Here is a 57,671-nt window from a genome sequence, read left to right as displayed (position 1 = left end):
CCGAGGCGAGGTCACGCAGATGCTCGATATCATCGACCGCACCGCCCTCGCCATCGGCGGTTTCGACGATCGCGCCCATCGCGCTGCGGCCCTGGCCGAACCAGCGCTCGACCAGGTCATCAATTTCTGCGCGCATGCCCAGCACCGGTGTCACCGGTACCCCCAGTGCCAGCTGCACGGCCTGCTGCGGATAAGGATCATGGGCATCGGCCAGCCACAGCCGGACCCCGTGTTCATCCAGCGCCAGCGGACAGACATGGAACTGCTTGAGGAAGCGCAGCGACAACGGCAGGCCCTCGGCCAGCCCCTGCGGCGGCGCCTCCGGCAGCTGTTTGCCTTCCAGCAGCGGCAGCCCCAGCACTTCGGCGCTGGCCTGTGCCTGGTCACGCTCGGAGACCAGCCCCAGCCGCACCAGCAGGCCCAGCAGGCTGCCGCCGGCCTCTGCGTGCAGCGGCCGCGCACGTGCCAGATCGCCTTCCTTCAGCCGGCCGCGCGCCAGCAGCGCATCCAGGATGCGGCCTTCAGCGTCGTCGGCAGCGGCGGTAGCAGCAAGCGCGTTCACATGACTCTCCTGTCAATCGGCTCGACTTTAACAGTTAAGCCATGATTTCCGCCGCCCCTGCGCCACCTTTCGTAAAAAGACGAAGCCCGTCACATGGGATGACGGGCTTCGGCCATTCAACTACGACAGTTCAAGCTTACTGCGTGGCGAGAATGCTCACCCCGTTGTAGGCCGCTTCACCCACCACCTTGATGTAGTAGGTGGCCGCCACCGGCTTGGTCACCCGCACCGTCTCGGAGGTGCCCGGACGGGTCGACTTGGCGTCGTTGTCGCTGGCACTGGGCTCACGGCCTTCAGCCACGTAGACCGAAACGTTGCCGGTGCCACCGTAGGTGATCACGCTGAACTGCTTGCCGGCAGCCGCTTCGAAGCTGTAGAGCTTGCTGCTGCCGGCCGCACCGGACAGGCCACCGACGGCAGCCTTGTTGGTCAGCGGCGTGGCCACCGGCCCGCAGTTCTCGGTGCACGGTTCTTCCAGTGCCTTGGCCAGCGCGGCCTTGGCATCGAGGATGCCGGTACCGATCGGCGTGGCCGCCGGGATGGCGACCGGGAACGGACGTGCGGTTTCCTTCAGCAGGGTACGCATCGCGGCCGGGGTCAACGGATCCTTGCCCTTGGCGATCAGCGCGCTCTGCACCAGTGCGGCAACGGCGGCCACATGCGGCGAGGCCATCGAGGTACCGCCCATGCCCATGTAGCCCGGCGTGCCCGATTCCGGCGTGGTGGCCGCATTGGAGCCGGTCTGCCAGATGTAGCCACCCGGGTTGCCGTCGACACTGCCGCCGCCACCCGGACCGGACAGGTCCACGCGGGTGCCATAGTTGGAGTAGTAGGTGATGCCACCGGTGATGCGGGTGGCACCCACGGTCACCACGCCTTCGCAGCTGGCCGGACGGTACTTGGACGCGTTGTCGGCTTCATTGCCCGCCGCGACCACCACGGTGGTGCCACGCGAGATCGCGCCATTGATGGCGTCCTGGTAGGTGCTGCCGCAGGTACCGCTGCCGCCCAGGCTCATGTTGATGATCTCGGCCGGGTTGGTGTTGGCCGGGATGCCGGTCACCGTGCCACCCGATGCCCAGACCACCGCGTCGGCGATGTCGGACAGGTAGCCGCCGCACTTGCCCAGCACACGTACCGGCAGCACCTTGGCCTTGTAGGCGACACCGGCCATGCCGACGCCGTTGTTGGTCTGCTCGGCCACGGTGCCAGCGACGTGGGTGCCGTGCCAGGAACTGTCCTCGGCCAGCGAGCCGTCATAGCACTCGTTGTCGTTCTCGACCCAGTCACCGTAGTCCTGCGCACCCGGCACACGATCGTTGGTCGGGCGCCGCGAGGTCTCCGCATCGCTGATGAAGTCGTAACCCTCCAGCAGGTTGCCGACCAGGTCCGGATGCTGCGGCAGGATGCCGGTATCGATCACCGCCACCACGATGCCCTCACCCTGCGAGACATCCCATGCCGCCGGTGCGTTGATGCCGCCGACGGCGTTGTGCAGGTGCCACTGGTTCTGCTGGTAGAAGGGATCGTTCGGCACCAGCGCCGGCTGTACGTCGCCGGCACGCAGCTCGGTGCGGCGCAGCTTGACGTCGGCTTCGGCGTACTGCACCGACGGGTCGGCCTGCAGTTCCTTCAGCACACGCTGCAGTTCGGCCGGGGCCAGGCGGCCCTGCACGCGGATCAGGTCCGCACCGGTAGCGAGCTTGCGTACCACCTGCGGGCCGAGGGTACTGGCACGTGAGGTACCGCCGGACAGGCTGGCCCGGGTCAGCGCCGACTGCACGGTGGACAGCTTCGCCGAGCGGTCGGTGGCGGCGGCAGCGCCGGCCCGGTACTTGACGATGATGCGCTCGGCGCCCGGCTGGGCGGTGCTGGCCTGGCGCACCGGTTCGCGGGTCGGCAGGCCGGCGGCGTGGACGGCACCGACGGCCGTCATCGACAGCACGGCGGCGGCAAGCACATTGATGCGAAGGTTCTGCTTCTTGATCACGTCGAATTCCTCTTCTGGGTCATGGATCGAACCAACACTGCGGCCATCATTCCTTGACGACTCCCGGCCGGCCCAGCCGGGATTGCCGTGACCTCCCCCCAGGCCCTCACTGCAGGTGCTGCGCCGGCGTGGGTGGCCGCCGGCGCGATGGAGTGGCTTACCAGCCGAAGCCGGCACCGACGCCAACCGAGCTGTCGTCGCTGCTGAAAGCACCGCCGAAGGTCACCGTGGCGCGATCGCTGATCGCACGCTGGTAGCCCAGCGACAACGCCGACTCGCCGCCCTGGAAACCAATGCCGACGCCGACCCGGTTCTGGGTGCGGATACCGGCGGCACTGGTGGCCATGTTGAGCATCGCCGCGCTCATCGCACCCTGGCGGTCGATGCGGCGATCCATGTGGCGCAGGCGTCCGTCGATCTCGCCCTTGAACACATCGAAGCTGTCGGCGACGGCCTGGACGCGGCTGTCGGTGTAGCTGTTGGCCGTGGCCATGCCACGGTCGAGCTGGCCCTTGTTGACCGCATCGGTGGCCGTGGTACCCGCCGCCACATTGGTGACCTGGCGCTCGTTGCCTTCACTGCCCACCGAGACCGTGTTGGCACGATCGGCAACCGAGCCCTGGCCCAGCGCCACGGCATTTGCCGCAGTGGCATTGGCGCCCTGGCCGATGGCCGTGGACGAAGCGCCACTGGCGACGGCGCCCTCGCCCATGGCGACGGCATTGAAGCCCGTCGCGGGAGTGCCAACCGGAATCCCGGCACCGGCGGCGGCCGCGGTCGGCGTGCCCTGCACACGCGCGGTGCTGGCCGGTGCCGCGTCGGCCGTTGCAGGTGCATCAGCGGTGCTTGCCAGCGGGCTCTCATCCAGCGAGGCACTCATCGCGCGCAGGTTGGCAGTCCCGGCACGCGAGCCACCGGCGGTTCTGCGGTCGATCTCGCTGACCTTGCGGTCCAGCGCGCCGAGCGCATCGCCGACGTTGCTGTAGGTGGCGCCCTGGATCACGTAGTTCGGGGCCACGAACACACCCTGCATGCCGACGCTGGCACCACCGCCGAGGAAGCTGGCGGCATCGCTGAGCGACTGGAACAGCTGGCCGCCGTTGATCGCCTGGCGACTGCCCGCGGCAATGCTGCCGGCACCGACGTTGTCGATGGTGGTGCCCTGGAAACCGGACAGGGTCAGGCGGTCACGGCTGGCGTCGTCGTAGCTGACCGCGCTGGCCGCGGTGGTTTCCACGGTGGCGATGCGCGAATCAAAATCGCCCACGCGGGTTTCCACCGCGCCCACCCGCTGGTTGGTGACGTTGAGCTGGGAGCCGGTGATGGCGTCGCTGCTGCCGGCGGCGATGCGGCCATCGGCCACATTGACGATGCGGCGCGTGGCCGGACCCTCGGTGCCGTTGCCACCGCCGACCGACACCACGTTGGCATCGAGCGCACGCGAGCCCGCACCCAGCGCCACCGAGTTGGCACCGGACGCTCCGGCACTGTTGCCCAGTGCAAGTGCACCGTTGCCGATCGCCATCGCGTTGGCGCCCAGCGCATTGCTGCGCGCGCCGCTGGCACTGGCCGCCGAACCGATCGCGGCGGCATCACTGCCGCTGGCGCTGGCAATACCTGCGCCGGTGGCCTTGACGTAACGTGCCGTGCCATCGGCAGTCGCTGCGACCGCATCAAGCTGGCCACGATTGACCGCATCGGTGCGCTCGGTACCGGCAGCGACGCGGGTGATCTGACGATCACTGGTACTGCTGCCCACCGACACGGTGTTGGCACGGTCGGCCACCGAGCCTGCGCCCAGTGCGATGCTGCCGGCCGCCGAAGCGTTGGCACTGACACCCACCGCGGTGGCATTGGCGCCGGTGGCCTTGCTGCCGTAACCCACTGCAGTGCCAAGGCGACCACTGGCTTCGGCATAGCTGCCCAGCGCCGAAGCGCCGTCGGCCGAAGCATTGGCGCGGAAACCACTGGCCTGCGACTGGGTGCCGCTGGCCGTGGCCTGCGCGCCGCTGGCAGTGCTGTAAGCGCCCTTGGCCTGGGCGCCGGCGCCGGTAGCACTGGCGCCGAGTTCGCTGGCGCTGGCGCCACTGCCCACGGCTACGCTGTCGACACCAGCAGCCTGCGCCGCGTTGCCGAGCGCCGCCGCATTGTTGCCGGTGGCCAGCGCATCGAAGCCCACGGCCGTGGCATTGCCGGCCATGGCATTGGCACCACTGCCCAGCGCGGTGGCGCCGTTGCCGATGGCGTTGGCCGCGTTGCCGGCGGCCAGTGCGTTGTCACCGTCCACCAGGGCACCGGCCTCGCCATCGGCATTGCCGCTGGCCTGGAACTGCCGGCTGGTCTTGTCGGCGACGCTGGCGACTGCATCCAACTGGTCCTTGTTCACCGCATCGGTGGCTTCGGTACCGGCTGCGACATGGGTGACCTGGCGCTCACCGCCCGCCTTGCCGACGGCCACCGTGTTGTCACGGTCGGCCTTGGAGCCGGCACCGAGCGCGACGCTGTTGCTGCCATTGGCGGTGGCGTTGGCACCCAGCGCGGTGGCACTGCTGCCTGCCGCCCACGAATTCCAGCCGATCGCCGTGGCGTAGTCTTCGGTGGCCCACGCGCCCGCACCGAATGCCGCGGCACCGGTGCCACTGGCACGCGAGGGGATCAGGCCGAAGAAGGTGCTGCCACCGATCGCCACGCTTTCTTCGCCACTGGCTTCGCTGGACTGACCGACCGCTACTGCACCGGTACCGGCGGCGGCGGCACCGAAGCCGACCGCCGTGGTGTTGGCGCCACTGGCCGCCGAACCGTAGCCCAGTGCCGTGCCGAGCCGACCGCTGGCTTCGGCATAACCGCCGACAGCGGTAGTGCCATCGGCGGACGCTGCGCTGCGGAAGCCGCTGGCCAGTGCCTGGGTGCCGCTGGCATTGGCTTCAGTGCCCGTGGCCGTGCTGTAGGCACCGCTGGCCTGCGCGCGCGCGCCGACCGCGCTTGCGCCCAGTTCACTGGCGCTGGCGCCGGTACCGAGCGCCAGGCTGTCTTCGCCGGTAGCCTGTGCCGTGCTGCCCAGGGCCGCCGCGTTGCTGCCGGTGGCCAGCGCATCGATGCCCACGGCCGTGGCGTTGGCGGCCAGCGCATTGGCACCACTGCCCAACGCGGTGGCACCGTTGCCGATCGCGTTGGCCGCGTCACCGGCCGCCAGCGCGTTATCGCCCTCCACCAGCGCCCCGGTTTCACCATCGGCATTGCCGCTGGCCTGGAACTGCCGGCTGGTCTTTTCCGCTGCCGCGGCTACGGCATCGAGCTGATTCCTGTTGACCGCATCATTGCCCTGCGTGCCATCGGCCACGTTGGTGATCTGGCGGGTGTTGCCACCGCCGCCCACCGACACGGTGTTGTCGCGATCCGCGATCGAATCGGCACCCAGCGCCACGCTGTTGGCGCCGCGCGATTCAGCGGCGTTACCCAGCGCGGTACTGTTGATGCCCCCCGACCAGGCGCCACCACCCACCGCGGTGGAGTAGTTGCCCGACGCTTCGGTAGCCAGCACGCCGAACAACGAGCCACCGACGGCGACGCTGTTGGTGCCGGTGGCCAGGCTGCCCTGGCCGGTGGCGGTGCTGTAGGCACCGGAGGCTTCCGAGTCGCCACCCACGGCCACGCTGTTGGAACCGGAGGCATTGGCAAAGTTGCCGAACGCGGTGGCATTGAAGGCCGAGGCCTGTGCATAGCCACCGATGGCGGTGCTGTAACCGCCGCTGGCTTCGGCACCGATACCGAAGGCCGCCGACGCCGTACCACTGGCTACGCTCTCGCTACCGACAGCGGTGGCCGCGTCACCACTGGCATTGCTGAAGTAGCCCACGGCCACGGCCTCTTCGCCGGACGCTTCGGACAGCACGCCATTGGCAGTGCTACCGGCGCCGCTGGCGATGCTGGCCGCACCGAACGCCGCGCTCTGCTCGCCGCTGGCTTCGCTTTCCGCGCCATGCGCGGTGGCGTACTCGCCCGTGGCCTGTGCGTTGGCACCAACAGCGCTGGCGTTGGCTGCGGTCGCCAACGCATTGAAGCCCAGCGCCTGTGCGTTGCTGGCCAGCGCGTTGGCGCCGCTACCCAGTGCGGTGGCGCCATTGCCGATGGCGTTGGCGGCATCACCGGCCGCCAGTGCGTTGTCACCTTCCACCAATGCACCGGCTACGTCGTCGCCGTTGCCGCTGGCCTGGAAGAAGCGGCTGGTGGTGGTGGCCGTGGTCGCCACCGCATCCAGCTGCGCCTTGTTCACCGCATCGGTGGCCTGGGTGCCGGCGGCGACGTTGGTGACCTGGCGTTCGTTGCCGGCGCTGCCCACCGACACCGTGCGCGCTCGGTTGGCGACCGAACCGGCACCCAGCGCGACCGTATTGCTGGCGCTGGCATTGCTGCCCGCACCCAGCGCGATCGCGCTTTCACCACCGGCTACCGTGTTGGTGCCGATGGCGATGCTGTTGATGCTGTTGCCCAGCGCCTGGAAGCCCAGCGCCACGCTGTTGTCGCCATAGCCGAAGGCACCACGGCCGACCGCTGTGGAGCTGGCGCCGTTGGCCCAGCTGTTGTAACCGATGGATGTTGCGCCGCTGCCACTGGCCCAGGCCGCGTTGCCGAACGCCGAGGCATTGGTGGCAGTGGCCCATGCACCCGAACCGAATGCTGCTGCGCCACTGGCAGTGGCCCAGCTGTATCCGCCTACTGCGGTGCTGTCATCGCTGCTGGCGAATGCGCTGTCGCCGACCGCAACCGCATAGCTGCCGGTGGCGCGCGACTTGCCGCCTGCGGCGAAGCTGTTGTCACCACTGGCCTTGGCCGCGTTGCCGAAAGCGCTGCTGGCAGCCCCGGTGGCCTGCGCACCGCTGCCGACTGCGGTGGCATCGGCAACAGCGGTGGTGCCCACCTGCTGCGCCGTGCCATCAGCACCGATGATCGGCTGGTTGAACTCGTCGTAGGCCTGGCCGAGGCCACCGATGGCGACACCGCCATTACCGGTGGCCGCGCTGTTGCGGCCCACGGCCACGCTGTCATCGCCGATGGCCGACGCGGCAGCACCATGTGCAATGGCACCTGCGCCGATCGCATTGCTCGACGAACCCACAGCGATGGAGCCTTCGCCATCAGCCAGTGCGCCAGCATCACTGCCCGCCTCCGGCTGTGCCTGGAAGAAACGCGCGGTGGTGTCGGCAGTGCCGGCCACGGCGTCGAGCTGGGCTTTGTTCACCGCATCGGTGGCTTCGCTGCCCGCAGCGACGCTGGTGATCTGCCGCTCGTTGCCGGCGCTGCCGACGGCCACGCTGTTGGCGCGCACCGCTTCGGAATTCGCGCCGAGTGCCACACTGTTCGCGCCGCGTGCGGTGGCGTAGTAACCCACGGCCGTGCTCTGCGCTCCGCTCGCCCAGGTCTGCGCGCCGAGGGCACTGGCGTTCTCGCCCGGTGCATAGGCGAAGTAGCCGACCGCGGTCGCTTCGGCGCCGGAGGCTTCGCTGAGGCTGCCGTTGGCCACGGCACGGTCGCCACTGGCGATGGCACCGGCACCGACGGCGGTGGCGGCTTCGCCACTGGCCTGGGTCTGCACGAAGAAGCCCAGGCCGGGGATCAGGTCAGCCGGGCCACCGATGGCGACGCTGCTGGTGCCCGTCGCGTTGCTCTGCGTACCCAGCGCGGTGGAATAATCGCCGATGGCATTGGCCACGGCGCCGAAGGCCGACGCCTGCGCACCGGCCGCATAGGCGCCGACGCCGTAGGACGACGCCGCAAAACCACTGGCTTCGGCACTGGCACCGACCGCAGTGCCGCCGACGCCTGCGCTGGTTGCGCCGGTTTCCACCGGCACGCCGCCGCTGGTGATCAGCGGGTTGCCGTCGGCATCCACCGCAGCGCCACCCACGGCAACGCTGCCTGGACCGTTGGCCTGCGCGTTGTTGCCGAACGCGGCACTGTTCTGGCCCGAGGCCAGCGCATTGTTGCCAACGGCAGTGGCGTTCTGCGCGACGGCGGTGGCGCCGGCACCGACTGCAGTGGTGCCGTTGCCGATGGCATTGGCGGCCTCGCCGGCCGCCAGCGCCTCGTCGCCCTCGGCCAGTGCACCGGCATCGCTGTTGCTGCTGCCATTGGCCTGGAAGCGCTTGGCGGTGGCATCGGCCACGGCGGCGACGTCCTTCAGCTGACCGACATTGACTGCATCGTTGTCTTCGGTGCCTGCGGCCACGCTGGTGATCTGCCGGGTCAGCCCGTATTCGGCGGCACCAACGGACACGGTATCGACGCGGTCGGCCAGCGAGCCCGCGCCGAGCGCCACGCTGCCGGTGGCAACCGCAGCGGAGTTGGAACCCAGCGCGGTGCTGTATTCACCGACAGCCGTGCTGAACGCACCGACTGCGATCGATGCTTCGTTGGCGGCGGTGGCGCCACGACCGAGCGCGGTGCTGCCCGGGCCCATCGCCACGGCACCGCCGCCAACAGCGGTGGCGCCATCGGCAGTCGCTTCGGACAGCGCACCCAGCGCGGTGGCCGCGCCGTTCTCGCTGGCGGCGGTCGCGCTTGCGCCAACCGCGGTGTCGCCGAGACCGAAGGCCGCAGCGCTCTGCCCGACCACCACGCTGGCATCGCCGATTGCCAAGGCGCCCTGGCCGAACGCGCTTGCGCCCAGGCCCGCGGCAATGGCCTGGGTACCGATGGCAGTAGTGGCATTGGCCAGCGACTGTGCGCCGGCACCGGCCGCGACTGCGCCCTGCCCGTCGATCTTCGCCGCGTCGCTGTCATCGCCTGCGCCATCGGCCTTGAAATAACGATTGCCGTCTGCGGCGACATCGGCCAGCGCGGCCTGCGTGGCGCGCGCCTGCGCGTCCAGCTGCGCCTTGTTCACCGCATCGGTGGCCTGGCTGCCTGCGGCAACATTGGTGATCTGCCGCTCCTTGCCGGTATCACCCACGGACACCGTGTTGGCACGCGTGGCCTTGGAGCCGGCGCCCAGCGCTACGCTGTTGGCCGCACTGGCGCTGCTGTTGCTGCCGATCGCCACCGCGTTGCTGCCCTTGGCCGTGGCCGAGCCTTCGATCAGGCACTTTTCGAGCAGCTTGCCGCTGAATGCCACGCAGGTGGCGCTGCCGCCGATCTGCACCGACTGTGCTGTGGCGATACCGCTCATGCCCAATCCCAATACCAGGCCCAGTGCCATCGCCAACCTTGCGGGCGCAGCCTGCGTTGCATCGCGGCGCTGGTCGACGACCCCGCCGCCGCTGTCGGAGGAGGCCAGTTCCGAGGCCACCACCAACTGACCCAATGCTTTGTTCCAGACCTTGCGATAAATCCGATTCATCGGTACGGCTCCTGATTGGACTGGTTTTGGGCAAAGCAACGCCACCGCTGGGCTTTCCGGCCCAACGTCCCCTGGGGGCGTTTATTCGCGTGATTTACTGCGGGGTATTGCCGAACGGCGCGCAGCGACAGAAAACCGAGCGCGTGCGCCAACCGGTTACTGCGAAATGAATGATTCTGAAACGGGGTTCAAGTGTTAACGGCAACTTTGCAGATCGTCAAGACTTTGACACAGCAAATCCTATTGCCGTGAAGCACATCACTATTTCACGTGTTTATGAAAGGATTTTGTTATGCATGCGTGACGATTCCTCGACGCATGAAAATGCATGTAACTAGCGGTCGCGACTGGAGTTTCAAGCGCGCAAAGAAAAACCCGCCGATCAACGGCGGGTTTTTCCATACGCGATGGCATTGAGGCCTGCGCGATGCAGTGCGATCAGCCGCACCACACCCGCGCGTTGCGGAACATGCGCATCCACGGCGAGTCACCCTGCCACTCGGCCGGAGCCCAGCTCAGGTTGAGCGCGCGCGGGGTGCGCTCCGGGTGCGGCATCATGATGGTGACGCGGCCGTCGCTGCTGGTCAGGCCGGTGATGCCGTCCGGCGAACCGTTCGGGTTCAGCGGGTACTGGCTGGCGACGTTGCCATTGCCGTCGATGTAGCGCAGCGAGACGCGTGCGGCGGCCTGGTCGACGGCGTTGTCGAACACGGCCTGGCCTTCGCCGTGCGCCACCGCTACCTGCAGGCGCGAGCCGGCCATGCCACGCAGCAGGATCGACGGCGATTCCACCACTTCCAGCAGCGCGGTGCGGGCTTCGAACTGCTCGCTGGCGTTGCGACGGAACTGCGGCCAGTGCTCGGCACCCGGGATGATGTTTTTCAGCTGGCTCATCATCTGGCAGCCGTTGCACACGCCCAGCGCAAAGCTGTCTTCGCGCGCGAAGAACGCGGCGAAGGCATCACGCAGTGCGCTGCGCTCCAGGATCGAGGTGGCCCAGCCACGGCCGGCACCGAGCACGTCGCCGTAGCTGAAGCCGCCGCAGGCGACCAGGCCGGTGAAGTCCTGCAGGGCCACGCGGCCTTCGATCAGGTCGCTCATGTGCACGTCGAACGCGCGGAAGCCGGCACGTTCGAAGGCGTTGGCCATTTCAATCTGGCCGTTCACGCCCTGCTCGCGCAGCACGGCCACGCGCGGGCGCGCACCGGTGCTGATGAACGGCGCCGCCACGTCTTCGTTGAGGTCGAAGCTGAGCTTCGGCTTCAGGCCCGGCGCATTGAAGGCACGGGCGACCTCGCGCTCGGCATCCGCGTTGGCCGGGTTGTCGCGGCGCTTCTGCATCGCGTGGGTGACCGACCACCAGGCGTCGAACAGCGCGTCCCAGCGCCACTCGGCCAGGTTCTCGCCACCCAGCGACACGCGCACCACCGGTGCAGTGGTCGGCTTGGCGATGCGCTGCGCGCATTCGGTCAGTGCATGGCGCTCGACCAGGTCGGCGAAGGCCGCACGGTCTTCGCGTGCGATCTGCACCACCGCGCCCAGTTCTTCGTTGAACAGGCTGCGGAACGGATCATCGCCCCAGGCATCGAGGGTGATATCCAGGCCCAGGCGCGAGGTGAAGGCCATCTCGCACAGCGCAGCGAAGGCGCCGCCGTCGCTGCGGTCGTGATAGGCCAGCAGCAGGCCGGACTGGCGCGCATCGCGGATCAGCTCGAAGAAGCCACGCAGGCGCTGCGGGTCGTCCAGATCCGGGGCAGCGCCGGCGAACGCCGGCAGATCGCCGTGGTCGGCATGCACCTGGGCCAGGATCGAACCGCCCAGGCGCTGCTTGCCGGCACCCAGGCCGATCAGCCACAGCTCGCTTTCCACGTCGCGGTCGAGCAGCGGCGTCAGCTGCTGGCGCACGTCGGCCACCGGCGCGAACGCCGAGATCACCAGTGACACCGGCGACACGCTCTTGTGTGCTTCGCCCTGGTCGTGCCACTGCGCCTGCATCGACAGCGAGTCCTTGCCCACCGGGATGCTGATGTCCAGCTGCGGGCACAGTTCCATGCCCACCGCCTTCACCGCGTCGTACAGCAGCGCGTCTTCACCCGGGTGGCCGGCTGCGGCCATCCAGTTCGCCGACAGCTTGATCTCATCCAGCGCATCGACCGGGGCCGCGCACAGGTTGGTCAACGCTTCGCCCACCGCCATGCGTGCCGAAGCAGCGGCGTCGAGCAGGGCCAGCGGGGTGCGCTCGCCGATCGACATCGCTTCACCGGACACGCCGTCGAAGTCGGCCAGGGTGATCGCCACGTCGGCCACCGGCAGCTGCCACGGGCCGACCATCTGTTCGCGTGCGGTCAGGCCACCGACGCTGCGGTCACCGATGGTGACCAGGAAGTTCTTTGACGCCACCGTCGGGTGCGCGAGCACGCGCAGGCCCGCTTCCTGCAGGTCCAGGCCACCGGTCTTCAGCGCCGGCCAGCGCGGGGCCGGCGGGTGCGCGGTGTCGCGGTGCATCTTCGGCGGCTTGCCGAACAGCACGTCCATCGGCAGATCAATCGGCGGATCGGCCGGGGTGTGGCCCGGCACGGCACCGTAGGCCACCACCAGGTGCTCCTCGGCAGTCGCCACGCCAACCGCGGCGAACGGGCAGCGCTCGCGGGCGCACAGTGCGGCGAACTCGGCCAGGCGCTCCTGGGCCACGCCCAGCACGTAGCGTTCCTGCGACTCGTTGCACCACAGCTGCATCGGCGACAGCGACGGATCGTCGGTGGGCACCTTGCCCAGGTCGATGACACCGCCGACCTTGGAGTCGTGCAGCAGTTCCGGGATGGCATTGGACAGGCCACCGGCACCGACGTCGTGGAAGAACTTGATCGGGTTGTTGGCGCCCATCGCCACGCAGCGGTCGATGACCTCCTGGCAGCGGCGTTCCATTTCCGGGTTGTCGCGCTGCACGCTGGCGAAGTCCAGGTCCTCGGCGCTCTCGCCGGAGGCCACCGAACTGGCGGCACCGCCGCCCAGGCCGATCAGCATCGCCGGACCGCCGAGCACAATGACCGCATCACCGGCCTGCAGCTGGATCTTGTCGACCTGCACGCGGTCGATCGCGCCGAGGCCACCGGCCAGCATGATCGGCTTGTCGTAGGCACGCACCAGATCGGCGCCTTCCGGCAGCTCGAAGCTGCGGAAGTAGCCGAGCAGGTTCGGGCGGCCGAACTCGTTGTTGAACGCAGCGCCGCCAAGCGGGCCGTCGGTCATGATTTCCAGCGCCGGTGCCATGCGCGGGTTCAGCGCGCGCGGCGCTTCCCACGGCTGCGGCAGCTCGGGAATGCGAAGGTGCGAGACCGAGAACCCGGACAGGCCCGCCTTCGGCTTGCCGCCGCGGCCGGTCGCGCCTTCGTCGCGGATCTCGCCACCGTTGCCGGTCGAGGCACCCGGGAACGGCGCGATCGCGGTCGGATGGTTATGCGTTTCCACCTTGATCTGGAACGCGCTGGGCACCTGCGGCTCGCGGCGGTATTCGCCGCTGGCCGGATCCGGGCGGTAACGCGACGCCGGATGGCCTTCGATCACCGCGGCGTTGTCGCTGTACGCGCTGAGCGTGTGCTGCGGGGTCTGCTGGTGGGTGTTCTTGATCATCCGGAACAGCGAGCGGTCCTGCTCCTGGCCGTCGATGGTCCAGCTGGCGTTGAAGATCTTGTGCCGGCAGTGCTCGGAGTTGGCCTGCGCGAACATCATCAGCTCGACGTCGGACGGCGCGCGGCCGAGCGCGGTGAAGCGTTCGCGCAGGTAGTCGATCTCGTCCTGGGCCATGGCCAGGCCGAGGCGCTGGTTGGCAGCCTCCAGCTGGTCCACCGGCACGCGTTCCAGTTCACCGCGGGCCGGCGCCGAGAACAGCGCCTGGCCCTGTTCCACGGTCTCCAGCACCGACTGCGTCATCGGGTCGTGCAGCGCCTTGACCAGCGCCTGCTGGGCGGCGGCATCGGCCGGCCAGCCCTGCACGTCTATGCGCAGGCCACGCTCGACCCGGCTGACCGGCTGCCCGGCACCACGGACTAGTTCGGTGGCCTTGCTCGACCACGGCGACAGCGTGCCCAGGCGCGGCACCACGATGCGGCTGACCGCGCCGTCGGCCACGGCCTCGGCCTGCGGCGCGGCTTCGAGGATGCGGCACAGGGTGGTCAGGTCGGGGGCGGCGCTGCCTTCGGGCTGCACGAAGTAGACGTGCCAGGCACCGCTGATGCGCAGGGAGGGAGCGATGGACTGCAGGCGGGATTCAAGACGTTCGCGGCGGAACGGCGACAGGGCGGGCGCGCCCTCGAGGACCATCATGTCCGGGGAACCGTAGTTGGGAAACGGGCCCGACATTGTACCGGAAGCGGGGGAAGGGCTTTGGCCGGGCGGCGCCCGGCACCCGCCGAAGCCAAGGCAACGGCAACAGCAACAGCAACAGCAACGGCCAAGGCAACAGCAGGCATTCCGTGGGCTGGCGGGGTGGTGGGGGCCAGCAGGACACGCCGTAAACCCGTCCATGGGGGCTCGATGGCGCCATCCATGGCGCCAACGGTCCTGCTGGCCCCCACCACCCCGCCTTCGACAGATTTCCGCGATCTGCGGTAGATCCACGCCATGCGTGGATGCTCCCCGTACGGCGCCACCCGCTGGCCGGCAACCAGGGGAACATCGGAAATCAGGCATTGAAGAGCGAAGAAGAGCGAAGCGACCGGCTTCTGCCTTTGATTTTCTGTTCTGTGTTTCGTGGCTGGCCGCGCAGGAACCTGTCAGGGGCCGGGCGGGTGGGCTGCGCAGGGGCGTAAGCGCCATGGATGGCGCGCCCGAGCCTCCAGGGATGGATTCACGGCGTCCCCTGCGCAGCCCACCCGCCCGGCCAAACCCCAGAAATCCGCTGTACGCGACCCACCCCAGCCACGAGGGGGCTCCGCCGATGGCCGCCGACCGCGCGCCAGCGCCGCTCTCCGCCAAATCCCCGAACCATGCACTCGCTCACGGATTGACCACGCGATTGATGACAACGTTGTCCCCACCTGGCGCCGGACTCTCTCCCCGGCCTCCCAGGTACCTCCGTCCGCCCCCTCCGTCGCCTTCCCGGGCGACGCCCGGACCTGCGTCACGCGCGGCGCCATCGGGGCCCGCGCGCCCTTTGATCGGAGACTTACCCATGTACGACCCGATTGTGCGCAGTGCCGAACGTTCGACCCGAAGCTGTCGTCCCCGCCGCCTGGCCTGGCTGCTTGCCCTGGCCGCCGGTACCGCCGCCCTGCCCGGCCTGGCGCAAGCCGCCAGCTGTGCCGGCGTGGCCCAGTGGGACCAGGCCAAGATCTACCGGGCCGGCGATACCCTGCAGAAAGGAGGCGTCCTCTATCGGGCGAACCAGGACATCTGGAACGCGCCGCCGGACCATCCGGCCGGTGCGCCCTACTACACCAACCTCGGTGCCTGCGATGGCAGCGGCAGCAACCAGCCGCCGGTGGTCAGCCTGACCTCGCCGGCCAACGGCGCCACCTTCAGCGCCGGCAGCACGGTCAACGTGACCGCCAACGCCAGCGATGCGGACGGCAGCGTCGCCAAGGTCGAGTTCTTCCGCGATGGCAGCACGCTGGGCGTGGCCACCAGTGCGCCGTACGCGGCCAGCTGGGCCAATGCCAGCGCCGGCAGCCACACCCTGCGTGCAGTCGCGACCGACAACAACAACGCCACCACCAGCACCTCGACCATCACCATCACCGTCAATGCCGCCGGTGGCGATACCACCGCACCGAGTGTGCCGGGCGGGCTGGCGGTCGGCACCCGCACCGCCAACAGCATCGCGCTCAGCTGGAGCCCGTCCACCGACAACACCGGTGGCAGCGGCGTGGCCGGCTACGACGTGTACCGCAACGGCAGCCTGGTCGGTTCACCGTCCAGCGCCAGCTACATCGATGGCGGGCTGACTGCCTCCACCACCTACCGCTACCGGGTTCGTGCCCGCGACAACGCCGGCAACGCCTCGGCCCAGGGCACCGAGATCAGCGCCACTACGCTGGCCGGCGACGGCGGCACCACCGGCAAGCGGGTGATCGGTTACTTCACCCAGTGGGGCATCTACGGCCGCAACTACCGGGTCAAGAACATCGACAGCAGTGGCTCGGCCGCACGCCTGACCCACATCAACTACGCGTTCGGCAACGTGCGCAACAACCGTTGCGAAGTGGGCATCACCCAGCCGTCGGATCCGAACAGCGGTGCCGGTGGCGATGCCTTCGCCGACTACACCAAGGCCTTCAGTGCCGCCGAGAGCGTCAGCGGCAGCGCCGATACCTGGGACCAGCCGCTGCGCGGCAACTGGAACCAGCTCAAGCAGCTCAAGGCCAAGTACCCGGGCATGAAGGTGCTGATCTCGCTGGGTGGCTGGACCTGGTCGCGTGGTTTCTCCAGCGCGGCGCGTCCGGAAAACCGCCAGGCCTTCGTCGCCTCGTGCATCGACGCCTACATCAAGGGCAACCTGCCGGTGACCGACGGTGCCGGTGGCGCCGGTGCCGCACTGGGCGTATTCGACGGCATCGACATCGACTGGGAGTACCCGGTGGCCTGTGGCATCGAATGCGGCAAGCCGGAGGACAACGCCAACTTCACCGCGCTGATGGCCGAGTTCCGCCGCCAGCTCGATGCGGTGCGTCCGGGCCTGTTGCTGACGGTGGCGGTGGGTGCCGGCATCGACAAGATCCGCGTCACTGATCCGGCCGCGTACCACCCGTACCTGGACTACATCAACGTGATGACCTACGACTTCCACGGCGCGTGGGATGCGAAGACCAATCACCAGTCGGCGCTGTTCGATTCGCCGAATGATCCGTCCACCGGCGACCAGAAGCTCTACAACAGCAACGACGCCATCGAGGCCTTCATCAGCCGTGGCGTGCCCGCCGCCAAGCTCAACCTGGGCATCGGCTACTACGGGCGTGGCTGGACCGGTGTGACCAACGCCAACAACGGCCTGTACCAGACCGCGACCGGCGCCGCCCCGGGCACGTATGAAGCCGGCATCGAAGACTGGAAGGTGCTGAAGAACCTGGCGTGGCCGGGCTACACCGACAACACGGCCGGTGCCACCTGGATCTACAACGGCAGCACGCTGTGGAGCTTCGATACCCCGGCCAACATCACCCGCAAGATGGGCTACGTGAAGACCCAGGGCCTGGGCGGCGCGTTCGTCTGGGAGTTCAGCGGTGACGATGCGCAGGGCACGCTGACCAAGGCGGTCAGTGATGGCCTGAAATAAGCAAAAAGCCGGGGGCGCATTGTGCGCCCCCGGCCTCTGATCTGTAGCGCCGAGCCCATGCTCGGCTGATGGTCCCGCAGTCGAGCATGCCTCGACGCTACGATTCCGCGTCAGCGCTTCTCGGACAGCTTGTCCAGCGCCGCACGCAGCTGCGCCGGCGGCAGGTAGCCGCCCAGCTGGGTGCCATCCGGCGCGAAGATCGCCGGCGTGCCGTTCACGCCCAACTGCTGGCCCAGCGCGTACTGCATCGCCACCGGGTTGGTGCAGTTCTTGGCCGGCACACTGCCACCGCGCTTGGCGTTGGTCAGGGCCTGGCGGCGATCCGCTGCACACCAGACCGAAATCATGTCGGTGTAGTCCTTGCTGCCCAGGCCCATGCGCGGGAATGCCAGGTACTCGACCGAGATGCCGTTGCGGTTGAGCTCTGCGATGTCCTGATGCAGCTTGCGGCAGTAGCCGCACTCGATGTCGGTGAACACGCTGATGGTGTACTTGGCATTGGGCGCAGCGAATACGATGCGGTCGCCGTGGTTGGCCTTGGCCAGCAGATCGCGGCGGTAGCCAAGCAGGCCTTCGCTGTTGGCCGGGCCCTTGGCACGCGTGTCGTAGGGCTGCGACTGGAACAGGTAGCGGCCATCGTCGGACACGTACAGCAACTGGCCGGAGACCACGACCTCGCGGAAGCCGGGGAACGGCGCAGCACCGATGTAGTCCACCTGGAAGCCGGGATTCAGGGCGGTCAGCGCGGCGCGTACGGCCTGGTCGGCCGAAGCGTTGGCGGCCGGGGCGGCCTTGGCCGCAGCCGCGGCGGGTGCCTTGGCGGCCGGCGGAGCCGGCTGGGCGCAGGCGGTCAGGCTGAGCGCACCGAACACGGCGGCGATGGCAAATCGGAGCATGGAGCGATCCGCAACAGAAGAAGATCCCGGATTCTGACACAGCCACCAGAACCGGGCCGCGACGCCCGGCACGGCCCCGGGCAGCGATTCAGCCCGGCGCTCAGCCGCGCGGATGGTGGCGGGCGTGCAGCTTCTGCAGATGCTCGCGCGCCACCAGGGTGTAGATCTGGGTGGTCGACAAGGAACTGTGGCCGAGCAGCATCTGCAGCGCGCGCAGGTCGGCACCGCGGTTGAGCAGATGGGTGGCGAAACTGTGGCGCAGGCCATGCGGGCTGATCCGCGCCGGGTCGATGCCGGCCACCTGCGCGTGGCGCTTGACCAGGTGCCAGAACGCCTGCCGGGTCAGTGCATGCAACGTCGGCTCGATGAACAACGGGGTCTGCCCATCCGCCAGGGCATGCACTTTGCCCTTGCCGACCAGCTGCGGGCGCGACGCCTGCAGATAGCGCTCCAGCCAGTGCTGCGATTCCTCGCCCAGCGGCACCAGCCGCTCCTTGCTGCCCTTGCCCGTGACCCTCAGCACGCCCTGGCGCAGGTTGACTGCCGTGGCCGGTAGCAGCACCAGCTCGCTCACGCGCAGGCCGGCCGCATACATCAGCTCCAGCATGGCACGGTCGCGCAGGCCCAGCGGACTGTCGATGTCCGGCGCCGCCAGCAGCGCGTCGATCTGGCTTTCGGCCAGCGCCTTCGGCAACAGCCGCGGCAGCTTCGGCGGGTCGAGCAGCGCACTGGGGTCTTCGCTGCGTTCGCCACGGCGCACGCCATCGGCGAAGAACGCCCGCAGCGCCGACAGCAGGCGCGCATTGCTGCGCGGCGACCAGCCATGCCGGGTGCGCCAGGCCAGATAGTCGAACAGCCCGGGACGTTCGATACCGGCCAGGCCACCGTCGCGTCCATCCATCCAGCGCGCCAGCCCTTCCAGGTCGCGCCGGTAGCTGTCGAGGGTGGCGCGGGCCAGGCCGTTCTCGGCCCAGATCGCATCGAGGAAGCGCTGGATGCGCGCGCTGTCGTCGGCGCGCAGCTCGGGCAGTTGCTGGACCAGCTGGCGGCGTTCGGCGGGGGTGGAAACAAGGGCCATGGGTGCAGGATACGAGGGCCACTGCGGGCACGGCCAGCTTTGCGTATGCTCGGCGCATGTCCCGCCCCGCCACCGACACGGCCCCTGCGGCCGCTACCGAAATGCCCCGCCCACGTGCCTTGTTGGCCTGGCGCGTGCTGGCGATGGTCTACGACGCACTGCCGGTGCTGGCGCTGTGGATGCTGGCCGGCACGCTGTTCACCCTCGCCTACACCTTCAGCGGCCACGCGCAGCGCGAGAACATCGCACCGTTCAGTGCCTGGCAGTGGCTGCTGTGGGCGGTGTGCTGGGGAATCACGGGGTGGTACGCCACGGCCAGCTGGCGCCGTGGCGGACAGACGCTGGGCATGCGACCGTGGCGGCTGAAACTGCTATCGAGCGATGGCACGCCGCTTCGGCGCGGCCAACTGTGGCTGCGCTTCGCGGTGGGCTCACTGTCGCTGCTGCTGGGTGGACTGGGGTTCTGGTGGGCATGGGTCGACCGCGACCGCCTGACCTGGCACGACCGCGCCAGCGGCACCCGCCTGATGCGCATGCCGAAGCAGTGATGCACCACGTGTAGAGCCGAGCATGGGCTCGGCTCTACACGATCAACGCAGCGATCAGCCAGCAGCTGCCGGGTCCGGCAGGATCACCGCCGGCTGCGTCCAGAGGTCGAAGAAGGCGGACGCAAACGCATTGGCCTGCACATCGTCAGCCACCGGCGACTGTCCGCTCAACTGCGCACGGGTCTTCACGAACTCCTGCCACAGTTTCAGGCTGGTCTTCTTCAGGCGCTTCTGCTCGCCTGCATCGGTTGCGGCAAGGTACTGCGCGTACAGCTCGCGCATCGGTTTGCCCTGGGCCTCATAGGCCGCCGGAAGCGGCGGCAGCTGGGCGGCAGTGAAAGCCACCGATGCTGCCGGCGGCCGGTAGCCATCCGGCCCGAAAGCCTCCTTCAGCTCGTCCCCGGCATCCAGGTATTCGAAGAAGCCAGGCACATTGTAGAGCTTGGTCCGGTAGTCGGACGAGGTATCCGGGCTGCTGGAGACCAACGTTTCAGGCAGCTCGCCCTTCAGTCCTGCGTCCCAACGGCGCGGAATGAAGAAGCCGGTCGCCTTCACGTAGGGACCCTCGATCTCCACATCGTTCAGTTCGATCTTCGATGCCAGGTTGCCGGTATTGGTTTTGCTGGTGACGTACTGCTCGGTGACGATCACGTACTCGGCCATGGCCGGGTTGATCAGCCCGCCGATCCCGTCGGCGTAGACAACCATGCGTACGCTGCCGATCTTCTCGCTCTGCAGCCGGTACTGGCCCGGCTCCAGGACCAGGGGCATGGAGGTGTGCGGCGGCAGGGTATGCACCTGCTGGTCGACCGACAAGGTCAGCGGTGCATCCGTCGGGTTGTCGATCTCGAAGTCGACGGTGGACCGGCTGCAGCCGGCAGAAAGCAGCACGGCCGCGATGTACGGCAGAAAGCGTTGGAAGCTCATGTTCGTCCTTGAAGTGAAACGGAAACAGCAGGGCCTTGCCCGGCTCCCTGGGAATCAACCCGATTTGCGCCGGAACAGCAATCCAGACACCGCCAGCATCACGATCGGTGGCAGCGCATAGGCAATTCGGTAATCGAACTTCAGCGCGCCGGCCATGCGCCCGAAGAACAGCTGCAGCAGCCAGAAGCCCAGCGCGAACAGGATGCCCAGGAACAGGCGCTTGCCCATGCCGCCGCTGCGCAGCGAGCCGAACGCGAACGGCACCGCCGCCAGGCACAGCGCCAGCACGTTCAACGGGTAGAACCAGCGGCTCCAGTACACGTCCTCGAAGTCACGCGCGTCCAGCCCGTTGCGCTGCCGGTAGGTGATGCTGGTGCTCAGTTCGGCCAGGCTGAGGTTGCGCGGCTTGGCGATGCCGGTGGCCAATGCGGCCGCATCCAGCTTCGAATTCCACGGTTCGCGCGCGACTTCCTGGCGGGTCGCCGAGCGCTCGCCGAAGGTATCGCGACGTACCCCGGTCAGCACCCAGCCATCCCTGTCATGCTCGGCGGTGTCGGCATGGGTCAATGAGGCGATGCCCCCATTCTCGGCGATGCGGTACAGGCGCACGTCGCGCAGGATCAGGCGCGTGCCCTTGTCGCCGACCAGCTGCTCCTCGCCGCTCTGCGCGTTGAGGAAGGTATCGCCCTCGCGTGCCCACAGGCCCGAGTAGCGGCTGGTGGCGATATCCCGCCCCCACTTGGCGCTGGACTTCAACGCATCGGCGCGGTCCTGGCCCCAGGGGCCCAGGGTCTCGGCGCTGAACACCATCACCGCGGTCAGCAGCGACAGCGCGATCGCCACCGAAACGCTCAGGCGCTTGCGCGACAGGCCCAGCGCACGCAGCGCGGTCAGCTCCGAGGTCGCCGCCAGCTGGCCCAGGCCCATCAGTGCACCGATCACCGCGGCGGTGGGGAACATGGTGTAGGCGCGGCGTGGCACCGTGTACAGCACCCAGGCGGCGGCATGGCCCAGCGTGTAGCCGTTCTTGCCGATGTCCTTGAACTCGCCGGAGAACGCCATCACCACGTCCAGGCCAACCAGCACGGCCCAGGTCAGCAGCACCGTGGTGAACACCGACCGGCCCAGGTACAGGTCGAAACGCATCGGGCGCAGCCTCATGCGCGGGCTCCCTTCGGGCGGCCCAGGCGGCCATCACGTGCGTACATCCAGATTGCCAGCGCCAGCAACGGCAGGGTCAACCACCACAGGCCAAGCGCAGGGGGGATCTTGCCGTTGGCGATCCAGCCGCTGCCGATGAACATCAGATTGGTGCCGACCATGTAGGCCATCAGCGCCAGCATCATGCGGCCGTAGCGCTGCTGGCGCGGCGAGCTGCGGCCCAGCGGCACGGTCAGCAGGGCGAACGCCAGCGCGATCAGCGGCGGCGCCAGGCGGCGGTGCAGCTGCGCCTGCGCCTGCGGACGCTCATCGCCGATCAGCTGCAGGGTCGGCATCAGTTCCGGGTCATCCTCGGTGCGGGTCTGCGCGCCATCGGGCAGGGCCACGTCATTGCGGGCAAAGGTCGCCAGGCGGTAGTCCAGGCCACCAGCCACCGGCCCTTCCACCTGGTGCCCATCATCCAGCTCCAGGAAGCGCTGACGGGTGCCCTCGAAGAACATGCGGCCGCCATTGGCCGACACCACCTCCAGGCGGTCATCCTTCTGGCGCTGCAGGAACACCTTGCCCAGCTGGGTGCCATCGGGCGAGATCGAGGACAGGTAGACCACGCCGCCATTGGGCAGCGGGGTGAAGCGGCCCGGCTCCAGACCGGCCATCAGCACGCTGCGGTTGGCCTCGATGATCATCTGCTCGGCCACCCGGCCGGCCCACGGGCCCAGCCACAGCGAGCAGGCGCCCACCAGTGCCACCACCGGCACCACCAGCATCAGCAGTGGCCGCAGCAGTCGCTTGGGGCCGACACCAATGGCGGTGATCACTGCCATTTCCGAGTCGCGGTACAGGCGCGCGATCGCCAGCAGCAGGCCCAGCATCAGCGCCAGCGGCAGGATCAGCGGCAGGTAGGCGATGAACTGCAGGCCCAGCTGCGAGAACAGCAGCTTGGCCGGCAGGCGCCCGTCGGCGATGTTGCCGAGGATGTCCACCAGCACGCCGCCCACGCTGACCACCAGCAGGACGATCAGGGTAGCCAGGAAACTCTGGACGAAATCGCCCAGCAGGTATCGGTCGAGCTTCAGCATGGGGCGGTGGTTTAAACTCTGGGGTTCGTTCGCGGTGCCGCCCAGTCTACTGTCTGGGCGTAAACGGCCTGCGATTGTACGGACTCGCCAATGGAATCTGCTCAATGGCCCTCGAATTCACCCTGAACCACGTTGCTCCGGCCGCCGCCACCGTCGATTGCCTGGTGGTTGGCGCGTATGCCGACCATACCCTGACCCCGGCCGCACAGGCCCTGGACGCCGCCAGCGGTGGCCGCCTGGCCGCCCTGGCCCAGCGCGGCGACCTGTCCGGCAAGACCGGCGCCACCACCCTGCTGCATGACCTGCCGGGCGTGACCGCCCCGCGCGTGCTGGTGGTCGGCCTGGGCGAAGCCGCCCGCTTCGGCGTGCCGCAGTACCTGAAGGCCGTCGGCGACGCCGTGCGCGCGCTGAAGGCCGGTGCTGCCCGCAGCGCACTGTTCATCCTGTCCGAAGTGGCGGTGAAGGACCGCGACGCGGCCTGGGCGATCCGCCAGGCGGTGATCGCCGCCGATCATGCCGCGTACCGCTACACCGCCACCCTGGGCAAGAAGAAGGCCGACGACGCCGGCCTGGCCCAGCTGGCCATCGCCGGTGACGACGCGCAGGCCCTGGCCCAGGGCCAGGCCATCGCCGCCGGTGTCGAGTTCGCCCGCGAACTGGGCAACCTGCCGCCGAACTACTGCACCCCGGCCCATCTGGCCGAGGTCGGCGTGAAGTTCGCCGGCGAGCACGATGGTGCCGAAGCCGAGATCCTCGACGAGACCCAGATGGAAGCGCTGGGCATGGGCTCGCTGCTGGCCGTGGCCCGTGGTTCGGCCAACCGCCCGCGCCTGGTCGTGCTGAAGTGGAACAATGGCGGCGACGCCAAGCCGTACGTGCTGGTCGGCAAGGGCATCACCTTCGATACCGGTGGCGTCAACCTGAAGACCCAGGGCGGCATCGAAGAGATGAAGTACGACATGTGCGGTGGCGCCAACGTCATCGGCACCTTCGTCGCTGCGGTCAAGGCCAAGCTGCCGCTGAACCTGGTGGTGGTGGTGCCGGCGGTGGAAAACGCCATCGACGGCAACGCCTACCGTCCGTCCGACGTGATCACCTCGATGTCGGGCAAGACCATCGAAGTGGGCAACACCGACGCCGAAGGCCGCCTGATCCTGTGCGACGCGCTGACCTACGCGCAGCGCTTCGAGCCGGCCGCGCTGGTCGACGTCGCCACCCTGACCGGCGCCTGCATGGTCGCCCTCGGCCACCAGACCGCCGGCCTGATGAGCAAGCACGACGACCTGGCCAACGAGCTGCTGGCCGCCGGCGAGCAGGTGTTCGACCGCGCCTGGCGCCTGCCGCTGTGGGACGAGTACCAGCCGATGCTGGATTCGACCTTCGCCGACGTCTACAACATCGGCGGCCGCTGGGCCGGTGCGATCACCGCCGGCTGTTTCCTGTCGCGCTTCGCCGAAGGCCAGCGCTGGGCCCACCTGGACATCGCCGGCGTGGCCAGCGATGAAGGCAAGCGTGGCATGGCCACCGGCCGCCCGGTCGGCCTGCTGAGCCAGTGGCTGCTGGACCAGGCCGCCCGCGCCTGATGCCGTACCCGACCCTGGCCGGCCTCCGCCGGCCAGGGCCTCGCCCGGCACTGCCGGGCCCCTGCCTGACCCGGACCCTGCCATGCCCCGCGCCGACTTCTACCTGATCGCCAAGCCCCGCTTCCTGACCGAGCCGTTGCGCCTGGTCTGCGAGCTGGCGCGCAAGGCCAACGACGCCGGGTTGTTCACCCTGGTGCTGGCCCGCGACCAGGCCCAGGCCGAGGAGCTGGACGAACTGCTGTGGGCGTTCGACAACGATGCCTACATCCCGCACCAGATCGCCGGCGAGGACATGGACGAGGAAGAAGCCCTGGTGCTGATCGCCGTGCCGGGCACCGAGGCACCGGCGCGCCCGCTGGTGATCAACCTGCGTGATGAACCCTGGCTGGGCGAGTGCGAGCGCGTGCTGGAAGTGGTTCCGGCCGACCCGGAAGCGCGCGAACCGCTGCGCGAACGCTGGCGCCAGTACAAGACCGCCGGTTACGACCTGAACAAGCACGACATGTAAGTCCAGCGAGGACCCCTTGATGCGCCTGTTGATCGCCCTGATTCTTCCCTGGCTGTCCTTCTTCACCATCGGCCGGCCGTTTGCCGGCATTGTCTGCCTGATCCTGCAGATCACCCTGATCGGCTGGCTGCCCGCCGCGATCTGGGCCGCCTACGCGGTCAGCCAGTACCACACCGACCAGAAGATCCGGCGCGCCCTCGGGCCGCGCTGATCTCCCTTCCGCCTTGATTACCGGTTCCCCCGCATGACCCAACTCGCCTCCAGTTACGACCCGAAGTCCTTCGAGACCGACCTCTACGAGGCCTGGGAGAAGGCCGGCCACTTCAAGCCGTCCGGCACGGGCGAGCCGTACACCATCCTGCTGCCGCCGCCGAACGTGACCGGCACCCTGCACATGGGCCACGCCTTCCAGCAGACCCTGATGGACGCGCTGGTGCGCTACCACCGCATGCGTGGCTACGACACGCTGTGGCAGGTCGGTACCGATCATGCCGGCATCGCCACCGAAATGGTGGTCAGCCGCAACCTGGCGCTGGAAGGCAAGGGCGAGACCCGCGATTCGCTGGGCCGCGAAGGCTTCATCGGCAAGGTCTGGGAGTGGAAGCAGCAGTCCGGCGACACCATCGAACGCCAGATGCGCCGCCTCGGCACCTCCGCCGACTGGTCGCGCAGCACCTTCACCATGGACCCGCAGCCGTCGGCGGCGGTCAACGAGGCCTTCGTGCGCTGGTACGAGCAGGGCCTGATCTACCGCGGCCAGCGCCTGGTCAACTGGGACCCGGTGCTGAAGACCGCCATTTCCGACCTGGAAGTGGAAAGCGCCGAGGAAGACGGCTTCCTGTGGTCGATCGCCTACACGCTGGATGAGGGCCTGAGCTACGAACACGTCGAGCGCGATGCCGACGGCGTGGAAACCCTGCGCGAAACCCGCGACTACCTGGTCGTCGCCACCACCCGCCCGGAAACCCTGCTGGGCGATACCGCGGTGATGGTGCACCCGGAAGACGAGCGCTATGCACATCTGATCGGCAAGAGCGTGGTGCTGCCGCTGACCGGCCGCCGCGTCCCGGTGATCGCCGACGACTACGTGGACCGTGCCTTCGGCACCGGCGTGGTCAAGGTCACCCCGGCGCACGATTTCAACGACTACGAAGTGGGCGTGCGCCACAGCCTGCCGCTGATCAACCTGTTCACCCCGGTGGCGGCGCTGAACGAAAACGCGCCGGAGCGTTTCCAGGGTCTGGACCGCTACGCCGCGCGCAAGGCCGTGCTGGCCGAGCTGGAAGACCTGGGCATCCTGGTCGAGACCAAGGCGCACAAGCTGCAGGTGCCGCGCGGCGACCGTACCGGCCAGGTGATCGAGCCGTACCTGACCGACCAGTGGTTCGTGAAGATGGACGACCTGGCCAAGCGTGGCCTGGAGCTGGTCGAAGACGGCAGCATTTCCTTCGTGCCGCCGAACTGGATCAACACCTACCGCCACTGGATGAACAACATCCAGGACTGGTGCATCAGCCGCCAGCTGTGGTGGGGCCACCGCATTCCGGCGTGGTTCGACGAAGCCACCGGCAGCTGCTACGTCGGTCGCAGCGAAGAGGAAGTGCGGGCGAAGCACAACCTGGGCAGCGACGTGGTACTGAACCAGGAAAGCGACGTGCTGGAGACCTGGTTCTCCTCGCAGCTGTGGCCGTTCTCCACCCTGGGCTGGCCGAACGAACAGGCCATGGCCGAGCGCGGCTTCGACCGCTACCTGCCGTCGTCGGTGCTGATCACTGGCTTCGACATCATCTTCTTCTGGGTGGCGCGCATGATCATGGCCACCGACAACCTGGTCGGGAAGATCCCGTTCAAGGACGTCTACTTCACCGGCCTGATCCGCGACGGCCAGGGCCAGAAGATGTCCAAGAGCAAGGGCAACGTGCTCGATCCGCTGGACATCATCGACGGCATCACCATCGACGATCTGGTCGCCAAGCGCACCGGCGGCCTGATGCAGCCGAAGATGGTGGAGAAGATCGAGAAGGCCACCCGCAAGGAATTCCCGGACGGCATTGCTGCCCACGGTGCCGATGCGCTGCGCTTCACCATCGCCGCGCTGGCCACCCACGGCCGCGACATCAAGTTCGACATGAACCGCGCCGAGGGCTACAAGAACTTCTGCAACAAGCTGTGGAACGCCAGCCGCTTCACCCTGATGAACACCGAGGGTGCAACGTTCACCGGCGTGCCGACGCCGCGCACCGATGCCGAGCGCTGGATCCTTGCGCGCCTGGCGGCGGTGTCCACCGAGGCGCAGGGCCACTACGCCAACTACCGCTTCGACCTGCTGGCGCAGTGCCTGTACGAGTTCGCCTGGAACGAGTTCTGCGACTGGTTCCTGGAGCTGAGCAAGCCGGCACTGAATGGTGCCGATGCCGCCGACGCCGAAAGCACCCGCCACACTCTGCTGTACGTGCTGGAAGCGCTGCTGCGCCTGCTGCACCCGCTCACGCCGTTCATCACCGAACAGCTGTGGCAGCAGCTGGCCCCGCGCCTGGGCCTGGCCGAAACCACGCTGTCGCTGCGTCCGTACCCCACCGCCGCCGAGTTCGAAGGCGATTTCGCCCAGGCCGAGGCCGACGTGGAATGGCTGAAGGCCGTGATCAGCGCCGTGCGCCGCGTGCGCAGTGAGCTGAACGTCGCGCCGTCCAAGCTGGTGCCGCTGCGCCTGCAGGCCGGTCTGGAGCAGGACCGCGTGCGCATCGAACGTTTCAGCGCCTCGCTGTCGTTCCTGCTCAAGCTGGACAGCATCCAGTGGCTGGCTGAAGGCGAAAGTGCACCGCCGGCTGCCGCCGCGATCGTCGGTGAACTGAAGCTGCTGGTGCCGCTGGAAGGCCTGGTCGATCTCGATGCCGAGCGCGCGCGCCTGGACAAGGAGATCAAGCGCGTGGAAGGCGAGCAGGAGAAGAGCGAAACCAAGCTGGCCAAGTTCACCGACAAGGTGCCGCCGGCGGTGGTCGAGCAGGAACGCGTGCGCCTGGTCGACTGGAACACCCAGCTGGCCGGCCTGCGCGAGCAGCGCGCGAAGCTGTAAGCGCCGGGAAACGCCGGGTACTGCCCGGCGTTTCCTTTTGTAGAGTCGAGCCGTGCTCGACTCATGACAGCAGTCGAGCATGGCTCGACTCTACATTTCCCGCGCATGGCATCATCGCTGGATGCCGCTTTCCATCTTCCTGCTGGTTCTCGCCGCTGCCGCGCTGCATGCCAGCTGGAATGCGATCGTCAAGCGCGGACCAGACAAGTTCCTCGGCACGGTGCTGGTCACCGGGAGTGCGGCGCTGCTATCGGCCACTGTCCTGCCCTTCCTGCCATTTCCCGCGGCGCACAGTTGGCCGTGGCTGGGCGCGTCGGTGCTGCTGCAGGTGACCTATTACGGCCTGGTCGCACGTTGTTACCAGCAGGTCGACATGAGCCTGGCCTACCCGCTGATGCGTGGCAGCGCGCCGATCCTGGTCGCGTTGGCGGGCACCCTGCTGGGCGAGCAGCTGCCACCGGCAGCGTGGCTGGGCGTGGTGCTGGTCAGCACCGGCATCCTGTGCATGGCGCTGGGGGCGCGTGGCGGTCAGCTGCGCCTGCCGCTGCTGACCGCGGCGATGATCGCCACCTACACGCTGGTCGATGCGCAGGGCGCGCGTCAGTCCGGCAGCGCACTCAGCTATACGTTGTGGCTGTTCCTGCTGTCGGGCATTCCACTGCCACTGTGGGCGCTGTACACGCGCCGCGGCGCGGTGCTGGACTATGCGCGACAGCACTGGCCGCTGGGGCTGGCCGGTGGCGTCGGCACCACCACCTCGTATGCGATGGCGTTGTGGGCAATGACCCAGGCGCCGGTGGCGATGGTCTCGGCGTTGCGCGAATCGTCGATCCTGTTCGCGTTGCTGATCTCGGTGTTCCTGCTGCGCGAACGGATTCCGCGCGCGCGCTGGCTGGCGGCGGCGTTGATCGTCGGGGGTGTGTTGGCACTGCGGCTGGCGTGAGGAAAGCGTGCCAACCAAGGCTGGCACCTACCACGGTAGGTGATGTGTCGATGACAGCGGAGATCCATCGGTAGTGCCGGCCGCAGGCCGGCAACCCTGCTCCGTTACAGCGGCGGCATCGCCTGCAGGTCGCCGTCGACCAGTTCGATCGCCATCACCACCGCGTCTTCGCGGCCCTGTGCGGCCGGGTAGTAACGCGGGCGGCGACCGATCTCGTTGAAGCCTTCGCTGTGGTACAAGGCCAGCGCGGGTGTGTTGGACGGACGCACTTCCAGGAACACACGCTGCGCCCCGCGGTCGCCGGCCAGCTGTACCAGCGCGCGCAGCAACTGACGTCCGAGCCCACGCGACTGCGTCAGTGGATCGATGCAGACGTTCAGCACATGGGCCTCGTCGGCCGCGATGCTGAGCACGCCATAGCCGATCAGCTGGCCATCACGCTCCATGGCCAGGCCCGGATAGCCCGCACGCAGGCAGTCGACGAAGATGCCGCGGGTCCAGGGAAACGGATAGCCGCGTACTTCAATCGCCATCACCGCGTTGAGGTCGCTCTCGCGCAGCGCGCGCAGGCTGACCGGACCGGGCTGGCTGACCGCACTCATGGCGCACCCCGCTTGCGCAGGGCGCGCAGCTGCGGCCACAGCGCGCGCTTGGCGGCCGGGTCCTGACGCAGCTGGTCCAGCGGCCAGCTGTCCATCAGCGCCTGCGTGGCCGGATCATTGGGATTGCAGCCGGACGCGCGCAGCAAGGCGATCTGCAGGCGATCCGGCAGGCGCACCACCGGCTGCCGGGCATTGCCGCCAGGCAGCGGCCGGGCAGCCGCGGGCGCGGTGTCCGGTGCGCTGACCGGGGTCTCGCGGCGCGCTGGCGCCGGGCGTTCCTGGCGGGAAACCGGTGCGGCCGCAGCCAGAGGTTCGCGCGCGGGTGCGGTTGACGCCCGCGCCTGCTCCGCCGCTGGTGTGGCAGCCGCCTCGGCGTCGGCCACGCTCAGCTGCAGCGCGGCATCCAGCTCGGCGGCCAGCTGGCCGTCGTGATAGACGGTGTAGCCCATGGCCTGCAGCCAGGCCTGCTGGGCCGGTGACCACAGCAAGGGCAGGTCCTCGCTCACGCGGCCTCGGGCTTCTTGCGCAGGCGCTGCACGGCCCACATCACCGGGCCCGACAAGGCATACAGGATGCCCACCGCGAACAGCACGCGCGGCAGATCGATGACCGCAATGGCGATCGCCACTGGCACCAGGGCCAGTACCAGGAACGGCACGCGGTCGGAGCGGGTGCCCTTGGCGCCGCCGCCCTTGAAGCTCCAGAAGCGGATGCGGCTGACCATCAGCAGCGCCGCGATGATCGTCACCGCCAGCGCCACGTAGCGCAGCTGGTTGCCGTCCCAGCCCAGGTTGCCATCGGCGAACGCCCAGACGAAGGACATCATCAGGCCGGCCGCGGCCGGGCTGGCAAGGCCGACGAACCAGCGCTTGTCGACCACCGCTACCTGGGTATTGAAGCGGGCCAGGCGCAGCGCCGCGCAGGCGGCATACAGGAAGGCCACGGCCCAGCCGACGCGACCCAGCAGCGGGTCGTCGAACTTCAGCCACGACAGCGACCAGTGGTACATCACCAGCGCCGGGGCCATGCCGAAGCTGACCAGGTCGGCCAGCGAGTCGTACTGCACGCCGAATTCGCTGCTGGTGCCGGTCAGGCGCGCCACGCGCCCATCCAGGCCATCCATCACCGCCGCCACGAACACGGCGATGCTGGCGTTGACGAAGTCCCCGTTGGCCGCGGCGATGATCGCGTAGAAGCCAGCAAACAGGCCGGCGGTGGTGAACAGGTTGGGCAGCAGGTAAATCGTGCGCGAACGCGGCGGCGGTGTGATCGGGTCCATGGAATCCAGTTTAATCGACTTGCCAGTGCTCGGCGCCAATGCTGCAATCGGCGTTCTACGCCCATTCCGTGGAGTTTGCCATGCGTGCCCTGTCCTGCCTTGGATGCCTGCTGCTGTTGGCCAGTGCCAACGCCGTGGCCGGCCCGGTCTATAAATGGAAGGACGCCAATGGCGTGACCCAGTATTCGGAGACCCCGCCGGCGGGCAGGAAGTTCGAGACCCGGGCGCAGGCGCGCAGTCCCCAGGCGGCGGCCAGCGCCGAGACCCCGGCCGCGCCGGTGCCCGAGCAGTGCAGCACCGCCCGCGCCAACCTGGCCCTGCTGGACGGCGGCGGCCAGGTAATGCAGGACACCGATGGTGATGGCAAGGCCGATACCGCGTTGGCTCCGGAGCAGCGCAGCGCGCAGAAGGGATTGGCTGAAGCCGCCATCAAGGCCTACTGCCCGGCGGAGTGAGGGTTATCGGCAGGGCTTGCAGCCCTGCACCCGCAGAGGCGGTAGCAAGGGCAACGTCAAGAGCGGGCATTCCGTGGAATGGCGGGGCGGTGTCGGAGTGCGGGGACGCCGCAAGTACGTCCCTGTAGGCTTGGCAGCCGCATCCATGCGGCTGACACCCCGCAATCCGACACCGCCCCACCCCCGACAGATTCCCGGTGGTCAGTAGATCCACGCCATGCGTGGATGAATCTCCATGGAAATCGAATAGTTCGAGAATTGATCGAACAGCAGCCGAGCATGGCTCGGCCCTACAAAAGGGCGACAGATCGCAGAAAACTGTCGAAGGCGGGGTGGGTCCGGTTGCGGGGGCGTGAGCGCCATGGATGGCGCGACCGAGCCACAGGGACGTATTTACGGCGTCCCCCGCAACCGGACCCACCCCGCCATCCCACGGGAAGCCCGCTGTTGCAGTTGCAGTTGACGTTGCTTGAGGCGGGTGCAGGGCGCAGCCCTGCCGATACCCCTCCCCCCGGCCGGGCTGGCAGAATAGGCGTCTCTGCCGTTATCCGAAGCCGACGATGCGCCTCTCCCAGTTCCACCTGCACACCACCAAGGAAACCCCCAGCGACGCCGAGCTCACCAGCCACCGGCTGATGCTGCGCGCGGGCATGATCCGCAAGCTGGCATCGGGCCTATACACCTGGTCGCCGCTGGGCCTGCGCGTGCTGCGCAAGGTTGAACGCATCGTGCGCGAGGAAATGGACCGCGCCGGTGCCGTGGAATTCCAGATCCCGACCATCCAGCCGAAGGAACTGTGGGAGCAGACCGGGCGCTGGCAGAAGTTCGGCCCGCAGCTGCTGAAGATCAAGGACCGCAAGGACCAGGTGTTCTGCTACAGCCCGACCGCCGAAGAAGCCGCCTGCGACTTCGCGCGCAGCGAGCTGTCCAGCTACAAGCAGCTGCCGGTGAACTTCTACCAGGTGCAGACCAAGTTCCGCGACGAGATCCGTCCGCGCTTCGGCGTGATGCGTTCGCGCGAGTTCCTGATGAAGGACGCCTATTCGTTCCACCTGCACGATGAGTGCCTGGTGCGCGAGTACGAGAACATGAAGTCGGCCTACAGCCGTATCTTCACCCGCCTCGGCCTGGATTTCCGCATGGTGCAGGCCGACTCCGGCGCGATCGGCGGTGATGCCTCGCAGGAATTCCACGTCATCGCCGATTCCGGCGAAGACGCGCTGGTGTTCTCCACCGGTTCGGACTACGCGGCCAACATGGAAGCGGCGATCGCTGCCGATCCGGCACCGCGTGCGGCCGCCAGCGAAGCCATGCGCAAGGTCGATACCCCCACCCAGAAGACCTGCGAGGATGTCGCGGCGCTGCTCGGCATCGACCTGCAGCGCACGGTGAAATCGGTGGCGCTGATCGCCGGCGAAGGCAAGGCACAGCAGTTCGTGCTGCTGCTGGTACGCGGCGACCATGAGGTCAACGAGATCAAGCTGGCCAAGGTTGCCGGCCTGGACGAACAGCGCTTCGCCAGTGAGGCGGAAATCGCCGAGCACCTGGGCAGCGTGCCGGGCTTCCTCGGCCCGGTCGCCCCGGCCAAGGCCATCCGCGTGGTGGCCGATCGCGAAGTGGCGGCGATGTCCGACTTCGTCGTCGGCGCCAACGAAGCCGGTTTCCACCTGGCTGGCGTCAACTGGGGCCGCGACCTGCCGGAACCGGAAGTGGCCGACATCCGCAACGTGCGTGCCGGTGACCGCGCGCTGGACGGTGGTGAACTGAAGATCGCCCGTGGCATCGAAGTCGGCCACGTGTTCCAGCTCGGCCGCAAGTACGCCGAAGCGCTGGATGCCACCGTTCTGGACGAGAACGGCAAGGCCGCGGTGATGGCGATGGGCTGCTATGGCATCGGTATCTCGCGCGTGGTGGCTGCCGCGATCGAACAGAACCATGACGATGCCGGCATCATCTGGCCGGACGCGATGGCGCCGTGGCAGGTGGTGGTATGCGTGATCAATCCGAAGGGCGACGCCGCCGTGGCCGACGCCGCGGCCAACCTGCTGCAGGAGCTGCGCGATGCGGGCCTGGACGCGGCACTCGACGACCGTGGCCTTCGCCCGGGCGCGATGTTCGCCGACATGGAACTGATCGGCATCCCGCACCGCGTGGTGGTCAGCGAACGTGGCCTGGCCGCCGGCACCTACGAGTACCGTTCGCGCCGCGCCAGCGAAGCGGAAAGCCTGGACAAGGCCACCCTGCTGCAGCGCCTGCAGGGTTGATCAGGAAAAGACCGGGGCATGCCCCGGTCTTTTTTTGCCTGACGCCCATTTGAGCAATATTGCAGCGGACATAATCCGGTCAAAATCGACGCAATGCAGCCGGGATGCTGCCAGGCCATGACCGGTCTGCATTTGTGCTGCGATTAATTCATCTTTATTCTGTCCCGCGACGCCAGGGACTGGCTCGTCCCGTCCACTTATTAGTTTCCGGAGTAACCGTAAATGAGCATTGACCTGACCGGCCTGTCGGCACGCGAGCTGGGCGCCCTGATCCGCACCGCCAAGAAACAGCAGACCATCGTCGCCAAGCGCCGGCCGATCACCAAGGTCCGGGCACAGCTGACCAAGCTGGCCAAGACCGAGGGTTACACCATCGAGGAACTGTTCGGCGACGCCCCGGCCCCGCGCGCGCGCAAGGTGGCCAAGGTTGCCAAGGCACCGTCGAAGACCGCTGGCCGCAAGCTGGGCAAGGTTGCGCCGAAGTACCGCAACCCGGCCAATCCGAAGGAAACCTGGACCGGCCGTGGCAAGCAGCCGCGCTGGATGGCCGAGCTGACCGCCAAGGGCAGCAAGAAGCCGGAAGATTTCCTGATCAAGAAGGCCTGAGGCCGGATCGGGATGCAATGAAAAACGCCGGCGAAAGCCGGCGTTTTTCATTCCCTGGAAAGGAAAGGGGTGTGGACCAACGGTCCACACCCACAGGAAGCAGCCCAGAGGGCGATTACAGGGTTTTGCGAGCCGGCATCAGCAGGTTGCCGAACAGCAGGCCAGCGACCAGCGCCATCACCACGTTGAGCACGGTGAGGAACACGCTCTGGCCGGCGCCCACGTCCTGCTGCTGGACCAGGGTCAGCACGCCGCGCAGGCTGGTGCTGCCGGGCACCATCATGATGATGCCGGGCAGGCGGATGATTGCGCCCGGGCGGCCGACGAGGCGGCCGAACAGATTGCCACCGGCGGTCAGCAGCATCGCCGACAGGAAGATGCCAGCCGGCGCGCCCCAGGCGTGGCCACCGAACTTGGAGATCGCATAACCAGCGACCGAGGCCGCGATCACCCACGGATAATCGCGGCGGTTGGCCTTGAACAGCATCGCGAAGGCAAACGCTGCGGTCAGCAGTGAGCCCCACTCCACCCACGGCCCCTGCGGCCGCGTGGCGCGGATCACCGGATCGAGGCCGAGCACATCGGCCAGGGTCACCGCGATCATCGCGCCGACGCTGAGCTTCATGATGGTGGTCAGCGCGCCGGCAAAGCGCGCGGTACCCGACACCCAGTGCTGGCTGGCCAGTTCATTGACCGCATTGGTCAGCGACATGCCGGGCAGCAGCACCACCAGCGAGGCGATGATCACCGTGTTGAGGTTGAGCGCGCCGATGAAGGACGCGACCAGGGTGGCGACCAGGCCGGCCAGCAGCGCGGCCAGTGCCTCGGCGGCTTCACGGGTGGCCGGGCGACGGTCGGTGACCATGCCGAGCAGGCCGATCATCAGGCCGATGACACCGGCGGTGGCGATGTCCAGCCACGGCAGCTTCCACATGCCGGCCACGCCGGCCGCACCGAGGGTGAACGAAAGGATGGTGCGCAGCTTGCCGCGCCGGCCCGGATCCTTGTCCAGCTGGCGCAGCGCGGTGTGGCCCTGGGCGATGCTCATCCGCCCGTTGGCCACTTCCTCGGCGATATGGTCGGCCACGCTGAGCTTGTGCAGGTCGTTCTCGCCGGGGGCCAGACGGATCACGCGGGTGATGTCACTGGAGCCGATCGCCTGCGCAGGGTCGCTGAAGCTGAGGATGATACCGGTGGGATTCGACCACGGTTCACAATCCAGATCGAGCTGGCGGGCCAGTGCCACCACTGCCGTTTCCAGGCGCTGGGCCGTTGTGCCGTAGCTGTGCAGGCGTCCGGCGATCTCGGAAACGAAGGCCACGCGCTGCGCGTAGGTGGCCTGGGGCGTGGGGATCGTGTGAGCGTCTGCGGACATGCGCCGTAGTATTACCTAGGCTGGGCCTTACCGGAGAAATTCATCCGAGTTCGACGCGATGCCCAATACAGAACGGTTATGCTGCGACCCGAATGGCCCAAGTGACCCCGAACCACGCCCCCCAGCTCGAACAGGATGCCCATGACCCGGGCGTGATCCGCCTGTCCGGCACCTGGACCTTGAAGACCGCGCTGGCCGCGGCCGAAGTCCTGCGCGGCGTTCCCGACACGCTGACCGGCATCGATGCCACCGCCATCGAGAAGATGGATTCGGCCGGCGTGCTGCAGGTGCTGCGCGTGGCCCATCGCGCCGACCTCGGTGAGGACGCACTGAAGTTCCGCCCGGACCACCAGGCGCTGGTGTGCACCATCGAGGAAGTGGCCGACGACCGGCCCAAGCCCAAGCGCGACTTCGGCGTGCTGGCTGCACTGGAACGGCTGGGTGTCAGCGTCCATGCCACCGGCCACAACATCAAGGCGCTGTGCAGTTTCCTCGGCGAGAACCTGGTCAAGGCCGCGCGCCTGGTCAAGGAACCCCGCCGTTTCCGCCTGACCGCCACCGTGCACCAGATGGAGCAGGTCGGGCTGGATGCGGTACCGCTGGTGGCACTGCTGTCCTACCTGGTCGGCGCGGTGATCGCCTTCCTCGGCTCGACCATCCTGCGCGATTTCGGCGCCGAGATTTACGTGGTCGAGCTGGTCAACATCGCCTTCCTGCGCGAGTTCGCGGTGCTGCTGACCGCGATCGTGCTGGCCGGCCGCACCGCCAGCGCCTTCACCGCGCAGATCGGTGCGATGAAGGCGCGCGAGGAAATCGATGCGATGCGCACTCTGGGCCTGGACCCGATCGACCTGCTGGTGCTGCCACGGCTGCTGGCGCTGCTGGTCACCCTGCCCCTGCTGACCTTCATCGCCATGGTCGCCGGACTGGCCGGTGGCATCACGGTGGGTGCGTTCGACCTGGATATTCCGCCGCAGATGTACATCGCGCGCATGCACGAGACGATGGAAGTGCGCCACATGCTGGTCGGCCTGTCGAAGGCGCCGGTGTTCGCGCTGGTGATCGGCCTGATCGGCTGCCTGGAAGGACTGAAGGTCGAAGGCACGGCGCAGTCGGTCGGCGAACGCACCACCTCCAGCGTGGTGCAGACCATCTCGCTGGTGATCATCATCGACGCCTTCGCGGCGTTGTGGTTCATGCACATGGACTGGTGACATGAGCACACATCCGACGCCCGAAGAAATTCCCATGCAGGACGACGACGGCCACGAGCTGGCCATCCGCGTGCGTGGTCTGGTCAACCGTTTCGGCAGCCAGACTGTGCATGAGGACCTGGACCTGGACGTGCGCCGCGGCGAGATCCTGGGCGTGGTCGGTGGCTCCGGTACCGGCAAATCGGTGCTGATGCGTTCGATCCTCGGCCTGCGCGTGCCCGATGCCGGGCAGATCGAAGTGCTCGGCCGCGACGCGCGTGCCGACGATGCCGAGAGCCGCCTGCACATCGAACGCAACACCGGCGTGCTGTTCCAGGACGGCGCGCTGTTTTCGTCGCTGACCGTGGGTGAGAACGTGCAGGTACCGCTGAAGGAGCACCATCGCGAACTGCCCGAGCGCTGGCACTACGAACTGGCGCTGCTGAAGGTGAAGCTGGCCGGCCTGCCCGCCGATGCGATCAACAAGCTGCCCTCGCAGCTGTCCGGTGGCATGCGCAAGCGCGCCGGCCTGGCCCGCGCATTGGCGCTGGACCCACCGCTGCTGTTCCTGGATGAACCCACTGCCGGCCTCGACCCGATCGGCGCGGCGGCGTTCGACCGCCTGATCAAGACCCTGCAGGAAGCGCTGGGGCTGACCGTGTTCCTGATCACCCACGACCTGGACACGCTGTACGCGATCTGCGACCGGGTAGCGGTGATCGCCGACCGCAAGGTCGTGGCCAATGCGCCCCTGCCTGACATCGAGAAACTGGATCATCCGTGGATCCAGGAATACTTCCACGGACCCCGCGCGCGCGCCGCGCGTGGCGAACAGATCGAGAGTGCCTGAGCCATGGAAACCAAAGCCAACTACGTGCTGATCGGCGCGTTCACCCTGATCACCGGCCTGGCCCTGCTGGCCTTCGGCCTGTGGGCCGCCAAGTACTCTTCCGACCGCACCTGGCAGGAATACCGCGTGGTGTTCCGCGAAGCGGTGACCGGCCTGTCGGTGGGCAGCCCGGTGCAGTACAACGGCATCGCGGTGGGCTCGATCACCGAACTGAACCTGGTACCGGACGACCCGCGCCAGGTGGTCGCGCGCATCCGCCTGAACTCCAACACGCCGGTCAAGACCGATACCCGCGCCAAGCTGGCGATCACCAGCCTGACCGGCCCGTCGATCATCCAGCTCAGCGGTGGCACGCCGCAGTCGCCGGCGCTGACCACGGTCAACAAGGACCCGGCGCCGATCATCCCGACCACGCCGTCGGCGCTGCAGAACATCACCGACGTCGCCAACCGCATCGTCGAGCGCATGGACCAGATTCTCAGCGACCGCAACGTGGCTTCGATCAACGCGACACTGGCCAACCTGGAAACCATCAGCGGTGGTCTGGCCGACCGTGACCAGGGCACGCAGGCGCTGCTGCTCAGCGCGCGCGACGCCGCGCGCAGCCTGGACACCACGCTGAAGACCACCAACGGCACCATCGAGCGCCTGGACAAGAACCTGGTGCAGCAGCTGCCGGGCATCATCGACAAGCTCGACGGCACTCTGGCCAAGCTTGATTCGGCCGCCGGCAACGCCGATTCGATCCTTGGCGAGAACCGCGCTGCCATCAACAGCTTCGCCAACGATGGCCTCGGCCAGCTCGGCCCGACGCTGACCGAACTGCGCGGCCTGATCCGCGACCTGCGCCGGGTCAGCGACCGCCTCGAGAACAACCCCGCGCGCTACCTGCTGGGCCGCGACGCACCGAAGGAGTTCGAACCCAAATGAGCCCGACCACCCTTCCGCGCCTGCTGCTGGCCGCTTCGATGGTCACCCTGCTGGGCGGCTGCTCCATCCTTGGCAGCAGCGAGAAAACCGCAGTGACGCTGTACTCGCCGTCCGTGCAGGTCAAGGCGGACCCGGCGTGGCCACAGGCCAGCTGGCAGCTGGTACTGGCCAAACCCAGCGCCGCGCGCATGGTCGACAGCCCGCGCATCAACGTGCGGCCGACGCCATCGCAGCTGGAGATCTACAAGGGCGCCAGCTGGGCGCAGCCGGCCACCGACATGATCGAGGACACCCTGCTGCGCGGCTTCGAGGATTCCGGCCGCATCCGCGGCGTGGCCCGCAGCACCGCCGGCATCCGCGCCGACTACAAGCTGTCCACCGACGTGCGCCGCTTCGAATCGGATTACCAGGGACAGGCCACGCCGACAGTAGTGATCGAGGTCAACGCCAAGCTGATCCACGTGGCCGACCAGCGCGTGGTCGCCGACCGCACCTTCCGCCAGGCGCAGCCGGTCGGCAGCACCGACGTACCGGCGGTGACCGCCGCGTTCGAGCGTGGGCTGCAGCAGCTGGCGCAGGACGTGGTGGGCTGGACGCTGGTGAGCGGGCAGGCCGACCAGCCGACCGTCGCGCGCTGATCGATCAGCGCGGCGTGATCCAGCGGAACGTCAGGTTGATCCGCTCCCCCTGCACGCGTGCCATCTTCGGCAGCGCGTGCTGATAGAACTGTTGGGTCTGACCGGCCATCACCAGCAGATCGCCATGGCCGAGCAGATACTCGGCCTTCCGCGCCGGGTCATCGCGCCGGCGCAGCAGGAAGCGCCGCGCCGCGCCCAGGCTCAGCGAAGCAATCACCGGGGCCGGCCCCAGCTCCGGCTCGTCATCGCTGTGCCAGCCCATGTAATCACCGCCGCCGCGATAGCGGTTCAGCAGCACGCTGTTGAAGCGGCCGAGGCCCTCCACCTGCAGGCGATCACGCATGGCCTGCAACGCGGGTGGCCAGAAGTGCGGCACGAATTCAGCCCCCGAATAGCGGTAGCGCGCCTGCGGATCGCCGATCCAGCAGCTCAGCCGCGGCGAATCCACCCAGTTGCCGAACATGCGGATGCGGTGGACTTCCCAGGGGACTTCGGCCTGCAGCACGGACAGGAGCCGGTCGGCATCGGTCGCGGCCAGCCAGCCCGGCAGGTGCTGGACATCGGCATCGGGCAGGTCGTGAGGGAACAGCATGGCGCCATGTCTTCAGATGAAATCAGCTCCAGCTTGCCCGATTTGCCCGGTTCAGTCACAGACGGGACAATGCTCCATCTCGACCTATCCTTCCAATTCAACTGATGCCGCGCCTTAAACCCAGCCAGTCCAGCTCTGCATCTGACCAACGGAGTGAACGGTGAAGCTCCGTCGTTACCTTGATGCAATCCAACGCTCGGTTCAGCGCCACGGAGGCGGATTGCCGGGGCTCTGGTCGGTGGTCCGTCGCGCACTGAAGATTGCACGTGTCATGGGTATCGGTGGACTGCTGCGCCGCGCGCGCACTTCCGGCGCAACTCATCACGCGAGTACTCCACCAGTATGCGACACACCATTGCCAGCACCAGTCCCACTGGAGCTGATTTCATTGAAGGTCGGAGTGATGGCGCATGTCTTCTATCCGGACCTGATTGAAGAGCTGGCCTCGTCGCTGGAACAGATGCCAGTTCCCTATCGGCTTATGGTCTCGGTGGTGGATGACGTCGCTGCAGAGCAGGTTCGTGCACGGTTTGGGCAGCTTCCCAAGCTGATCGACCTGCAGGTAGCGAAGGTAGCCAACCGTGGCCGCGACATCGCGCCACTGATGCTCGCATTTGAAACCAGCATCCGTGAGCTGGACGTGGTGGGCCACGTACACACCAAGAAATCGCTTTACACCGGTAGCACCCAGGAACAGTGGCGACGCTATCTACTGGCATCGCTGTTTGGTGACCACGATCGCCTGGCTTGGTTGCTTGGCGTGCTGCAGGCGGCCCCGGATTTGGGGCTGGTCTATCCGGAAACCCATGCGTCACTACCGCCATGGGCACATACTTGGCTTTCCAACGCTTCAATAGGTCACGCTTTGTGCGCCCGCCTGGGTCTGGGGTGGGACGGCACCGGCTACTTCGATTACCCCGCCGGCTCGATGTTCTGGGCGCGAGTGGATGCCCTGCGGCCACTGTTCGAGCTGAGACTTTCGTTGGATGAGTTTCCCGCAGAGCAGGGCCAGATCGATGGCACTCTGCAGCATGCGATCGAACGTCTTTTCGCATTGATCGCTCGCGATCGTGGCTATCGAATCGGCGTACTGCCGGCCGATGGCAGTCGCCACATGGCCACCGAAGGTGAGCGAAATGCCGGTGCTGCCTTCAGGTATCCGCTGGCAGAGCAACTACGGATGGCGGGCATCGAAGCCAGGGTGGTGACGCTGGATGTATTCGACACCATGGTTCTGCGCCCCTTCACGACGCCAAATGGCGCGCGCCAACTGCTGGCACTTCGTGCTGAACGCATATCGGGATTGACTGCGTTCGCCGAGATTCGGGAGGACGCGGAAATCGCAGAACGGCAACGTCTGGGCCGCGATCCGGAACTGGCCGAAATCTACCAGCAGGTGGGACGCATCGGGCACCTTGACGGCGCCATGGCCCAGCGTCTGCTGGCACTGGAAGTGCAGACAGAGCAGGAGCTGTTGCGCCCGCGCCGGGGGCTTCTGGAAGCACTACCGACGTTGGCCGGAAAACGGCTGATCGCTCTGTCGGACATGTACCTGCCCGCAGCTGTACTGCGCAGCATACTGCCACCACCAGTGGAAGCCGTTACCGACACCTGGTGGATCTCCTGCGAAACCGGGCACCGTAAGGATGCCGACGACAGCTGGGCGCGATGGGCGGAGCAGTTGGCAATATCTCCGGATCATTGGCTGCATGTGGGCGACAATGAACATTCTGATGTCCAGCTGCCGCAACGTGCCGGCCTGATCAATCCGGTCCACGTGCTACGTCCCGGCGCACTGTTCGACATGGTCCCCGCTCTGCGCACCTTGCGCCATCGTTCAGCAGCGCAGGCACCTTGGCCTGAGCAGCTATGGCGTGGGTTGCTGGCCAATCGTTTGACGTACATAGCCGACACCGCCCCACATCGCGTGTACCCGACGCCACAACTTGCAGCGGAAGACACGGGCTACTGCGTGTTGGGTCCCATCCTGCTTGATTTCCTGTTGACAACCGCCACTGCCGCCCAACGGCGGGGTATCGGTTCAATCCTGCTGCTCGCTCGAGAAGGCCATCTGCTGGAGCAGGCTTGGACGCTGTTGGCCAAGGTCCATTCCGGAATGCGAGCACTGCGCACAGAGTATTTTCTTGCATCGCGGCGCTCCACGGCCTTGCCGGCACTGGCAGCGGATGCAGATCTATCTGCCGTACTGGCCGGTAGCTTCAACGGCAACATGCGGCAACTTCTTGTGGCACGCCTTGGCACGCAGGCCATGGACGTGATTGCCCAAGTTGACTCTACGCTGCTGGAGCGCGACGTCTTTTTGCCTGAAATGGCAGACACGGTCTCGCTGTGGCTGCAACCTGCACTTCCCTCCCTCCTTGAGCTGGCCGAGCAGAGCCGACAGATCTGGCAAGCGCGCCTGTCAGAGGCCACTGGCGGCGAACCAGCCATGGTCGTCGATCTGGGTTATGCAGGAACCATCCAGCGCAATCTGATCCGCCTTAGCGGCGAACCGATTGGCGGCCAGTACTTCGCCTTGCGGGAAACGGCCAAGCAGCTGGACGGATTGGGCTGGGCTGAAGCGCGCTACTTCGACGGCCGCCAGGATCCCTCAGGCTCATCCTTGATCCTTCAGCACGACCTCTTGCTGGAAGCACTGCTAAGTGCCCCGCACGGTCAGTTCAACGGCTACTTCCGCGACATGAGTGGAGTGGTGCACGGCGAGTTCGGCGAACAGACCTTGGGGGAGCGTGGACTGGAAGCTCTCGCCGCAGTGCAGACTGGCGCGCTCGCATTCATCAGTGATGTCTGCTCGGCGGTCGGCACGGACGTTGTCAGCATCACGCTCGATGAACGGAGTGTGCTGGAACCACTGCGCCTGCTTGCCGAGGGAAGCTGGCAGGCAGGCACCTGGCTGCAGGATTTGGCCACCGAAGACGACTTCAGTGGCCGTGGCAATGTAGCCGTGAGCAGGCCTTACTGACGGAACGCGACGCCGGTCTTTTCCTTCAGTTCTTCATCGCTGACACCCGGCGCGGCTTCCACCAGCAGCAGGCCCTTGTCCGTCACATCGAACACGGCCAGATCGGTGATGATGCGGTCGACCACGCCCACACCGGTCAGCGGCAGCGTGCATTCGGTCAGGATCTTGTGCTCGCCGTTCTTGGCGGTGTGCTCCATCAGCACCACCACGCGCTGCACGCCGGCCACCAGATCCATCGCGCCGCCCATGCCCTTGACCATCTTGCCGGGCACCATCCAGTTGGCCAGGTCGCCCTTATGGGTGACCTGCATGGCGCCGAGGATGGCCAGGTTGACGTGGCCGCCGCGGATCATCGCGAAGCTGTCGTGGCTGCCGAAGTAGCTGGCACCGGCACGTGCGGTGACGGTCTGCTTGCCGGCGTTGATCAGGTCGGCGTCCACTTCGGCATCGGTCGGGAACGGGCCGATACCGAGCAGGCCGTTCTCCGACTGCAGCCACACATCCACGCCTTCGGGAATATGGTTGGCGACCAGGGTCGGCAGGCCGATGCCCAGGTTCACGTAGGCGCCATCAGTCAGTTCGCGGGCGGCGCGTGCCGCCATCTCATCGCGGGTCCACGCCATGTCAGTTGCCCTCCGCGCGGATGGTGCGCTGTTCGATACGCTTTTCTGGATGCGGGTTGTGCACGATGCGGTGCACGTAGATGCCCGGCAGGTGCACCAGGTCCGGATCGATGGCGCCGACCGGCACCACCTCTTCCACTTCCACGATGCAAACCTTGCCGGCCATCGCGCAGGCCGGGTTGAAGTTGCGCGCGGTCTTGCGGAACACCAGGTTGCCTGCTTCGTCGGCCTTCCACGCCTTGACCAGCGCGACATCGGCACGCAGCGCGGTCTCCATCACGTAGTGCTTGCCGTCGAACTCGCGGGTTTCCTTGCCCTCGGCCACCACGGTGCCGTAGCCGGTGGCAGTGAAGAACGCCGGGATGCCCGCGCCGCCGGCACGCAGGCGCTCGGCCAGGGTGCCCTGCGGGTTGAATTCCAGCTCCAGCTCGCCGGCCAGAAACTGGCGCTCGAATTCCTTGTTCTCGCCCACGTAGGACGAAATCATCTTCTTGATCTGCCGGGTTTCCAGCAGCTGGCCCAGGCCGAAACCATCGACGCCGGCATTGTTGGAGATCACGGTCAGGCCCTTGGCGCCACTGTCACGCAGCGCGGCGATCAGGGCCTCGGGAATGCCACACAGGCCGAAGCCGCCCACGGCCAGCGTCTGGCCATCGGCGACCACCCCTTGCAGGGCCTCCGCCGCACTGGCGAAGCGCTTGCCGCGCTTGCCGGTGGAAGTCGATTGCTGCATTGCTGTACTACCCTGCACGTTGAGGATGACCGCATTCTAGCTGGAGGGCGGCGAAGGGCCTGGATGCGCCGCAGCATTGACGGAGCACCAGGCGGGCATTGGGTAGAATGGGCGATTCCACGCAGAAGGGTGCTTCAGCGCCTACGCCCCTCGATCTACGATGACGCCGACCTTCACAGACGAAGACCTGTTCCGCTGGATCGACGAATGGACACTGCAGAAAAGCGAGCAGTGCCTGGGTGGCGTGCGCAACCGGCAACTTCGCGATGGCCTGCTGACGGCCGAGGTACAGGGTTCGGCCAGGCATCCCTACTACGTGGAGATCGATCTGACGGCCAGTACGCGCACCGCGCGCAGCCGCCTGCAGAGTGCCTGTTCCTGCCCCGTCGGCCGCACCTGCAAGCATGTGGCGGCGGTGCTGGTCTCGTACATGCTGGATTCGCTTGCCATGGACGACGAGAGCCCCCTGACCGAACAGGACCTGGCGCAACCGCCGCGTCCTGAACTGCTGGCGGAGCTTTCGCGTTGGCAGAGCGCGCGGATCCGGCCGGCCCAGCCACGCCGGAACGGTGTCATCTTCGAACTGTCCACCTACAACCACCACCCCGCCGTGCTGGTCCGGCGCGTCAAGTACGGGACCGATGGTGCGATCAGCACGGGCAAGTGGATGGATATCACCGCGGACCTGCTGCTGGATCCTCCGGCCTATCTCACGCCGACTGATCTGGCGGTGATGATCCAGCTACGCACCCAGCGGCAGCCCGCGACGAAGGACGAATGGATCGACTTCGCGGCCACCCTGCAGTTGATCGTCTCCAGCGGCCATGGCTGGGTCTCCTGCGGTACGCACGGCGACGTGCCGGCCCGGTCAGGAGCTCCACGCCGCGGCGAACTGGGCTGGACCGTTGGCATGACGCAGGGCGCGACGCTGCTGGAACCCGCGTTGAGCGTGGAGGGCGGCGCCAGAGGCGTGGTCCTGGGCCGGAGTGCGTGCTATCTGGACCCGGTCACCGGCGAGGTCGGTCCGCTGCTGCTGGATGTCAGGGCCGAGGACGCCGACGCCTTCCTGAGCCTGCCCAATCTGTTACCCAACGAAGAAGCGGTGGTCGCACAGATGCTGCAACAGATCGACCCTGCCCTGCCGCGCCCCGGTGCAAGCGACACACTGCCCACCCTGCAGATCAGCGCGATGATCCCCGTGCTGCGCCTGCATACGATTGAGTTCCGGCCGGCGTGGCTCGGCCGCCGCGACCCGTCGCAATGGGCCGATATCGCGACCGTGGCCTTCGAGTACGACGAGCACGTGCGGTTCCTGGATGATCCGAGCCTGTTCGCACTCGATCCGGAGGGCCAGCTCGCCCTGCTGCCCCGTGACCTGGCTGAGGAATCACGGCGCGAGGCCGAGCTGCGCACGGTGGGACTGTATCGCGACACGGACCCGCGGGCGTCATTGGACGGCGCTGGCCCGCAGTTCCAGCTGCGCACCCATGACTGGACACGGTTCCTGCTGGATGACGTGCCGCGCCTGGAAGCCTTGGGCTGGAAGGTGGAGACTGACGACGACTTCCGCCATCGCATCACCCGGGTGGATGAGATCGACCTGGACATCCAGGCGGACCCGGCGGATGCGGGCTGGTTCAACCTGGGTCTGGACATCCAGGTGGAAGGCCGCAACGTATCGATGGTTCCGCTGCTGCAGCAGGTGCTGCAGTCCGATCCCCGCTGGATGCGTGGCCAGCTGGACGCCATCGGCGACGACGAGAACGTCCTGTTGATGGCAGGCGACAACACCCGCCTGGCACTGCGGGCCGCGCGACTGAAGCCGATCATGGCCCTGTTGGCGGACCTGTTCGCCCAGCGTGGCGCGCCGCTGCGCTTGTCAGCGCTTGACCGTGGCCGCCTGCAGGCACTGCAGGACACGGCGCGCCTGCAGTTCCGGGGCCGCAAGGATACCCAGGCGCTGGTGCAGCGGCTGATGCAGGCACCCGCACTGGGCGAAGTGCCGCCACCAGCGGGGCTGGTGGCAACGCTGCGTCCCTACCAGCTGGAGGGCCTGTCGTGGCTGCAGTACCTGCGCCAGCAGGGGCTGGGCGGGGTGCTGGCCGATGACATGGGGCTGGGCAAGACCCTGCAGACACTGGCGCATCTGCTGGTCGAGAAGGAAAGTGGCCGCCTGGACCGGCCGGCGCTGCTGGTGGTGCCGACCTCGCTGCTGCACAACTGGCAGAGCGAAGCGGCACGCTTCACCCCGGGCCTGCGCGTACTGACCCTGCACGGACCGGCACGTGAAGCACTGTTCGAGGCGATCCCCGAGCACGATCTTGTACTGACCACGTATCCCCTGCTGTGGCGCGACGAGCAGGCGCTGCAGGCACATGCCTACCATCTGCTGATCCTCGACGAGGCCCAGCAGGTGAAGAATCCGAAATCGCGTGCGGCGGTCACCCTGCGCACGCTGCAGGCCCGCCATCGCCTGTGCCTGACCGGTACGCCGCTGGAAAACCATCTGGGCGAACTGTGGACGCAGTTCGATTTCCTGCTGCCCGGCCTGCTCGGCAGCGAGAAACAGTTCAACCAACATTGGCGCCATCCGATCGAACGCGGCAGCGACCACCGCCGCGCCACGTTGCTGGCGCAGCGTCTGCGCCCCTTCATCCTGCGCCGGCGCAAGGATCAGGTCGCGTCAGAGCTTCCGCCCAAGACCCTCATTACCCGCGCGGTGGAGATGGAGGGTGGCCAGCGTGATCTCTATGAAACCGTGCGTGCCGCGATGGAAAAGCAGGTGCGCGAAGCCATCAGCGGCAGCGGGCTGGCGCGCAGCCATATCGTGGTGCTGGATGCCTTGCTGAAGCTGCGCCAGGTCTGCTGCGATCCGCGCCTGCTGCCGGGCGACGCCCCTGCACGCAATGCCGGCTCGGCCAAGCTGGAGCTGCTGCGCGACATGCTGCCGTCGATGGTCGAGGAAGGCCGGCGGATCCTGGTGTTCTCACAGTTCACCGGCATGCTGGCGCTGATCGCGCAGGCGCTGGAGGAGCTCGGGCTGGCCTATGTGACGCTGACCGGCGACACCCAGGACCGGGCCACGCCGGTGCAGCGTTTCATGCAGGGCGAGGTACCCGTGTTCCTGATCAGCCTGAAGGCGGGTGGCGTCGGGTTGAACCTGACTGCTGCAGACACCGTCATCCACTTCGATCCCTGGTGGAACCCGGCGGCCGAAAACCAGGCCAGTGACCGCGCCCATCGCATCGGCCAGCAGCAGCCGGTGTTCGTCTACCGGCTGATCGCCGCAGGCAGCATCGAAGAACGGATTGCCGAGCTGCAGGAACGCAAGGCCCTGCTGGCGGAATCGATTCTGGAAGGCGGCGGCAGCACGGGTCCACGCTTCAGTGAGGAAGACGTCCAGGCGCTGCTGGCGCCGTTGCCGGGCCTGCCGGCCAAGCGCACCCGCCGGCCAGGCCGACGATCGCCGCAGGCCTGATCCGTGGCGCCAGTCAGGTGGCGTTCTCCGATGGAAACGATTCCCAAACGGGACTGGGACTACAATTGAGGGCTGAGCTCACAAAGGATCTGATCGATGCCCCTGCCCGCCTTCAAGGCCTACGATATCCGCGGCCGCGTGCCGGAAGAACTGAACGAAGACCTGGCGCGCCGCATCGGCGTCGCCCTGGCTGCGCAGCTCGCTCCCGGCCCGGTGGTCCTCGGCCACGATGTGCGCCTGACCAGCCCGGCGCTGCAGGATGCACTGGCCGCAGGCCTGCGTGGTACCGGTCGTGAGGTGATCGACATCGGTCTGTGCGGTACCGAAGAGGTCTACTTCCAGACCGATCACCTCGGCGCAGCCGGCGGTGTGATGGTGACCGCCAGCCACAACCCGATGGACTACAACGGGATGAAGCTGGTCAAGGAGAACGCCCGCCCGATCAGCTCCGATACCGGCCTGTTCGCGATCTCCGATGCGGTCGCCGTCGATACGTCCGAGGCCCAGCCGCCACGCGCCGGGCAGACCGCCCAGCATGACAAGAGCGCCTATATCCAGCATCTGCTGAGCTACGTCGACGCCGCCAAGCTCAAGCCGCTGAAGCTGGTGGTCAATGCCGGCAACGGTGGTGCGGGCGCCATCGTCGACCTGCTGGCACCGCATCTGCCGTTCGAGTTCATCCGCATCTGCCACGAACCTGATGGCAGCTTCCCCAACGGCATTCCCAACCCGCTGCTGCCGGAAAACCGCGCCGCCACCGCCAATGCGGTGCGCGAACACGGCGCCGACTTCGGCATTGCCTGGGACGGTGACTTCGACCGCTGCTTCTTCTTCGACCATACCGGCCGCTTCATCGAGGGCTACTATCTGGTCGGCCTGCTGGCCAAGGCCATCCTGGCACGCAATCCCGGTGGCAAGATCGTGCACGACCCGCGGCTGGTCTGGAACACCGTGGAAATGGTTGAACAGGCAGGCGGCGTACCGGTGCTGTGCAAGAGCGGCCACGCTTTCATCAAGGAAAAGATGCGCGCCGAAGATGCGGTGTACGGCGGCGAGATGAGCGCCCACCACTACTTCCGCGAATTCGCCTATGCCGACTCCGGCATGATCCCGTGGCTGCTGATCGCGCAGCTGATTTCCGAGAGCGGCCGCTCGCTGGCCGACTGGGTCGAAGACCGCATGGCGGCCTATCCCTGCAGCGGCGAGATCAACTTCAAGGTGGCCGATGCCAAGGCCGCCGTGGCCCGCGTGATGGAGCACTTCGCCGCGCGGTCGCCCGCGCTGGACCATACCGATGGCATCAGCGCCGATTTCGGCGACTGGCGCTTCAACCTGCGCAGTTCCAACACCGAGCCGCTGCTGCGCCTGAACGTTGAAGCCCGCGGCGACGCAGCGCTGATGCAGGCGCGCACCGACGAAATCTCCCGCCTTATCCAGCAGTAATCAAGGAAGATCATGAGCAACATCCAGCCCGTCATCCTGTCCGGTGGTTCCGGCACCCGCCTGTGGCCACTGTCGCGCGAGGCGTATCCGAAGCAGTTCCTGCCGCTGGCAGGCGAACAGACGATGCTGCAGGCCACCTGGCAGCGCGTCGCGCCCATCGCCACCCACGGCCCGTTGGTGATCGCCAACGAAGAGCACCGCTTCGTCGCTGCCGAGCAGCTGCAGCAGGTCGGCGCCGAGCCGGCTGCCATCATCCTGGAACCGGTTGGCCGCAATACGGCGCCGGCGATTGCGGTCGCAGCATTGGAGGCCACCCGCGACGGCGCCGATGCGCTGCTGCTGGTGCTGCCCTCGGACCATGTGATCACCGATGAGGCTGCGTTCCGTGCAGTCGTGCAGGCTGCAGCCAGCGCTGCCGAGGCCGGCAAGCTGGTGACCTTCGGCATCGTGCCGACCGGTCCGGAAACCGGCTACGGCTATATCAAGGCCGCCAATGGACAGGGCCTGCGTGCCGTCGAGCGTTTCGTCGAAAAGCCCGACCTGGACACCGCCACCGGCTATGTGGCCAGCGGCCAGTACTACTGGAACAGCGGCATGTTCCTGTTCAAGGCCTCGCGCTACCTGCAGGAACTGGAGCGCTTCCAGCCCGACATGCTGGCCAGCAGCCGCCAGGCCTGGCAGCAGGCCCGTCGCGATTCGGATTTCACCCGCCTCGACAAGGAGGCGTTCGCCACCGTTCCCTCCGATTCCATCGACTATGCCGTGATGGAAAAAACCGAAGACGCCGTGGTGATTCCGTTGGACGCCGGCTGGAACGACGTCGGTTCGTGGACCGCACTGCGCGATGTCTCGCATCAGGATGGCGATGGCAATGCGCACCAGGGCGACGTGATCGCGATCGACTGCCGCAACACCTATGCCTATGCACAGCGCCTGGTGGCACTGGTCGGCCTGGATGACGTGATCGTGGTCGAGACCGACGACGCGGTGCTGGTCGGCAAGGCCGACCGCATGCAGGAGGTCAAGACCGTGGTGGCGCAGCTGAAGGCCGACGGTCGCAGCGAGGCCACCTGGCATCGCAAGGTCTACCGCCCGTGGGGCGCCTACGATTCGATCGACAACGGCGAGCGTTTCCAGGTCAAGCGCATCACCGTCAAGCCCGGCGGTACGCTCAGCCTGCAGATGCATCACCATCGCGCCGAGCACTGGATCGTGGTCAGCGGCACCGCCGAGGTGACCCGCGGCGACGAGGTGATCCTGCTCAGCGAGAACCAGAGCACTTACATCCCGCTGGGCGTGACCCATCGCCTGCGCAACCCGGGCAAGCTGCCGCTGGAGCTGATCGAGGTGCAGTCCGGCAGTTACCTTGGCGAAGATGACATCGTGCGCTTCGAGGATACCTACGGGCGGACCGAGAGCTGAGTTGGGGGCCGACTGGCAGTCTGCCTGGTCCGGTCCGACGAACGGGCAGCTGAGTCATGTCACGCCTGCTCGCGCCTATACTTGCCCGACTGAAGCAATGTGGGACTACAGTGAACAGGCTACCCGCTCTAGCAGCCCAGGCCCGCGCGCGCCTGCTGAAGATGCACTTCCAGACCCGGTCTGGCCATGTGGGTGGCAACCTTTCCTGCCTGGATGCACTGATCGCCCTGCATCACGACGTGATGCAGGAGGATGACCGCTTCGTTCTTTCCAAAGGCCATTCCGCAGGCGCGCTGTACGTCACACTCTGGAGCTTGGGGCGCCTGAGCGACGCGGATCTGGAAACCTTCAGCCAGGACGACAGCCTATTGCCCGGCCACCCCAGCGGCAGTGGCATTCCCGGCCTGATGTTCTCCACAGGATCGCTTGGCCACGGCCCCTCGCTGGCGGCCGGCCTGGCCCTGGCTGCACGTCACCAGGGCTCGAATCGGCGGGTGTACTGCCTATGCTCGGACGGAGAATGGCAGGAAGGCAGCTGCTGGGAGGCACTGTCGTTCGCCGTTCACCATCGCCTGGACAACCTGACCCTGCTGATCGACCAGAACGGTCTGCAAGGGTTCGGCAGTACCCAGGATGTCGTTTCCTGCCCAGATCTGGGTCCCCGCCTGCAGGCTTTCGGTGCCCAGGTGCAGCGCGCGAACGGCCATGATCCCGACACCCTGGCGCAGATCCTCCACCAACCGGCCACCGGTGCGCCCACAGTACTGGTGCTGGATACAGTGAAGGGCCTTGGCACCCACTATGCAGGCCTGCTGGAATCCCACTACCTGCCATTGGCGGAAGCCGAGTATGAGCAGGCGATTACGTTCGGGAGCGACGCAGTACGATGAGAAAGGCCTTCGCCACCGCAGTCATTGCCCACTGCGCAACCCCACAGCATTTCTTCCTCACCGGTGATCTTGGATTCATGGCATTGGAAGAAGTCAAGGACGTGTTCGGCAGCCGTTTCATCAATGCCGGCGTCGCCGAGCAGAACATGATCGGGGTTGCAGCCGGCCTTGCCCGCGAAGGCAACATCGTTTTCGCCTACAGCATCGCCCCCTTCTGCTACGCACGGCCGTTCGAGCAGATCCGCAATGATGTCTGCCTGCCTGGCCTGCCCGTCTGCCTCGTAGGCAATGGCGGTGGGTTCGCCTACGGCCACATGGGTCCGACCCATCATGCCCTGGAGGACTGCGCAGCAATGATGGCGCTGGGCATGGACGTCAAAGTTCCTGCGTTCGACGAGGATCTGCCCGCACTGCTGCAGGACCTGCGCCGCCCCACCTATTTGCGGCTGGGCTATGATGCCCGCCCTGCGGGGCACCAGGCACCGCCCTATGCTGCATGGCGCCAGCTGTTGCATGGAGAACGCGGGGTGCTGGCTGCGCTCGGGCCGATGGCGGGGGTTGCCTGGTCGGCGCTGGCAGAGTTGTCGGTGGCTGACCGGCCCGCGGTGTGGGCAGTGACTGAACCGGATGTACGGCAGCTGCCGAAGACCGTGGTCGACCAGCTGCGTGGCGGCCCACTGTACGTGGTCGAAGAGCATGTGCGCGAAGGAGGTCTCGGCATGTCGCTGGCCGCTGCCGTGCTGACTGCCGGCCATGCTGTCGGCCCGTTCATCCACCGCCACGCCCTGCGCTATCCGTCAGGCCGTTTCGGCTCGCAGCAGTTCCATCGCCGCGAGTGCGGCCTTGATGCCGAATCGCTGCATGCGATGGTGAAGGAGCAGACCGCATGAGCCTGGAGCGGATGATCGCCGCCCTGGAGGGGCCGATCCTGGTGATCGGAGCCAGTGGATTCATCGGTGCCAACCTGCTGCGCAACTGCCTCGCACAGCGCAGCGATGTGGTGGGCACTGTGTTCTCCGGAGACTCATGGCGCCTGCAGGGCATACATGCCGCCAACCTGGCATACCTCAACCTCAACGATCCCGCATCGGTCGCGACGTTGCTTCGCAAGGTCGCACCACGAACCATATTCGACTGCTCCTCGTTCGGCGCCTACGCCTTCGAAGATGACGCGCAGCGCATCCACGCCACCAACTACAGCAGTTTCATCAATCTGCTGGAACAAGCCAAGTTACTACCGCTGGTGGCCTATATCCGAGCCGGCTCATCCTCGGAGTATGGGCTCAATGCATCTGGCCCGGCCGAGGATGCGCCCCTGCTGCCCAACAGCCACTATGCGGTGAGCAAGGCGGCCTGCAGCCAGGCCGTCAGCTACTACGGCAAGGTCCTGCATCAGCCAATCGTCAACCTGCGCCTGTACTCGGTCTATGGCCCATACGAGGACAGCTCACGCCTGATTCCCAATCTCTGCGCACACATCGCACGCGGCGAGCTACCGATGTTTGCACGCCCCGACGTATCGCGCGACTTCATCCATGTCGACGACGTTGTCGCCGCCTTCGTGATGGCAGCCGCCCGGATGTCACCGGCGATCGCCGGCGAGTCCTTCAACATCGGCACAGGGCACTCGACCCGGCTGGACGCGTTGGCAGCCCAGGCAGTCTCCCAGTTCGATCTGGCCGCCACACCAGAGTTCAGCACCTCGGCCGGACGCGCCTGGGACCTCAGCGACTGGTACGCCAACCCGGCAAAAGCAGCCCGCCTACTCGGCTGGCAGGCTCGGATCACCCTCGAGAATGGGCTGCGCCGCAGCGTCGACTGGTGGCGTGAGCAACTGGGCCACAGCACCTTTGGCGAATTGACCAAGAAAGCCCCGCGCCAGGCCGAACGCAATTCCGTATCGGCGGTGATCGCGTGCTACCGGGATGCCCAGGCCATTCCAGTGATGCACCAGCGACTGACCGACGTATTCCAGCGCCTGGGCGTCGACTACGAGATCATCTTCGTCAATGACTGCTCGCCGGACGACTCGGCCGACGTCATCCGGCGCATCAGTGCCGAAGACCCTCATGTCATCGGCATCACCCATTCGCGCAACTTCGGTTCGCAGGCGGCATTCCGCAGCGGCATGGAGTACGCCAGCAAGGCGTCGTGTGTACTGCTGGATGGCGACCTGCAGGACCCGCCCGAGCTGATCGAGGACTTTGTCCGTGAATGGCGTGCGGGCGCTGAAGTGGTCTATGGCAGGCGCGTGAAGCGCGACATGCCGGTGATGCTCGAGGCCTGTTACCGCGCTTTCTACCGCCTGTTCGCGGCGATGAGCGAGGTCCCCATTCCGAAGGATGCCGGCGATTTCTCGCTACTGGACCGCTCTGTGGTGTATTGGATGCTGCAGTGCAAAGAACGCGACGCGTTCCTGCGTGGCCTGCGCGCCTTCGTCGGATTCCGCCAGGTCGGCGTGGACTACGTACGCCCCGACCGGATGTTCGGCACCAGCACCAACAACTGGATCCGCAACATCGGCTGGGCCAAGAAGGGCATATTCTCGTTCTCGCGCATTCCGCTGCACCTCCTGACTGCGTTCGGCGGCATCGCCTGTGCCCTTACGGTGTTGCTTGCCGCGTTCAGTGTTGCCGTGCGCGTGCTACACCCGGAACTGGCACCACGCGGCGTTACATTCGTCGCATTGCTGGTGATGTTCTTCGGCTCGGCCAGCATCCTCGGCATCGGTTTGCTCGGCGAGTACATCGGCAAGATCTTCGAGGAAACCAAGGCGCGCCCTGCCTTCATCCGCCGTAACCTGATCATCCATGGCGAAATCAGAGTGCTTGCCCCCGGAAATGAATCATGAGCACACCTATTGAATTCGATCAGGCGCGGGACCGTCCGTGCCCCGGCTGTGGCGCCCGCGACGCAGTTGCATTCGCCGACGAGAAGCTCGATCCATCACGGGTCAACGACTTCACCTACGCATCGCGCAAGGATCCGGAGTTCATGTGTTTGTGGCTGGTGCGCTGCCTGGGCTGCGACCTAGTGTTCGCTCCGCGCCCGCCCAGCCATGACTTTCTGTCGCAGGCCTATGCGGATGCCGCCTACGATTCCACTCCGGAAGCTGCGGCTGCAGCCGCCAGTTACGCGCATGCCCTGGCGCCGCATCTGCAACAGCTTGCGCACCGGCGCGGCGCAGTTGACGTGGGTGCCGGCAGCGGACCACTACTGCCCTACCTCCGGCAATCCGGCTTCGCTCCCGTCATCGGCGTCGAGCCGTCGCGTGCGGCGATCGACGCCGCACCGGCGGATGTCAGGCCCATGCTGGTCGAAGCCATGTTCGACCCCGATCTTCTTGCCGATCAGTCTATCTCGCTGGTGTGCTCGTTCATGACCCTCGAGCATGTCGCAGAGCCTGGTGACCTGGTCCGTTCGGCACATACCCTGCTGCAACCTGGCGGTAAGCTGGCGGTGGTCGTGCACAATTGGCGGGCCCCGCTGAACCGTCTATTGGGGCTTCGCTCGCCCATCATCGATGTCGAGCACCTGCAGTTGTTCAGCGATCGCGCCGTTGCTGCGCTGCTTGAATCCAACGGATTCCAGCACGTGCGCGTTGATTCGATCCGCAACGCCTATCCGCTGCGCTATTGGGTCCGCCTGACGCCACTGCCCAGCGTCTTGAAGTCACTGCTGCTCACGGGCCTTGAACGCGTCGGCCTGGCCGGGATGATGATCCCGCTCAGAGTCGGCAACATCATGGCTGTTGGCACCAAACCTGTGAGTACCCCTGCATGAAATCCCAACGCCCGCTGGTGAAGAAGAACGTCGCACAGTTCGATGACGACGTCCGCGCGACCGGTTCCTATCGCTATACCACCGATCGTCTGTCCTCCAATCTGGCCAATGCACGCATCAGCAACGCGGTTGCTGCCGCCTTCCCGTTCCAGGGCAAGCGCGTACTGGATCTGGGGTGCGGCGATGGTTCCTATACGCTCGAGTTTCCGGGCATGGGAGCAGCCCACGCACTAGGGGTCGATCCTGCCGCCGTTGCGATCGAGGCCGCGCAGGCGCGCGCAGCCGCGCATGGCCTTGCCTCCCAGGTGGAATTTGCCGTCGGCAACATCTATGACATCAGCGCCGTCCTGGAAGAAGGAAGCTTCGACTGCATCGTGCTACGGGGCGTCCTGCACCACCTGCCGGACCCAGCCGGTGCCATCGCCGGCTTGGCTGGCTTCAAGGGTAGCATCGTGGTGGTGGAGCCGAATGGCCTCAATCCGGTGCTGAAACTACTGGAGCGCTTTTCCCGCTATCACATCGAACACGAAGAGCGCTCGTTCACGCCCTGGGCAATCCGCAACTGGCTGCGCGCCGCCGGCTTCAGCAAGATCAGCACCTCCACCATCAATCTCGTGCCCTTCTTCTGCCCCGACGCAGCCGCGCGTGGCCTGCGGTTACTGGAGCCATTGGTCGAGCAGCTGCCTCTCGCCCGTGACATCGCCTGTGGCCAGAACGTCATGCTGGCGCAGCGATGAGCCATGTGGCACGAAATCATTCCGCCCTCGCGGCCATGATCCTGTTCATGACTGCCGCCCAGGTCGCATTCAAGTACGCAGGCCTGCGCTCCTCCGGCGAAAGCGGAATCGGCCCGCAGACGCTGCTCAATCCCTGGTTGCATGCTGGACTGGCTGCTTCTGCGTTGGGGTTTGTCTGCTGGTTCATCACGCTTCGGGCGATGCCTCTCTCCGCCGCCTATCCATGGACGGCATTGATCTACCTGCTCACGCCCCTCGCCGCCGCGGGTCTGTTTGGTGAGATTCTGCCGCCAGGCTTCATGGTCGGCGTCGCACTGATCGTGATCGGCCTGTTCATCATCAACGGGGCCAATGGCCAACATGACGCCCGCTGAGCTTTCCCTCGGACTTGCCTCGGTATGTGCCAGCACTCTGTCACAGCTGGCGATGAAGGCCGCTGCACGCACCCACAAGCAGGCAGGCAAGTGGCTGCTTCTGATGCTTGCGATCGGATTGCAGTTGATTTCGGTCCTACTGGTGATCGTGCTGCTGCGCACGCTGCCGCTATCGATGCTGGTGGTGTTCGCCGCACTGGCCTACCTCACGGTTCCCGTACTGTGTGCCGCCCTCTTCAAGGAACGTTTGACCCTGCGCTTCTGGTTGGGCGCGGGCCTGGTCTGCGCTGGTGTAGTTCTCGCGAGCCTCCACTGATGGCACATGTGCGCCCCTCCTCACGCGTCCACGCCTGGCTGCCCTGGCTGGTCATCGTGGTTCTGACCATTGCCCTGCCGCGCCTGCTGCTATTGCGTTCGCCGCCTGCCACCGACGAAGGCTACATGGCCTATTTCGCGATGAAGGCGTACCTGTTGCTGGAGGGCTCAGGGCAACTACCCGGGGATGGGCCACTGATGCTCTATCCCATCCTGCTGTCGTGGATCAACGGGCTACAGGCAGAATCACTGCCCATGCTCCGCTTGGCCGACCTGATCGTCGCCAGCGTGGCTGGCCTGTTGCTACTGGCCATGATCGCCCGCGAGTCCGGAAGCCGGTGGTGGGGGCCATTGCTGCTGGGCGCGCCGTTCCTTCTTGGCATGAACCATACCGAGTTCATCCAGTATGGATTCAAGAACAGCTATCAGGCGGCCTTCATACCTCTGTTCGCAGCCGTACTGCTGTGGCAGCGCGCGGACTCCGCATCCTTCCATCGATGGCTCCTGATGGGAGTACTGATCGCGTTCGGCGTACTGCTGCGCGAGACACTGGCGCCGTTCGCCGTGCTCGCAGTCGCTGCAGCCTGGATCAGTCACGGCCGCCGCCAGGCATTGGCCATGTGTGCCGGCGGCGCAGCATTGGCGCTCCCCTTGCTGGCGCTTGATATCGCACTGCGTGGAGATCTGACGAGCCTGCTGGACGCTTATCGGGGCTCCGGCGCAGTCTACTCGGCCCAACCACAAACGATGGAACTGTTCCTGCTGGCGGCCCGCCGCAGTGTAGCTGCTGCGCCGATCGCGTGCGCGCTTTCGATCGTGGCCACGGTCGTACTGCTGGCCATGATGGTCGCCCGTCGGGATCACTGGCTGCTGCGACGTTCATTGTTCTGGTTCGCATGCGCCCTGCTGCCGCTGGTGGAACCTGCCACCAAGGCCGGCTTCCCCTATCACTTCGCCGTGATGCTGCCGGCCATGGCCATGCTCTGCGCGCTAGCCTGGCGCACCTTGCTCCCGGCCGGTGCGAAGCGCACCAGCCTTGCCATCGGCGTGCTCGCCATTGGCGAAGCACTGCTATTGGTGCCTCCCGTGCTCACGCAGGCGAAGGAAAGCCCCCAGGCATTGGCCGAAGTCCAACAGTTGGTCCAGCACGGT

Annotated in this window: 42 protein-coding genes (2 of these 42 cut by a window edge); 26 read left to right on the top strand and 16 right to left on the bottom strand. The window is 66.9% G+C overall.

Features of this window, described 5'->3' with window-relative positions; genetic code table 11:
- From gspE to purL, 4 genes are all read right to left on the bottom strand, one after another.
- A protein-coding gene (gene gspE / locus ACZK45_RS02755; protein WP_197611143.1) for a type II secretion system ATPase GspE crosses the window boundary here: on the bottom strand, positions 1-562 show its 5' portion. Its footprint begins 1,163 nt before the window's first position; 562 of the gene's 1,725 nt are visible here — the first part of the coding sequence; the start codon lies at positions 560-562; the stop codon falls past the left edge of the window.
- 136 nt (positions 563-698) lie between these two features.
- On the bottom strand, positions 699-2,552 hold the full coding sequence (locus tag ACZK45_RS02750; protein WP_125894942.1) for a S8 family peptidase: 1,854 nt from the start codon (positions 2,550-2,552) through the stop codon (positions 699-701).
- Between the two features lie 157 nt (positions 2,553-2,709).
- Entirely contained in the window at positions 2,710-9,888 is a 7,179-nt protein-coding gene (locus tag ACZK45_RS02745; RefSeq protein WP_478445424.1) for an ESPR-type extended signal peptide-containing protein, read from the bottom strand.
- Between the two features lie 438 nt (positions 9,889-10,326).
- Entirely contained in the window at positions 10,327-14,211 is a 3,885-nt protein-coding gene (gene purL / locus ACZK45_RS02740; protein WP_478445423.1) for a phosphoribosylformylglycinamidine synthase, read from the bottom strand.
- An 847-nt stretch (positions 14,212-15,058) separates the two neighbouring features.
- Here purL and ACZK45_RS02735 point away from each other — a divergent pair.
- On the top strand, positions 15,059-17,158 hold the full coding sequence (locus ACZK45_RS02735) for a glycosyl hydrolase family 18 protein (protein WP_478445422.1): 2,100 nt from the start codon (positions 15,059-15,061) through the stop codon (positions 17,156-17,158).
- 110 nt (positions 17,159-17,268) lie between these two features.
- Here the strand turns inward: ACZK45_RS02735 and ACZK45_RS02730 are convergent, their stop codons facing one another.
- Both ACZK45_RS02730 and xerD read right to left on the bottom strand, forming a co-directional pair.
- Entirely contained in the window at positions 17,269-18,054 is a 786-nt protein-coding gene (locus ACZK45_RS02730) for a DsbC family protein (protein ID WP_049424945.1), read from the bottom strand.
- Between the two features lie 100 nt (positions 18,055-18,154).
- Positions 18,155-19,132 carry a site-specific tyrosine recombinase XerD gene (xerD, locus tag ACZK45_RS02725; RefSeq protein ID WP_478445421.1) on the bottom strand — a complete coding sequence of 326 codons (978 nt, stop codon included), beginning with the start codon at positions 19,130-19,132 and terminating at the stop codon, positions 18,155-18,157.
- A 56-nt stretch (positions 19,133-19,188) separates the two neighbouring features.
- Here xerD and ACZK45_RS02720 point away from each other — a divergent pair, with 56 nt between their 5' ends.
- Positions 19,189-19,680 (top strand): RDD family protein, encoded by a 492-nt coding sequence (locus ACZK45_RS02720; protein WP_125892556.1) that lies wholly within the window; start codon positions 19,189-19,191, stop codon positions 19,678-19,680.
- 54 nt (positions 19,681-19,734) lie between these two features.
- Here ACZK45_RS02720 and ACZK45_RS02715 read toward each other — a convergent pair whose 3' ends face one another.
- Genes ACZK45_RS02715 through lptF form a run of 3 tightly spaced genes read right to left on the bottom strand, consistent with a single transcriptional unit; the run spans position 19,735 to position 22,847 of the window.
- Entirely contained in the window at positions 19,735-20,607 is an 873-nt protein-coding gene (locus ACZK45_RS02715) for a hypothetical protein (RefSeq protein ID WP_478445420.1), read from the bottom strand.
- A gap of 54 nt (positions 20,608-20,661) precedes the next feature.
- Positions 20,662-21,768: an LPS export ABC transporter permease LptG gene (lptG, locus tag ACZK45_RS02710; protein WP_125892552.1), complete on the bottom strand. Its 1,107-nt coding sequence runs from the start codon at positions 21,766-21,768 to the stop codon at positions 20,662-20,664.
- Positions 21,765-22,847 (bottom strand): LPS export ABC transporter permease LptF, encoded by a 1,083-nt coding sequence (gene lptF / locus ACZK45_RS02705; protein ID WP_032128008.1) that lies wholly within the window; start codon positions 22,845-22,847, stop codon positions 21,765-21,767. Before lptF ends, lptG begins: the two co-directional genes overlap by 4 nt.
- Positions 22,848-22,951: 104 nt before the next feature.
- Between lptF and ACZK45_RS02700 the strand changes: the two genes are divergently transcribed.
- The 5 genes from ACZK45_RS02700 (at position 22,952) to ACZK45_RS02680 (ending at position 28,954) form a co-directional block, all read left to right on the top strand.
- Positions 22,952-24,430, top strand: a complete 1,479-nt coding sequence (locus tag ACZK45_RS02700; RefSeq protein WP_478445419.1) for a leucyl aminopeptidase — start codon at positions 22,952-22,954, stop codon at positions 24,428-24,430.
- Positions 24,431-24,512: 82 nt separating this feature from the next.
- Positions 24,513-24,938, top strand: coding sequence for a DNA polymerase III subunit chi (locus ACZK45_RS02695; RefSeq protein ID WP_032128006.1), 426 nt, complete (start codon positions 24,513-24,515; stop codon positions 24,936-24,938).
- A 19-nt stretch (positions 24,939-24,957) separates the two neighbouring features.
- Positions 24,958-25,149: a YqaE/Pmp3 family membrane protein gene (locus tag ACZK45_RS02690; RefSeq protein WP_012510005.1), complete on the top strand. Its 192-nt coding sequence runs from the start codon at positions 24,958-24,960 to the stop codon at positions 25,147-25,149.
- Between the two features lie 33 nt (positions 25,150-25,182).
- Positions 25,183-28,011, top strand: a complete 2,829-nt coding sequence (locus ACZK45_RS02685; protein ID WP_346487081.1) for a valine--tRNA ligase — start codon at positions 25,183-25,185, stop codon at positions 28,009-28,011.
- 121 nt (positions 28,012-28,132) lie between these two features.
- A complete protein-coding gene (locus tag ACZK45_RS02680; RefSeq protein WP_478445864.1) occupies positions 28,133-28,954 on the top strand; it encodes an EamA family transporter in 822 nt (273 codons plus the stop codon).
- A gap of 104 nt (positions 28,955-29,058) precedes the next feature.
- On the opposite strand, the gene rimI is transcribed toward ACZK45_RS02680, so the two are convergent.
- Genes rimI through pssA form a run of 3 tightly spaced genes read right to left on the bottom strand, consistent with a single transcriptional unit; the run spans position 29,059 to position 30,835 of the window.
- Complete coding sequence (gene rimI, locus ACZK45_RS02675) at positions 29,059-29,556, bottom strand: ribosomal protein S18-alanine N-acetyltransferase (RefSeq protein ID WP_032128003.1); 498 nt, start codon at positions 29,554-29,556, stop codon at positions 29,059-29,061.
- Positions 29,553-30,062, bottom strand: coding sequence for a hypothetical protein (locus tag ACZK45_RS02670; protein ID WP_180838736.1), 510 nt, complete (start codon positions 30,060-30,062; stop codon positions 29,553-29,555). The genes rimI and ACZK45_RS02670 overlap by 4 nt, the downstream gene beginning before the upstream one ends.
- Positions 30,059-30,835 carry a CDP-diacylglycerol--serine O-phosphatidyltransferase gene (gene pssA / locus ACZK45_RS02665; RefSeq protein ID WP_019660986.1) on the bottom strand — a complete coding sequence of 259 codons (777 nt, stop codon included), beginning with the start codon at positions 30,833-30,835 and terminating at the stop codon, positions 30,059-30,061. The genes ACZK45_RS02670 and pssA overlap by 4 nt, the downstream gene beginning before the upstream one ends.
- 80 nt (positions 30,836-30,915) lie before the next feature.
- Here pssA and ACZK45_RS02660 point away from each other — a divergent pair, with 80 nt between their 5' ends.
- The 3 genes from ACZK45_RS02660 to ACZK45_RS02650 all read left to right on the top strand — a co-directional run bounded on the left by ACZK45_RS02660 (position 30,916) and on the right by ACZK45_RS02650 (position 34,160).
- Positions 30,916-31,290, top strand: a complete 375-nt coding sequence (locus ACZK45_RS02660) for a DUF4124 domain-containing protein (protein ID WP_049400296.1) — start codon at positions 30,916-30,918, stop codon at positions 31,288-31,290.
- A gap of 560 nt (positions 31,291-31,850) precedes the next feature.
- On the top strand, positions 31,851-33,554 hold the full coding sequence (locus ACZK45_RS02655; protein ID WP_032128001.1) for a proline--tRNA ligase: 1,704 nt from the start codon (positions 31,851-31,853) through the stop codon (positions 33,552-33,554).
- A 222-nt stretch (positions 33,555-33,776) separates the two neighbouring features.
- Positions 33,777-34,160, top strand: a complete 384-nt coding sequence (locus tag ACZK45_RS02650) for an H-NS histone family protein (protein WP_032128000.1) — start codon at positions 33,777-33,779, stop codon at positions 34,158-34,160.
- Between the two features lie 115 nt (positions 34,161-34,275).
- Here ACZK45_RS02650 and ACZK45_RS02645 read toward each other — a convergent pair whose 3' ends face one another.
- The gene (locus ACZK45_RS02645) at positions 34,276-35,535 is read right to left on the bottom strand and encodes a threonine/serine exporter family protein (protein WP_049398420.1); all 1,260 of its coding nucleotides are present in this window, start codon (positions 35,533-35,535) and stop codon (positions 34,276-34,278) included.
- A gap of 92 nt (positions 35,536-35,627) precedes the next feature.
- Here ACZK45_RS02645 and ACZK45_RS02640 point away from each other — a divergent pair, with 92 nt between their 5' ends.
- The 4 genes from ACZK45_RS02640 to ACZK45_RS02625 are packed head-to-tail and all read left to right on the top strand — an operon-like array spanning position 35,628 to position 39,146.
- Positions 35,628-36,749: an ABC transporter permease gene (locus ACZK45_RS02640; RefSeq protein ID WP_032127999.1), complete on the top strand. Its 1,122-nt coding sequence runs from the start codon at positions 35,628-35,630 to the stop codon at positions 36,747-36,749.
- Between the two features lies 1 nt (position 36,750).
- On the top strand, positions 36,751-37,578 hold the full coding sequence (locus ACZK45_RS02635; RefSeq protein ID WP_046983181.1) for an ABC transporter ATP-binding protein: 828 nt from the start codon (positions 36,751-36,753) through the stop codon (positions 37,576-37,578).
- A 3-nt stretch (positions 37,579-37,581) separates the two neighbouring features.
- Entirely contained in the window at positions 37,582-38,508 is a 927-nt protein-coding gene (locus ACZK45_RS02630; RefSeq protein ID WP_014035909.1) for an MlaD family protein, read from the top strand.
- Positions 38,505-39,146, top strand: a complete 642-nt coding sequence (locus ACZK45_RS02625; RefSeq protein ID WP_125892546.1) for an ABC-type transport auxiliary lipoprotein family protein — start codon at positions 38,505-38,507, stop codon at positions 39,144-39,146. Before ACZK45_RS02630 ends, ACZK45_RS02625 begins: the two co-directional genes overlap by 4 nt.
- A gap of 4 nt (positions 39,147-39,150) precedes the next feature.
- On the opposite strand, the gene ACZK45_RS02620 is transcribed toward ACZK45_RS02625, so the two are convergent.
- Complete coding sequence (locus tag ACZK45_RS02620) at positions 39,151-39,738, bottom strand: alpha-ketoglutarate-dependent dioxygenase AlkB family protein (protein WP_032127995.1); 588 nt, start codon at positions 39,736-39,738, stop codon at positions 39,151-39,153.
- Between the two features lie 160 nt (positions 39,739-39,898).
- On the opposite strand from ACZK45_RS02620, the gene ACZK45_RS02615 reads away from it, so the two are divergent.
- Positions 39,899-42,721 carry a rhamnan synthesis F family protein gene (locus ACZK45_RS02615; RefSeq protein ID WP_478445418.1) on the top strand — a complete coding sequence of 941 codons (2,823 nt, stop codon included), beginning with the start codon at positions 39,899-39,901 and terminating at the stop codon, positions 42,719-42,721.
- Here the strand turns inward: ACZK45_RS02615 and ACZK45_RS02610 are convergent.
- Together ACZK45_RS02610 and ACZK45_RS02605 are read right to left on the bottom strand one after the other, a co-directional pair.
- Entirely contained in the window at positions 42,715-43,344 is a 630-nt protein-coding gene (locus tag ACZK45_RS02610) for a CoA transferase subunit B (RefSeq protein WP_049424915.1), read from the bottom strand. The genes ACZK45_RS02615 and ACZK45_RS02610 overlap by 7 nt on opposite strands.
- Position 43,345: 1 nt before the next feature.
- Complete coding sequence (locus ACZK45_RS02605) at positions 43,346-44,077, bottom strand: CoA transferase subunit A (protein ID WP_180837593.1); 732 nt, start codon at positions 44,075-44,077, stop codon at positions 43,346-43,348.
- Between the two features lie 160 nt (positions 44,078-44,237).
- Here ACZK45_RS02605 and ACZK45_RS02600 point away from each other — a divergent pair, with 160 nt between their 5' ends.
- The 11 genes from ACZK45_RS02600 to ACZK45_RS02550 form a co-directional block, all read left to right on the top strand.
- Positions 44,238-47,555 carry a DEAD/DEAH box helicase gene (locus ACZK45_RS02600; protein ID WP_478445417.1) on the top strand — a complete coding sequence of 1,106 codons (3,318 nt, stop codon included), beginning with the start codon at positions 44,238-44,240 and terminating at the stop codon, positions 47,553-47,555.
- 96 nt (positions 47,556-47,651) lie between these two features.
- Positions 47,652-48,998 carry a phosphohexomutase domain-containing protein gene (locus ACZK45_RS02595; RefSeq protein ID WP_049398412.1) on the top strand — a complete coding sequence of 449 codons (1,347 nt, stop codon included), beginning with the start codon at positions 47,652-47,654 and terminating at the stop codon, positions 48,996-48,998.
- A 12-nt stretch (positions 48,999-49,010) separates the two neighbouring features.
- Positions 49,011-50,420, top strand: coding sequence for a mannose-1-phosphate guanylyltransferase/mannose-6-phosphate isomerase (locus ACZK45_RS02590; RefSeq protein ID WP_478445416.1), 1,410 nt, complete (start codon positions 49,011-49,013; stop codon positions 50,418-50,420).
- Positions 50,421-50,476: 56 nt separating this feature from the next.
- A complete protein-coding gene (locus tag ACZK45_RS02585) occupies positions 50,477-51,310 on the top strand; it encodes a 1-deoxy-D-xylulose-5-phosphate synthase N-terminal domain-containing protein (RefSeq protein WP_478445415.1) in 834 nt (277 codons plus the stop codon).
- On the top strand, positions 51,307-52,200 hold the full coding sequence (locus ACZK45_RS02580; protein ID WP_065722727.1) for a transketolase family protein: 894 nt from the start codon (positions 51,307-51,309) through the stop codon (positions 52,198-52,200). The genes ACZK45_RS02585 and ACZK45_RS02580 overlap by 4 nt, the downstream gene beginning before the upstream one ends.
- Entirely contained in the window at positions 52,197-54,161 is a 1,965-nt protein-coding gene (locus ACZK45_RS02575) for an NAD-dependent epimerase/dehydratase family protein (RefSeq protein WP_478445414.1), read from the top strand. The genes ACZK45_RS02580 and ACZK45_RS02575 overlap by 4 nt, the downstream gene beginning before the upstream one ends.
- Positions 54,158-55,093, top strand: coding sequence for a class I SAM-dependent methyltransferase (locus ACZK45_RS02570; RefSeq protein WP_065722725.1), 936 nt, complete (start codon positions 54,158-54,160; stop codon positions 55,091-55,093). Before ACZK45_RS02575 ends, ACZK45_RS02570 begins: the two co-directional genes overlap by 4 nt.
- On the top strand, positions 55,090-55,830 hold the full coding sequence (locus ACZK45_RS02565; protein ID WP_065722724.1) for a class I SAM-dependent methyltransferase: 741 nt from the start codon (positions 55,090-55,092) through the stop codon (positions 55,828-55,830). The genes ACZK45_RS02570 and ACZK45_RS02565 overlap by 4 nt, the downstream gene beginning before the upstream one ends.
- A 47-nt stretch (positions 55,831-55,877) precedes the next feature.
- Positions 55,878-56,204: an EamA family transporter gene (locus tag ACZK45_RS02560; protein WP_157804773.1), complete on the top strand. Its 327-nt coding sequence runs from the start codon at positions 55,878-55,880 to the stop codon at positions 56,202-56,204.
- Positions 56,182-56,520 (top strand): hypothetical protein, encoded by a 339-nt coding sequence (locus ACZK45_RS02555; protein ID WP_153674979.1) that lies wholly within the window; start codon positions 56,182-56,184, stop codon positions 56,518-56,520. The genes ACZK45_RS02560 and ACZK45_RS02555 overlap by 23 nt, the downstream gene beginning before the upstream one ends.
- On the top strand, positions 56,520-57,671 hold the 5' portion of the coding sequence (locus ACZK45_RS02550; RefSeq protein ID WP_478445413.1) for a hypothetical protein. The gene runs 414 nt beyond the window's last position; the window shows 1,152 of its 1,566 coding nt (coding positions 1-1,152); it begins with the start codon at positions 56,520-56,522; the stop codon falls past the right edge of the window. Before ACZK45_RS02555 ends, ACZK45_RS02550 begins: the two co-directional genes overlap by 1 nt.

This window comes from Stenotrophomonas sp. 63632_Sma, assembly GCF_056482875.1.
Note: the sequence above shows the minus strand (reverse complement) of the source record. Positions and strands in the feature narration are given on the sequence as shown.

Excerpts from the sequence above, each read along its gene's own strand:
- ACZK45_RS02625 (WP_125892546.1), top strand. The coding sequence starts at position 38,505 with ATGAGCCCGACCACCCTTCCGCGCCTGCTGCTGGCCGCTTCGATGGTC.
- ACZK45_RS02655 (WP_032128001.1), top strand. The coding sequence starts at position 31,851 with ATGCGCCTCTCCCAGTTCCACCTGCACACCACCAAGGAAACCCCCAGC.
- ACZK45_RS02590 (WP_478445416.1), top strand. The coding sequence starts at position 49,011 with ATGAGCAACATCCAGCCCGTCATCCTGTCCGGTGGTTCCGGCACCCGC.
- ACZK45_RS02630 (WP_014035909.1), top strand. The coding sequence starts at position 37,582 with ATGGAAACCAAAGCCAACTACGTGCTGATCGGCGCGTTCACCCTGATC.
- ACZK45_RS02720 (WP_125892556.1), top strand. The coding sequence starts at position 19,189 with ATGTCCCGCCCCGCCACCGACACGGCCCCTGCGGCCGCTACCGAAATG.
- ACZK45_RS02575 (WP_478445414.1), top strand. The coding sequence starts at position 52,197 with ATGAGCCTGGAGCGGATGATCGCCGCCCTGGAGGGGCCGATCCTGGTG.
- ACZK45_RS02605 (WP_180837593.1), bottom strand. The coding sequence starts at position 44,077 with ATGCAGCAATCGACTTCCACCGGCAAGCGCGGCAAGCGCTTCGCCAGT.
- ACZK45_RS02700 (WP_478445419.1), top strand. The coding sequence starts at position 22,952 with ATGGCCCTCGAATTCACCCTGAACCACGTTGCTCCGGCCGCCGCCACC.
- ACZK45_RS02585 (WP_478445415.1), top strand. The coding sequence starts at position 50,477 with ATGTCACGCCTGCTCGCGCCTATACTTGCCCGACTGAAGCAATGTGGG.
- lptG (WP_125892552.1), bottom strand. The coding sequence starts at position 21,768 with ATGAGGCTGCGCCCGATGCGTTTCGACCTGTACCTGGGCCGGTCGGTG.
- ACZK45_RS02595 (WP_049398412.1), top strand. The coding sequence starts at position 47,652 with ATGCCCCTGCCCGCCTTCAAGGCCTACGATATCCGCGGCCGCGTGCCG.
- ACZK45_RS02690 (WP_012510005.1), top strand. The coding sequence starts at position 24,958 with ATGCGCCTGTTGATCGCCCTGATTCTTCCCTGGCTGTCCTTCTTCACC.
- lptF (WP_032128008.1), bottom strand. The coding sequence starts at position 22,847 with ATGCTGAAGCTCGACCGATACCTGCTGGGCGATTTCGTCCAGAGTTTC.
- ACZK45_RS02580 (WP_065722727.1), top strand. The coding sequence starts at position 51,307 with ATGAGAAAGGCCTTCGCCACCGCAGTCATTGCCCACTGCGCAACCCCA.
- purL (WP_478445423.1), bottom strand. The coding sequence starts at position 14,211 with ATGATGGTCCTCGAGGGCGCGCCCGCCCTGTCGCCGTTCCGCCGCGAA.
- ACZK45_RS02645 (WP_049398420.1), bottom strand. The coding sequence starts at position 35,535 with ATGTCCGCAGACGCTCACACGATCCCCACGCCCCAGGCCACCTACGCG.
- ACZK45_RS02620 (WP_032127995.1), bottom strand. The coding sequence starts at position 39,738 with ATGCTGTTCCCTCACGACCTGCCCGATGCCGATGTCCAGCACCTGCCG.
- ACZK45_RS02730 (WP_049424945.1), bottom strand. The coding sequence starts at position 18,054 with ATGCTCCGATTTGCCATCGCCGCCGTGTTCGGTGCGCTCAGCCTGACC.
- ACZK45_RS02695 (WP_032128006.1), top strand. The coding sequence starts at position 24,513 with ATGCCCCGCGCCGACTTCTACCTGATCGCCAAGCCCCGCTTCCTGACC.
- pssA (WP_019660986.1), bottom strand. The coding sequence starts at position 30,835 with ATGGACCCGATCACACCGCCGCCGCGTTCGCGCACGATTTACCTGCTG.
- ACZK45_RS02685 (WP_346487081.1), top strand. The coding sequence starts at position 25,183 with ATGACCCAACTCGCCTCCAGTTACGACCCGAAGTCCTTCGAGACCGAC.
- ACZK45_RS02715 (WP_478445420.1), bottom strand. The coding sequence starts at position 20,607 with ATGAGCTTCCAACGCTTTCTGCCGTACATCGCGGCCGTGCTGCTTTCT.
- ACZK45_RS02610 (WP_049424915.1), bottom strand. The coding sequence starts at position 43,344 with ATGGCGTGGACCCGCGATGAGATGGCGGCACGCGCCGCCCGCGAACTG.
- ACZK45_RS02565 (WP_065722724.1), top strand. The coding sequence starts at position 55,090 with ATGAAATCCCAACGCCCGCTGGTGAAGAAGAACGTCGCACAGTTCGAT.
- xerD (WP_478445421.1), bottom strand. The coding sequence starts at position 19,132 with ATGGCCCTTGTTTCCACCCCCGCCGAACGCCGCCAGCTGGTCCAGCAA.
- ACZK45_RS02635 (WP_046983181.1), top strand. The coding sequence starts at position 36,751 with ATGAGCACACATCCGACGCCCGAAGAAATTCCCATGCAGGACGACGAC.
- ACZK45_RS02570 (WP_065722725.1), top strand. The coding sequence starts at position 54,158 with ATGAGCACACCTATTGAATTCGATCAGGCGCGGGACCGTCCGTGCCCC.
- ACZK45_RS02660 (WP_049400296.1), top strand. The coding sequence starts at position 30,916 with ATGCGTGCCCTGTCCTGCCTTGGATGCCTGCTGCTGTTGGCCAGTGCC.
- ACZK45_RS02555 (WP_153674979.1), top strand. The coding sequence starts at position 56,182 with ATGGCCAACATGACGCCCGCTGAGCTTTCCCTCGGACTTGCCTCGGTA.
- ACZK45_RS02600 (WP_478445417.1), top strand. The coding sequence starts at position 44,238 with ATGACGCCGACCTTCACAGACGAAGACCTGTTCCGCTGGATCGACGAA.
- ACZK45_RS02680 (WP_478445864.1), top strand. The coding sequence starts at position 28,133 with ATGCCGCTTTCCATCTTCCTGCTGGTTCTCGCCGCTGCCGCGCTGCAT.
- ACZK45_RS02735 (WP_478445422.1), top strand. The coding sequence starts at position 15,059 with ATGTACGACCCGATTGTGCGCAGTGCCGAACGTTCGACCCGAAGCTGT.
- rimI (WP_032128003.1), bottom strand. The coding sequence starts at position 29,556 with ATGAGTGCGGTCAGCCAGCCCGGTCCGGTCAGCCTGCGCGCGCTGCGC.
- ACZK45_RS02745 (WP_478445424.1), bottom strand. The coding sequence starts at position 9,888 with ATGAATCGGATTTATCGCAAGGTCTGGAACAAAGCATTGGGTCAGTTG.
- ACZK45_RS02640 (WP_032127999.1), top strand. The coding sequence starts at position 35,628 with ATGGCCCAAGTGACCCCGAACCACGCCCCCCAGCTCGAACAGGATGCC.
- ACZK45_RS02650 (WP_032128000.1), top strand. The coding sequence starts at position 33,777 with ATGAGCATTGACCTGACCGGCCTGTCGGCACGCGAGCTGGGCGCCCTG.
- ACZK45_RS02560 (WP_157804773.1), top strand. The coding sequence starts at position 55,878 with ATGACTGCCGCCCAGGTCGCATTCAAGTACGCAGGCCTGCGCTCCTCC.